The organism is Vibrio penaeicida, assembly GCF_002933855.1.
GTDB classification, from domain to species: Bacteria; Pseudomonadota; Gammaproteobacteria; order Enterobacterales; family Vibrionaceae; genus Vibrio; species Vibrio penaeicida_A.
On sequence record NZ_BFAQ01000012.1, the window covers coordinates 113916 to 171586 of the forward strand.

Here is a 57671-nt window from a genome sequence, read left to right on the forward strand (position 1 = left end):
AAGGTAAAGGGAGCTGTAGGGTTTCTCTGTGCGCTTTCGGCTGTGTGTAAATCTCGCACAATGCGTCTACGTCTTTTAATTCTGTCGGTCGGATATTAATGTCCATACTGCTCTCCTTTTTACGCTTGTCAGTTCATTTTTTAGTGTTTTGTTTTATGGGTGAACCTTCAAAATAACGAAAAAAGTTAAGTAAAATCAATGATTAATTTTGTTAGAAATTGAAGCAACAACAATGCCATGATCGCTGCTCATCGAATCTTCATCATAATTTGGTTGGACAAGATGCTTATCGAGAGTTTTATGCTGGATTAAACAAGAGGTGAACTCCTGAGATAGCAGAATATAATCAAGAGTATTTCCTTGGTCACCATAATAATGTGACGGTGTTCTGATAGATGTTGGTGAAGATAGCTGCCAACTATCAGAAAGGTAGAGCTTATTTTTTTCTACCTGAGTATGTTCTTTTAGTAGCGGCTCAACCAAGCATTGTATTGAAGGGCTGGTCAGGTTCTGATTCATATCACCCATTAAAATCATAGGGCGGTCATACTCTGATTTTATTTGTCTCAACTGGTGGCGCAAAGCCATGGCTTCTTCGTTTCGCTGTTGGCTGGATTTTAATGATCCAATAAATTCATCTGAGTAACGAGAGTAATGGTTTTCTGGGTTTTCTACGTCCATCGGGCGCTGAGATTTCAAATGAACCACAACTACATCTATCGTTCCAAGCGTTGGTGTTTTTATCACAGCGTGAAGTGGCATTCGAGAATAGTTGAATGTTGCGGGTAAACCCAAGGCATGTCGTGTTTGCTTATCTATCGTCAAGCCTTTGCTTTGTACGATAGGGTGCCTTGACGCCAGCCCAGTCACTGGCTTGAAATGTACATAATCACTTTCAACATGAGGTTGATCCACTGTCGTGAAGTTCATTAGACCGGACGAGTGACAGATTTTTTCCAGTGGTTGTGAACTGAAAATTTCTTGAAAGCCAACGAGGTCAGCTTGAATAGCCAGAAGTTGGTTTGCGGTCCAAATACACTTTTTCTTCCACTCTGAGTCGGTGTAAATGTTATCGAATTCGTAAAACGCGTTAGGCGGCTCGATGAAGTTGAATAAATTAAATGTAGCGATTTTGAACGCATGATTCATGAGCAGTTAAAGGACCTATTTTTAAAAGTGACATGACTTATAACCTAAGGTTAAACTAAATCTAACAATTAGGAACAACAGAACCTAACCACATCTAATCTAGGCTGTATATGGAAAATTCTAACCCGCTTAGCGGAAAACCAACCACATGGAAGACGCCACATAACTTTCTGATACTCATCTCTATAGTGGTGCCTATTGCTTTCTCGAGCTGGCAGGCACTGCTGAATAACTTTGTTATTGAGAAGGCAAACTTCGACGGCTCCGATATTGGTTTGCTACAAAGTGTGCGTGAAATTCCCGGATTTCTCGCGTTTACTGCCGTCTTTGTTCTGTTATTCCTACGTGAGCAACGTTTCATTATTTTATCTTTGGTCATGTTAGCGGTGGGCACAGCCATTACCGGCTTTTTTCCATCTGTAGCGGGTTTACTTTGTACTACGTTACTGATGTCGATTGGCTTCCATTACTTCGAAACGTTAAAACAATCCTTATCACTTCAATGGTTAACAAAAGACGAAGCGCCAGAGTTTCTTGGCAAACTCATTTCCATCGGTTCTTTGGCTGCTCTGTGTACCTATGGCGGCTTGTGGGTTGTGCTAGAGCTGATTGAATTGGATTTTAAGTGGGTATATTTGCTTGCTGGTGGCTCCGCCCTCGCTATTGTTATTTTTATTGCAATGTCATTTCCTGAGTTTGAATCGCGTACCCCACAGAATAAATCTTTAGTGCTTCGAAAGCGTTACTGGCTCTATTACGCCTTAACGTTTATGAGCGGAGCTCGTCGCCAGATCTTTGTGGTTTTTGCCGGTTTTCTTATGGTCGAAAAATTTGGCTATAGTGCGGCAGACATTACGCTGCTCTTTTTGATTAACTATCTATTCAATTGGTTGTTTGCAAAGAAAATAGGTCGGCTAATCGGTCAGTTTGGCGAGCGTAATGCACTTTTGTTTGAATATGCGGGGCTAATTTGTGTTTTCGTCGGTTATGCTTTTGTCGATTCTGCGGAGTGGGCTGCAGCTCTTTATGTTGTTGATCATTTGTTCTTTGCATTTGCTTTAGCCATTAAGACTTATTTTCAAAAAATTGCTGATCCTGCAGATATGGCTTCGACGGCAGGTGTAGCATTCACAATCAATCATATTGCCGCCGTTGTGATTCCAGTAACATTCGGCTTTTTGTGGTTAATTTCCCCAGGTAGTGTTTTCTTAGTGGGGGCCGGTATGGCACTGATTTCTGCTGTTCTTTCTTTCAATGTGCCAGAATCACCGGAAGAAGGTAACGAAGTGCGTTGGGGGCAGAGCTTTTCTTGATTGGTTTGTTAGTAATAAGATTTTGAAACAAAAAAGCAGCCTCAAATGAGGCTGTTTTTTTGATCCAGAGCATAAAATTTCATGTGCGGGTATATACCTGAAATCATTGGCTATACTTAACATTATATTTCGAGTTCTAATGAATATTTTCTTGGCAAAAGCGAATTTGATTCGGAAGATACGTATTTATTAAGGTTTTTTTTGCTGAGTTTCATAATGAATAGTGGTTTAATCTGTTTTTTTGCTTAGTACTCTAAATATTGTTATTTTACGCATCTAGTTAAGAGAGGAAGGAAACTCAATGAAATTTAAAATGACCGCGCTAGCGTTATTGTCTTTAAGTGCTGCATCTACAGCTTACGCTGAAGAATGTGGGGATGTCGCTATTGCCGATATGAATTGGAACTCTGCGAGTCTTATCGCCAATATCGACCGCTTCATTCTGGAGCATGGTTACGGATGTGATGCTGAGCTCGTGCCTGGTGACACAATGCCAACAGGTACATCCATGATCGAGAAAGGTCAGCCAGATGTCGCTCCAGAGCTTTGGAGTAACAGCCTAAAGACAGCTCTGGATAAAGGGGTAGAAGAAGGGCGTTTGCGTTATGCCGGTAAAGCACTCGTAGACGGTGGTGAAGAAGGGTTTTGGGTTCCATCTTACTTAGTAAAGAAATACCCAGAATTGGCAACAATCGAAGGTGTGAAAAAGCACGCGAAATTATTTGAACACCCAGAAGACCCAGACAGCTCGGCCTTCTATACCTGTCCAGCAGGTTGGAACTGCCAAATTTCATCAGGTCACTTGTTTAACGCTCTGGGGCTAGATAAAGCGAAATTCAGCATCGTTGACCCAGGGTCAGGTGCGGGTCTTTCTGGTTCGATTGCAAAAGCGTATGAGCGTGAAGAAGGTTGGTTTGGTTACTACTGGGCACCAACCGCTATTTTGGGCAAATACGATATGGTGAAAGTGGACTTTGGTAGCGGTGTCGATAAGGATGAGTTCGTAAATTGCACAACGTCTGAAGAGTGTGCCGACCCTAAAGTCACCATGTATCCACCTTCTCCTGTTCACACAGTAACAACGGAAGAGTTTGCGTCACGTGCACCAGCAGCTTATGAATATTTCACTAAGCGTGGTTTCACAAATGCAGACATGAACAGTTTGCTGGCTTGGATGGAAGATAACCAAGCTGATAGTGAAGAAGCTATGACGCACTTCTTAGAAGAGTACCCACAAATTTGGCATAGCTGGGTATCTAAAGAAGTTGTCGCGAAAGTGGAAAAAGCACTTTAAGCAAATCTTAGCAGAAATGTTATTTAGATTAGCTTTTAACTTCGATTGTCTTTCATAAGGCAATGTTGGTTTCGGTAGATTGTTTGCTGAAACCTAAGCAATATAGGTCTGTTCGACAATGCAGACCGTAAAAAGATGTACATCGGGGCAGTCTAGAATCGTCTAGCTGCCCCGGTTGGTAAAGGAAATATTATGTCTGACAGTAGCTGGTTAACCAGTTTCCCAGAAATGGATCGCGCTGACCTTAGAACGATTCGCAAAACATTAGATGGGGCTTACAAAGAGTTTTCCCGTGAATACGGTGACTTGATTGAAGCTATTTTTGACCCTCTTCTCTCTTTTCTAATCTGGTTTGAAAAACTCCTCATCTCGACCCCATGGTTTGTTGTACTCGCAGTGTGCACAGGGCTGGTCTATCTCGCGAGTCGTTCCTGGAAGTTAACGATAGGGTGCGCCGTTTCGCTCTTGCTTATTGGGTATTTCGGCATGTGGGAAAACACCATGCGAACACTCAGTATTATCACCGTCTGTACGGCGCTCGCGATTATAATAGGTATACCGATAGGTATTGCTATGGCACGCTCTAACAAGGTGCAATCGGTCGTTACACCACTTCTTGATGTTATGCAGACGATGCCTGCATTCGTTTATCTCATTCCTGTCGTTATGCTTTTGGGTATTGGTAAAATCCCGGGTCTTATTGCCGTAATTATTTACGCGATACCACCCGTTATTAGGCTAACCAATCTCGGTATCCGTCTTGTGGATAGCGAAGTGTTGGAAGCGGCTACAGCCTTTGGTGCGAACCGCTCTCAACGTTTATGGGGAGTTCAGCTTCCGCTAGCGATGCCAACAATTATGGCCGGTATTAACCAAACCATCATGATGGCACTTTCAATGGTGGTTATCGCTTCGATGATAGGGGTTAAAGGATTGGGTCAACCTGTTCTTAAGTCGATTACCAACCAGTACTTCACTTTAGGGCTTCTGAACGGCTTTGCCATCGTTGCCTTGGCCATTCTGTTTGACCGATCTTCACAAGCTTATGCAAAACGTACCCAAGCACACCTAGGAGGGCTTAAGCATGACTAAGCCACTCATCGAAATCAGCGATTTGTCGAAAGTTTTTGGCTCTAACCCAATGTCTGTGGTTAAGCGAGTTGAAAATGGTGATTCAAAAGACGACATCTTAGCGGAAACCGGTCACACCGTTGGTTTAAGAGACATCAACCTTAAGATCAACAAAGGCGAGATATTCGTCATTATGGGGTTATCTGGGTCGGGTAAATCCACACTTATTCGTCACTTCAACCGACTGATTGACCCTACACAAGGGAAGATCATGGTAGAAGGCATCGATGTGATGAGCTTAGATACCAAAGAATTAGAAGACTTCCGTAGGCATAAAATGTCGATGGTTTTCCAGCGTTTTGGTTTATTGCCCCACAGAACCGTTGTTGATAACGTCGCTTACGGTTTGGAAGTACAGAAAGTTGATAAAGCACAACGTATCGATAAAGCCACTGAATGGCTAGAAACCGTTGGCTTAAAAGGGTACGAAAAGCAGTATCCTGCCCAGCTTTCTGGTGGTCAGCAGCAGCGTGTTGGTTTGGCTCGCGCGTTATGTACCGATGCTGAAATCTTGCTGATGGATGAGGCTTTCTCTGCACTCGATCCGTTGATTCGTAGTGAAATGCAAGATCAGCTTATTGAATTACAAGAAAAATTGCACAAAACCATCATCTTCATTACTCATGATTTGGATGAGGCACTTCGCCTTGGCGATCGTATCGCTATTCTAAAGGATGGCGTGCTCGTGCAAGAAGGTGCGCCAGAGGAAATTCTTCTGCACCCAGCAGATGAATACGTTGAAGCCTTCGTAAAAGACGTTAACCGTGCTCGTGCGCTAACCGTGGAAACCGTGATGCAGCCGCCGGCTTATCGTGTTTCTGCCAAAACGATCGAAGAAGCACTCATTCAAATGAAACAGCTTAAGAATGAATATGCTTACCACGTAACGGATGAAGGCTATCAAGGTTTACTAACCCAAGAAGGTTTGAAAGACGCTGCTGCTATGAAGGACAGAACCGACATTTGTGAAGAAATCTACGAATCGGTGCCTTCTATATCTCCAGATGCCATTATCGAAGAAGTACTTCCAGAAACGATGTGTTGTGATTATTCACTGCCAGTTGTTGATGATGAAGGCAATCTGAAGGGAGAATTAGAGCGAAGCGCAGTTGCCGATATTTTTTCAGAAGCGTCTGAAGAAAATGGGTTACAAGAACGCAAGTTAGCTGTGAACCTCTAACTGTTCGTTCAGGTACATTTTTAATGTTCTAACGTTTTAAGATTAAGCCGACGCATTTGTGTCGGCTTTTTTTCGTATCTCAAAAATGCAAAAAAATTCTTTGGCGAACGTAATTGTTCCAAATTCCGGTCTATATTTGTATTGATAAGTTTATTATGGAAAGCTTATATAGACGAGGGCGAGGATGTATTCAAATATTTACAAAACAGCCTTAAACACCCTTCCGGATGGTGTCTTGATCACAGACAGTACACGAGCTGTCATTTATTCGAATGCCCGATTTGCACAAATGTGGGGTATTCCGGATCAGATTATCCAAACCAAAGATGACGATCAAATGTTGGACTTTGTTATTGGCCAACTCGAAGATCCCAGCGCGTTTATTTCTGAAGTTAACCGGCTTTATGATTCACTTGAAGATTCACAGGACTTCCTAAAATTCAAAAATGGCAGAACGTTTATGCGTCGCAGCCAACCCTATGAAGACGACAATATGGGGCAAGGAAGAATTTGGGTATTTTCCGATGTCAGCAAACTTTTAGAGTTAGATCAAATCGCGTATGTAGATTCCTTAACGGGGCTACATAACCGAAGGATGCTGGATGAAATGAGCCAAAGCTTGTTTGATCGCTTTCTACAGTCTAAAAAGTCGTCTTGTATTGTTTTGTTCGATTTAGATGGATTTAAAGAGATTAACGATAATTTTGGGCATCAAACGGGTGACAAGCTACTGTGGCTTTTAGCCAAAGCAATAGATGAAACATTGCGATCGAAAGACATTGCTTTTCGTCATGGAGGCGATGAATTTTGTCTTGTGCTGAAAGCAACCGGTGTTGCAAGCGTAGAGGGTGTGATGCAAAGGTTATACACCGCATTTGAACAATTGCAGAAAGAAACGCTAAACCTCCCAAGTCCGATCAGTTTTTCAGGGGGATGCGTTTGTTTTGATGCAAAAGATAACTCCCCAAGAGATGCCTTGGCACGTGCTGATGTGCTGCTTTATCAAGCGAAAAAGCAAGGTAAAGGCAAGATCATTTATGGAGATTGTGTTCGCTGCGCGTCATGATTTTCTTAGAATAATGGTGAAATCTTCTTCCATGTAATCGTCAATCACTTGTACCTCATCGGTTAGTTGACGACATATTGAAATAACATCGCTCAGATTATGGGCTTTGAGTAGCCGATCTTCTCGAAAGTATTCACTGTTTAGCAGATTGAATCCAAACGCCTCGTTGCTGGCTTTATATCCGGCATATATGGCTTTTTGAAGATAATGTTTGTCGCTGCTTTGGTAGTTGAGTGAGCCTGAAGCAATGGCGATATCGTGCTTTGGCAGCTTCATTTGGGAAAAATTACCATGCTGGAAGTGCATGGTGTTACTTGCTTCTAATTTAGCCTGCTTAATAAAGCTTTTATGAAAGTCGACGCCAGTATAGTGCTTTAAGCGTTGCTTTACGTTCAGAAAATGGGCAAGGTCGCCATAACCACATCCCAAGTCTAGAACAGACTTGTTTTGAAAGTCCAATTCGCGTTCAAATACTGTAAACCGCGTAAATTGCGATTGTTCGCTACTCCAACCCAAAATCCTTGCAGGATCGTGATGCCATTGCTTTTCTCGATCTGAGTGATAAAAATAAACATTTAAGCGTTCAAGAAAATTCACGTTTGTCCGGTCTAGTATTGTATGTGAAATGTGTAAACAGGGTTGCAGTACTCAGCCAATCTACGCGAGCCAATGGAGCTAGTGTAGGTTAGGGGTATGCTAACACTCCGATATTCTTAGGGTATAGCTGTTTTTAACCTGTACGGCAACAAGGAAATTTAAGGAAACGAATCGTCAAATGATTGAAATAGAGCCTCTAACACCACACATTGGCGCCAGAATTCATGGCTTAACACTGTCTCAATGCAGTGATGACGAATTTGAAATGCTATATCAAGCATTCTTGCAGCATCAAGTTGTCTTTCTAGAAAACCAAACGTTATCACCAGAGCAGCATTTGAATTTGGCATCACGTTTTGGAGAGTTAGAGCCTGTCCATCCATTCTTCCCAAACGTTGCAAGCCACCACCAAGTGAGCGTGATAGAAACAACGAAAGGCAATGCACCTTTCGAGAGCCTTTGGCATACCGATCTTACATGGAGAAAGCGCCCGTCTAAGTGTTCTTTGCTGCATGCCCAGCATCTTCCACAATGTGGTGGTGATACCATTTGGTGTTCCATGAGCTCGGTATATGAATCATTGAGCTTGGATCTAAGGCAAAAGTTGAAATCGTTTACAGCGACGCATTCCTTGGTAGCTTTTGAAGATATTGATCCTGATCTTGTTGAATTGGATTGGCATAAAGATGTGGTGAAAACCTCAGAAGAGAATCCACCTGTCATTCACCCAGTTGTCGTAACCCACCCTGAAACAGGTAAAGAGACTCTCTACATTAATGAGCAGTTTACACGCTCTATAAATGAACTCGACCGCAGTGAAAGCCAAGCGCTCCTAAATGAATTGTTTTCAGTCGCAAGACAACCTGAGTTTCAGGTGCGATTTAAATGGAGCAATAACGCAATGGCGATTTGGGACAACCGAATTACTCAGCATTATGCTGTGATTGATTATGGTGATACGCCGAGAAAGTTACACCGAGTGACGGTGACTTAACCTTATTGAGTGCTTTGCAATCAAATAAACCAATATAAACACAATTGACAACCTAAAGTATGGATAATTGATCTTGTTTTAATATAACATTCGGCTCCCTTGTCAATTGCTAGCTGATTCATGATTGATTTATCCATACTTCCGGTGTATTTAACAGCGGTTCTCGCCTTACTTTTGATCCCTGGTCCTGACATGTTGCTTATAGCGACCTCAAGTATGAGCTATGGTCGGAAAGTTGGGCTTTTTGCCAGTTTAGGAAATGCAACTTCTGGCTTGATTCTAACGCTTTTAGCGGCAATGGGGGTATCGGCTCTTATTGCGATGAACCCGTTGTCACTATCGGCGCTTAACCTAATTGGCGGGATTTATCTGCTTAAGATGGGTTGGGACTGCGTAAAGTCGAATGTGTCCGAGACACCAGACTTGGATGATCGTAGTAAAATGGCGACTACCTTTTACCAACGCGCTCTCCTCAGTAACTTGTTAAACCCGAAAGCTTTGATGTTTTTTGTACTGTTTTTGCCTCAGTTTGTATCGGGAAAAATAGAAGCCAGTTCTGGTGAGCAAATGATGGCACTCGGATTTCTTCTTAATGTACTTGGGCTCTCTTTTAACCTTGTTCTGGTTGGGCTGGCTGGTACGCTTGGAAAATCTTTAATTGCTAGTAAGAAATTCAGACTCTATCAACATAAAGTCATGGGCGGTGTTTTTGTCTTGCTTGGCATATGGATGCTTGGTCAGCTTCTTTGATATGACTTAGGCATAGGGTTAGCCTGAGAAAATAGGGTGAATTAAAAACAAAAAATGCCGATGAATTCATCGGCAAAGGCAAGATATAACACGTTACAACTTACAGCTAAGGCTACCCATTTTTTGAGGGGACGAAAATGGGCAGCAACAGGAAAAATGCTTATCTAATATCTTCTACAGCGATGTGGTCCATATCGGTGAACGTTTGATTTTCTCCAACCATGCCCCAGATGAACGTATAAGCCTGTGTGCCGACGCCAGAATGGATTGACCAACTCGGTGAAATTACCGCTTGCTCATTATGAACCAGCATGTGACGTGTTTCTTGTGGCTCACCCATAAAGTGGAAAACAGCCGCGTCTTTATCCATGTTGAAATAGAAATACACTTCCATACGACGGTCGTGAGTATGGCACGGCATCGTATTCCACAAACTGTTCTCTTCAAGTTTTGTTAAACCCATGAGTAGCTGACACGTTGGCAGAACATCCGGCACAATGTACTTGTAAATGGTACGTTTGTTACTGGTTGCAGCGTCACCTAGCGTTACTGGAGCCGCTTCTTCTAGCGTGACTTTTTTGTTTGGGTAATGCGTGTGTGCTGGTGCGCAGTTGTAGTAAAACTTGGCTGGGTTCGCAGCATCTGTACTAGAAAAGGTGACTTCTTTTGCGCCTTGCCCAATGTACAACGCTTCTTGGTGGTTAATAGTGTAGCTTTCACCATCAACAACAATCACGCCATCACCACCTACGTTGATTAAGCCCAACTCTCTACGCTGAAGAAAGTAGTCCACACCGATTTGCTCACCTAAAGCCGGATCGAGTGCTACCTCTTGACCGACAGGTTGAACACCGCCAAAAATAATTCTGTCGATGTGGCTGTAGGTCATCGTCAATTGATCCGCTACGAAGATGTTTTCAACCAAAAACTCGTCACGCAACTGCTGTGTTCCTAGTGTTTTCGCGTGTTCACTGTGAATAGCTTGACGTACTTCCATTCTCTACTTCTCTCTTGTTTCAATTGAAAGGAAGGCAATACCTCCCTAGAAGAATGCCACCTTATCACTGACCTATCTGTGAATAAATTTTTGAAACGCTATTTTATAATCACCGTCACATAATTTAACTTGTCTAGTAAAAATAAATGAAACAGCTTTTTAAAAATGTTGTTGGTATGGTTTTTCTTCGTATAATGAGCGAAAAGCAGCCTAAGCTCTGAATGGAAAACCCCCATAACGAAAAAAGGCATTGTATGAATTTTTTTGGGCAAGTTCTGCCAGAATGAAAATGAAGTAGCGAGAGCGAAAATGAACAGTTTGGCTTGGTTAATTCAGAAGTGTTGCCCGTTTATAAAATGGGCGAAGGGAGTCACACTCTCTACACTTAGAGCGGACTTTTGGGCTGGTTTAACGGGTGCCATCATCGTGCTGCCACAGGGCGTCGCTTACGCCATGATCGCTGGGCTTCCACCTGAATATGGGCTTTATACTGCGATTATTCCAGCCATTATTGCCGCGTTATTTGGATCATCTCAACATCTAATCTCAGGTCCTACTGCTGCGCTTTCTGTCATTGTATTCACCACCATTAGTCAGTTTGCTGCACCTGGTAGTGCGCTATATATCCAGTTGGCTATCACGCTCACACTGTGTGCTGGCATCCTTCAGCTGGCGTTTGGGTTACTTCGTTTTGGGGCAGTGGTGAACTTTGTCTCACATTCGGTTGTACTAGGCTTTACCGCCGGTGCGGCTGTGGTCATCAGCGCCAGCCAAATCAAACATCTACTTGGGCTGAACTATGCGTCTGGCACAACTGCGATTGAAAATCTCTCGCTTGGCTTTCAGCACGCCTCTGATTTTCATTTAGCATCTTTGCTTATTGGTTTTGTTACCATTTTAACGTGCGTGGTTTTGAAGGAGCTGTGGTCAAAGCTCCCGCATATGCTTATCGCTATACTCGTCTCCATGGGGTTGGCGTATAGCATGAACAACGCGGGGTTCGAAATTCAGCTGGTGGGTGAGGTGTCATCTGGGCTACCAGTATTTTCTGTCCCAAATTTAAGTAATGTACCCTTCGAATCTATGCTGAGCGGCATTGTGGCAGTTGCGCTGCTGGGGTTGGTAGAAGCCATATCCATTGCTCGCTCGGTTGCACTGAAATCCAAACAGCACATAGACAGCAATCAAGAATTCATTGGGCAGGGGCTATCCAATATTGCAGGATCATTTTTCTCCTGTTACGTGTCGTCGGGTTCGTTTACCAGAAGTGGGGTTAACTTCAGTAGCGGAGCGAAAACGCCACTGGCCGCCGTTTTTGCGGGCCTCTTCCTAGCGGTCATTATGGTCTTTTTTGCTCAATACGCTGCTTATATTCCTATTGCAGGTATGGCAGGCATTCTATTGGTTGTAGCGTTCAACCTCATTGATGTTCCCCATATAGCCGACATCATCCGCCACGACAAAAAAGAAGCGGTTGTTCTGCTGCTTACTTGTATTGCTGCGATGACAATGCACTTGGAACTGTCCATTTATGTTGGCGTTGGAGCATCGTTATTTTTCTACTTACGCCGAACATCACGACCTGTTGTGGACTATCTGGATAATGAAGATCTAGCCATAGATAGAGAAATCTCGGGTTTGGTGCAGGTTGTTCGCATCAACGGTTCCATATTTTTTGGCAGCGTTCAGCATCTCCATAGCGAACTGCAAAGTATTACCGTACCTAACGTGATCATCTTAGGGCGAGGGATTAATTTTATTGACCACCTAGGCGTTAGGATGCTCGCGGAATTTTCTCAATCCTCAGGGAAACAAGTCTTCTTTTGTCGCTTTAAAAATGCACCGCGGGAGCACCTACTTAAAGGGGATAAGGTGTTCAACGAACGGCAGTTTTACCCAAGTCTGACCCGATTAACGTCTGAATTCTCTTCGATTATTGACCAGTCTCATCGAAATACGCAGGTTCACATTTAAATGGAAGCAGTAATGAACGAAATGTTCTCCGAATTTGATGCTACCGAGCATCCGCACCGACGATTTAACCCGCTAACGCAAGAGTGGGTGTTGGTTTCACCCCATCGCGCTAAACGCCCATGGCAAGGTCAGCAGGAAGAACAAGGGCAGGAAAGGCTACCCAGTTATGAGGCTGAGTGTTTTCTTTGTCCGACTAACGTGCGGATAAGTGGTGACAAGAATCCAGATTACGCAGGAACGTTTGTATTTAAAAACGATTTCGCTGCGTTAACACAAGATGTTCCTTTTGCCGACACGTCAAGCGATCCACTGTTTAAATTACAAAGCGCGACGGGCGAGAGCCGAGTGATTTGTTTCTCGCCAGACCACAGCAAAACGCTGCCTGAACTTTCAGTAACAGCGATTGAAAAGATCATTGATACGTGGAACGAGCAGCTTAGAGAGCTAGGTAAAACCTACGCTTGGGTACAAGTTTTTGAGAACAAAGGTGCCACTATGGGGTGCTCTCAGCCACACCCGCATGGTCAAGTTTGGGCGAACAGTTTCATTCCTACTCATGTAGCGAAAAAAGATCGATCACAGCGCGAGTATTTCATTCAGTATGGATCCGTGATGCTTCACGATTATGTTCAGCGCGAACTGATTTCAAAGGAACGCATTGTCGTTGAAACCGAGCATTGGGTAGGTCTGGTGCCTTACTGGGCAGGTTGGCCATTCGAAACCATGTTGTTGCCGAAAGCGATAACCCATTGTCTGACGGCTATTTCTGGAGAACAAAAAGAAGATTTAGCAGTCGCGATAAAAGAGTTAACCAGCCGATACGACAATTTGTTCCAGTGTTCGTTCCCATATTCTATGGGGTGGCACGGCGCGCCAGAACAATCCGAAAACCCTGAACACTGGCAAGTTCACGCGCTCTTTTACCCTCCGCTGTTGCGAAGTGCATCGGTAAGAAAATTCATGGTGGGGTACGAAATGATGGCAGAAAGCCAGCGAGACTTAACGCCGGAACAAGCGGCAGAGAAATTGAGAGCGGTAAGCGCGACGCATTACTTATCCTGAACGGAGACTGCTTAGCGTCGAACCTACGATCTCTAATGTATTTGATAGAGAAACGTTAATAATTTAATCACATATCCGTTATTTATATTTTTTTGCCTAAAAACTCGAATGAAACGTCGTTTCAATATGAAATCTTCCAAATTCATTTGTTTTTATGAATGCATGAGAATCGGATAACTATAAAAATAGGAAGAAGAACATGGTGTTAGATACCTTTAACCTGAAAGGAAAAGTTGCCCTAGTCACTGGCTGTAATACAGGTTTAGGACAAGGTATGGCAGTTGCACTGGCTCAAGCAGGCTGCGATATTGTTGGCGTTAATTATTCCGATCCCGAGAATACTCCAGCATTGGTCGAAGCGACAGGGCAAAAATTCTATTCAATTATTGCCGATCTAAGTAACAGCGGCGTAATTACGCAAGTTGTGGATAAAGCCATTAGTATGGCAGGTCGGATTGATGTACTGGTGAACAACGCCGGTATTATTCGTCGAAATGACGCGATAGATTTCACTGAAGCTGATTGGGATGACGTGATGAACCTGAACATCAAGAGCGTTTTCTTTATGTCGCAAGCCGTTGCCAAACAATTTATAACGCAGGGAGAGGGAGGTAAGATTATCAACATTGCGTCTATGCTTTCTTTCCAAGGGGGGATTCGTGTTCCTTCTTACACGGCTTCAAAAAGTGCGGTAATGGGGGTGACCAAGCTTCTGGCGAATGAATGGGCATCTCAAGGTATTAACGTTAACGCGATTGCACCGGGTTACATGGCAACCAACAACACGGCGGCATTGCGCGCAGACCAAGATAGAAACCAAGAAATCTTGGAACGCATTCCAGCCCAACGCTGGGGGCTTCCAAAAGACTTAGCAGGACCCGCTGTGTTTCTTGCGTCACAGGCTTCTGACTACGTAAACGGTTATACGCTTGCAGTCGATGGTGGCTGGCTAGCGCGATAAAGAAGATATTAGCCAGAGCACTTACGTTCAAAAGAACCTAGGCGCTCTGGCTTTCGTCCGCAATGCATTGAATGCTCATCACGGCGCTCATTTTTTCCCCTTTGGCGAGGCTGACCAGACCCGGCTTTTGAGGAAGATTGAACGCATCAACAGGGTGACTCACGGGTTCTAAACAGAAAAACTCAGCTTCACTGTCTGGAGAATAGATAATCAAGTAGGACAGCAATTCTGTTCCTTTTACGTGAATGGTGAGGTTGTCTTCAGGCTGAGTAATTGATGCCGTCCCTGCCCATTTGAAGTAGGCGTTATTGATCCAATCATTGGGTAAGCTCCTTGGGGAAGCGAAGTTCCAACTCGGATTATCAAACACACAAAGAAGTGTTGTGGGGAGGTGTTGGTGGTCTTCTAGCCACACGCCTTGAGAATCAAATTGAACTTGCGTGTTTTTATGGCGGTAGAACCAAGGGTGAAAACCCAACCCGAAGGGTAACGTAGTATCACTGGTGTTGGTCACGGTCAGTTTGCAATGAAGCGTATTGCCTCCCAACGTGTATTCAAGTTCTGCGTTATACCGAAAAGGTGAACATAACGCCTCAAGCAATTGATAAGTAATATGTGAATCAGACTGATCTTTTATGTTCCACTGAGATTGCCACGCGTTACCATGAATAGGGAATGCCTCGGCATCAACATTTCGTTTCATGCTGTGGCGAACACCATCGTAGCTAAAACCACCCGTCGAAATTCGATTTGAGAAAGGCGCAAGTACATACATTCCCGTGGGGTTAATTTTTCCACTTTGTGGTTGATTGGAATAAAGAAAGGGAACCCACTTGTCGTTCACTTTAACAAACGCCTGAGTAATCGCTGCGCCTTGGTTTGCTAAAAAGCCTAATTTCAGAAATTCGTTTTCCAAGTGCTCCATTAAGACCATCCACCATCTATGCCAATATTTTGCCCCGTCACCATACTAGCGCAGTCGGAACACAAAAAAGCGACCAAATGTGCGACAGATTCAGGATGGATGCGAACTTTTAAACATTGTCTGTCTAATACCCAGTCGCTGTATTCTTGAGCTTTGTGCCCAAATACCCGAGCTTCCGCTTCTGAAACGATTGCCCCAGGGGCGATGGCGTTAACGGTAATGCCGAATTCCCCTAACTCACGAGCAAGGGATTTGGTTAAACCTAACAACGCGCCTTTTGATGCAACATAAGGCACATAGCCTTCAACCTGTCCGTTCAAGGTAATGGACGTGAAATTGATGATTCTTCCCCAACGGTTGGACTTCATATGAGGGACTACGCAGGAGAGCAAAGCAAAAACTGCGGATGAATTAACTCGAATTTGGCTTTCATATTCTTCCAGAGAAAATTCTTCAAACGGACGGTTGATGATCAAAGCCGCATTGTTGATTAGGATATCGACGCCACATTGCTTGGCTATGTAACTAGATACGATTTGCTGGGATTCCTGCAGTTGGCTTAAGTCGCAGGGGATGAGTGTTACATCTGGATTTTCTAAAGGGTGGGCATCGACAAGTTCTGGTAAATCGAGAGCCAATACATGAGCCCCTAATTCTGTGAGCTGCTTGACCTGAGCTTGCCCAAGTGTTCCTAAAGCGCCTGTCAGTAAAACGCGTTTTCCTTGTAATGAAATCATGTTTCCTCCTTACTATCAGTCTTAGCTAGGCAACAGACCCAAGAAAGCTGGGTTATAGCACCGACTGAACTTCGTCTATATTGGTGTCTTCCACTCGTTTATCCAGCACGATTTCCCCACGTGCCATGGCGACAATTCGGTCGCAACAGGCAAACACGTGATGCATGTTATGGCTGATGAAAATACTGGTGATGGATTGGTGTTTGAGCCCAGAGACAAAGTCGATAACCTTATTGGTTTCTTTTACCGAAAGGTGATTGGTGGGTTCGTCCAGAATCATCACTTTGGACTTAAAATGCATGGCTCTGGCAATTGCGACGCCTTGCCTTTGCCCACCGGATAACTCTCCAACCAAGGCATCGGGTGACCTCAAATGCAAATCGACATCGGCAATGGCTTTCACGCTTTCGGTGCGCATTTTCTCCTGATCGAGAATACCAAAGCGCCCAACGGCGAACTTAAGCGGTTCCCGCCCTATGAATATGTTTCTAGCGATGCTCATGGTGGGCACCATGGAGTTGTATTGGTAGATGGTTTCTATACCTTTATCCATCGCATCTTTGGGTTTTCGAAGCGCAAGAGGGCGCTGATCCATATACAATTCGCCTTCATCAGGCACTTGAGTGCCCGATAAGATGTTGATCAACGTCGATTTTCCTGCCCCGTTGTCGCCGACCAAGCCGACGGCTTCATTGGAAAAGATATCCAAGCTCACACCACGTAAAGCGTGGACACCGGAATACCATTTATGGAGGTTTTTGCACTCTAAAATGACGGGCTGCATGTTATAACTCCACCTTCATTGATTTAGCGCGCTTTCGTAACCAAGCGTTGAGTACAACAGCAATAATGGTGAGCAAGCCAATCGCCATTTTGAACCAGTTGGCATCGACTCGGCTGAGCACTAAGCCGTTATCAATCACCCGAATCAACACGGCTCCGACTATTCCGCCCAAAATTGTCCCAATGCCACCCGTAAGTGCGGTTCCGCCAATCACTGCAGCGGCCACGGCTTGCAATTCCATGCCTTCACCGATGGAGGGCAAAGGGGCTCCAAGCCGCATGACTTGTATGCAGCCAGCAAATCCGGCAAGCAGTGAACATAATACAAAACAGGCGATTTTCACTTTAGCTGTAGGAATCCCCATGGATTGCGCCGCAGGAAGAAAACCGCCAGTAGCGCGAATCCAATTCCCTAGATTGGTTCGAGACAGCAGTACGGATACCAATATCGCGATAGCAACGAACCAAAATACCGACATCCTAAAGAAATCGAAGGGACCAACATAATCGGTAAATAGCCATTTAGGCAGAACGCCCAAAGGTAATAAGGGAGGAAAACCACCGGAAATCACAATAGTCAGGGAGCGAACCACAAACAGCATACCCAATGTGGCAATAAAGCTAGGGATATCGAAGCGAATGGTTAGCAAGCCGTTGATCAGCCCAATCACCATTGCCATCACCAATCCGAGTGGAAAAGCCAAGCTGAACGACCAACCTTGCTCTAACAATACCGCCATAAACATCGGCGCAAACGCAAATGTAGAGCCCACGGAGAGGTCAAACTCTCCGCTGATCATTAGCAAGGTAACCCCTATGGCGACCAACCCCATTTCTGGCAGTAATCCCAATATGCCTCTGAGGTTTTCGGTATTGAGAAAGGCACCATTTGATCGAACTTCGAACACGATACCAAGCAGTATGAGAAATACGATCCCAACGAGCTCAGGTTTTTCCATACAGAGCTTTATCAATCTTTTCATTGTGATATCCGGTTAGGTTTATGAGCAGTACTCTGGCGTACTGTTAACGCAACCCTTTACGGGCCAAGTCCCATAGCTTTTCAACATCTTCTTTCACAACCAAGCCTTGTCCGGTATCGATGTCGGTCGGTGACAAGCCGAAGTTTTTCGCAAGGTAAGCTTGCATCACTGGCATGAATCCTTGCATGTAAGGTTGTTGGTCGACCTGTACTTGGATATATCCTGCTTTCATCTGTTGAAGCACTTCTGCCACAATATCAAAGCCACCCATTAGAACTTTGCCTGGGGGAACACCTTTATCGGCAAGTGCTTGAGCAACGTACGCATGCCATAGCCCAGTGTCGAAGTAGACGGTCGTATCTGGATTAGCATTGATGTATGCACCTACGCGTTCCGCCACCACCGCGCCGTCTGTGCCTGTGTCTAACCGAACAATGTTGACCTTACGAGACGGGTTAGCCTCTTTGAATTCGTTTAGGAAGTTAAGTACGCCAGCCCCACGTTGCTCCGACCAATTCTGACCCGGAGCAGATATACCAACAACGGCGTGAATAGGCCCTTTTTCAGGGAAAAACTCCGCCATTTTCTTCGCTAGTGAGTAACCTGCTGGGGCAAAACCTTGACCAATAAAGGCTTGCCTTGCGTTACCACTCGCACCTTCCAAATCGTCCACGTTCGCTGCCATGACGATGGTGCCATTAGCGCGAGCTCGAGCGATGATTTCATCAAACGCGTTGTTATCCACGATAGAGGTGATGAGAACATCCGGCTTCGCGGCTAATGCTGCAATCATGTTGCCCGCTTGCTGATCAATTGCCCCTTCGGTTTGGGTGAAAATCATTTGGCATTTCGCATCAATCTTGCCGCAGGCATCATCAAATCCTTTTTTGACGGCTTGCCAGAATGGGTTAGACGCCGAGGAATGGTGAGTAAACACAATGTCCAATGGCTTTGACCATGCAGCACTTGCGAGTAGTACCGCGCTTAACGCAATCAGTGTTGTTAGTTTCCTCATTGTGTCCTCCTAGTTGACGTTCATTGGGAAACGTTGGGTTACCTTTAGATCAACCGACCTTAAGTAACCTGCTACCGTTTGCTGAATCGGCGTGAAACGGTAAACGCCTTATCGAGATCGGGATTGAGTTCTATCCCCAAACCGGCTCCCTGCGGCACAGCAATGGTGCCGTTATTGACGGCGGGTAACGCCGTGACTAAATCTTGATACCAAGTGTTGTAATACGCCCGCACACTCTCTTGAATAAGGGCATTGGGCGCATTGAGTGAAAGGTGAGTCGAGGCCGTTAGCACAACTGGTCCGGTGCAGTCGTGTGGAGCAATAGGCAAGTGCCAGGTCTCTGCCATGGTGGCAATCTTTTTGGCTTCGGATAAGCCACCACACCAACTGATGTCGAGCATGACGATTCCAGCTACACCCGTTTGCAAATAGTCACGAAATGCGGCGCGTCCCCCGAGCGTTTCAGACGCGCATATTGGTGCCTTTGATGCGCTGGCGTAACGTTTTAAATCGTCGAGATTTTCCATTTTGATAGGGTCTTCATGCCAGTAGGTATCGAACTCTGCCAGTTCTCGGGCGATTTCCATCGCAGGCAATAACTGCCACATGGAATGAAACTCCACCATGATGTCGATTTTGTCGCCCACCGCTTTGCGAATTTTCTCGAACGGGATTAACGCCTGCTTAAGATCGGTTTTGGAGATCGACAGCCCACGATTTTTCTCTGCCGCTATATCAAATGGCCAGATCTTCATGGCGGTGATACCATCATCAAGCAGCGATTCTGCCAGCTCGTCTGCCCTGTGCAGAAATCCATTTAGGTCGTCATATGCATGGCTTTTTCCAGCAAGACCATAGTTTTCAGTTCGTTGCCCTTTGGCTTCTTTCATGTATTCGATACCAGCACAGGTGTTGTAGGTTCGAATTTCATTTCGGGAAAAACCACCAAGAAGCTGGGCGATGGGCTGGCGTGTTAACTTGCCAAACAAGTCCCAAAGGGCAATGTCAAAAGCGGAATTACCGCGCGTTTCGACGCCCGTAGAACGAAAGCCTAAGTAAGTGGAAATAGACTGGTTGAGTCGGTCAATCTGACGAGGATCTTGTCCCAATACCAAGGGCGCTAACGTCTCATGAACATACGCTTCAACTGCTTTTGCGCCGAAAAACGTTTCCCCCAATCCAATAAGCCCAACATCGGTGTGAACCTGAACCCAAAGCAGGTTTGGGTGTTCGGCAACAGTGATGGTTTCCAATTGCGTGATTCTCATGTCGCTCTATATTCCTATTGAATGCCCGCTTCCAGCAGCGCTTTAATACTTTCATCAAAATGAAGCGCCATGTTTTCATTCGCTATTTGTGGGTTACCGCGTTGAATGGCTTCTGCAATGTTTAGATGGACATAGAGCATAAATTCTTGCTTTTGCGTGGACTCTCGGCTTTTCCACCCTACCGGCCACGTGAGTTTGGTTACACCTTCAAACGCGCCAATGATTAATGCGAAAATGGGATTGCACGATGCCAACGCGATGTTTTGGTGAAAGGCAATGTCGTGACTCATGATCAATTCAGGTTCATTTTTATGCAGCGTCATCGAGCGTGCATGAAAAAGAATGGTTTCTGCCTGCTCATCCGTGCGCCTTAACGCGGCTAAGGTGGCCGTTCGCATTTCAATGGTGCGTCTAACGTCGTACACCTGCTGAACGGAAATCTGTTCGGTATGAATGCCGTGCTCAATTACAGGGGAAATGGTGGAGTAATCCAACGCCGCTACTTCGGCCCGCTTGCCTGCATTCAGCTTAATCAGGTTTAACGCCGCCAAAGAGCGAAACGCTTCACGCACTACGGTTCTGGATTTGTTTAGCTCGCGTGCAAAGTAAGATTCGCTGGGTAACTTGTCGCCGGGCGACAAATCCGCCCCCCTCATAAACGCGGTGATTTCTCCAATCGCTTCGCTCACTAAGCTGCTGTTTGTGCTTTCGATGTAATTCATGGCAATAACGGAAAGTCGCACTCTAAATTCTGCAATTCATACGACTACCTTCTGCCAATAAGTAAAAACCTGTCATACAGGTTTGTAGCCAGTTGTGAACTGTTGCTCAGAAATTGTGCAGCGGGAATGGATGGAGTTGCTTAATGGTGTAGGTGTTTTGTTGCTTATTTATAAGTAAGATATTCGGTAAATTAGTTTTAACATGGAGTTTTATATAGTGAGTGCTTTTTCTTTAAATATTAGTGAGTTGTGTAGTGAATTTTTTTCTCTTACTTGCTCCCTACGTACGATACTTCTTCACCAATTACTTCTTTCGTCCACATTTTTAGGCGCTTTTAGCTTGAAAAATGCTTGAGATCATTGAAAGGTGAATGGGCTGATTAACAATTGCTGTGTAGTGATTTTTAAATTATATCCTTTTTATATATATTTGAACTCATATAGAAATTATTATAATATTGAATAAAGTCAAAGATTTACCACTGGTTGTTATGTGTTTTTGGTTTGGTTTTTTATTTAGAACTGTTTAGTTCGTCTGCAGTAATATAAAAGGTAAATAGATGAAACAGTCTTTAAGTGTGATAGCACTAGCTATTTCGTATTTTTCAAGTTTTTCAGCATTTTCGGCACTCGAAGGAGAGATTGTTTATAATGGAAGGGAATACAAAAATGTTTCTGGTATGTGTAGAGTATTTGGAATAACTGGGCACATATATAATATAGGGAAAATTGGCATTGGTTATGGTAGTAGCAAGAAAGAAGTACAGCCAGGTGAATATTTTTCATCAGCAGATTCCGTTCGCACATCTTCGTTTTGCCGAAGCAGCTACCCAAGTCGTGAAAAAATATATTTTTCAGGAACATTCGGATTTAATTATTACTTAATGAATAATCCCGATATACAAGTATTAAACTGGTATGATGAGGTTTATACGCACTGGCAATCGCATGGGATTGATGAAGGTCGCGTAGCAGCTCCAACCTTTGATAGTAAATTTTACTTGAAATATAACCAAGACGTGGCGGCTTGGGCTGGGTCTAACAATTATCGAAAGGCAATAGAACATTGGGCTAAGTATGGTCTAGATGAAGGCAGAGTTGCTTCAAGTGCTTTTGATGTTAATTTCTATTTGCAAAGATATGGTGATCTTATTGGTGCGTTTGGTTCAACTGGTTACCGAAATGCATTTGAGCACTGGAATAGTCATGGCATCTACGAAGGTCGAGTAAGCTCTCGTACGTTTGACGTAAGTTTTTATCTTAAAAGCTATAGCGATTTGATTAGTGCGTTCGGAGCGGGTAGCTATAAATCTGCATACGAGCACTGGTTAAGCTATGGAATCAACGAAGGGCGACGAGCTTCTAGAGAATTTGATGCTAAGTATTACTTAAACCAATACTCAGACTTGCGTGCAGCGTTTGGAACTGACTATAAAGCGGCGTTGGAACATTGGATTTTGCATGGTATTAAAGAAGGGCGCCGCGGATCTCGAGAATTTAATGTTGCTTATTACTTGAATCGTTACCCTGATTTACGTTCGGCTTTTGGGACTGACTACAAAGCCGCATTAGATCATTGGATCTTCCATGGTATTAAAGAAGGACGTCGTGGTTCCGAAGACTTTGATGCTGTTTATTACTTAAACCGTTACCCAGACTTGCGTGCTGCTTTTGGAACTGACTATAAATCTGCATTGGATCATTGGATTCAACACGGTATTCATGAACGTCGTGATGGCGCGGCTGATTAATTGTAGTTAATATCTTCTTTAAATAAGTGAGATAGATTCTTTAAGGAGAGGTTAGAGAAACCGTGCTTTAGCCTTTTCTTTTTTATTATTGCACCCATTTAATCAAAGTGTTTGCTCTCTCAAATTTGAATCATGCGAACTTAGTCAATCGATTTGTGATTAAATAAGTCTTCTTGTATAAGTTATGGAGATTAAAATGCATAGTTAGAGGTTTACAAAGTGTGTATTTCGTATACATTAATTGATATTATTTTAGAGTGATTTGCCAGTTGGGTATCATGCATTCAGTACAGCACATTGTCACCAATAAGCTAAGCCCTATATGCGATGAATTTATAGGGCAATATAATAAATCAGCCTCGCTAACGGGTTTAGACTCTGTTGGTCAAGTTCCATCTTTTAATAGTTGGATTGATGTCTCTTTGATGATTGTTAATTTTGCCAAGCATCGTGGTTTCCAAGTCGTTGATATTTATTTAGTAGGTGGTGTACTACGGAGGAGAACGGTAAAGCCAGATAAAGATATGGATAGTGTAATAGTTGTTGGCTCAGGTCAATCTATTCGCGATCTAGTTAAATTGCGATTTTATATATCAAGTTGGCTTAACGAACTTAATATAGATTCATGGTATCACTATAAGTTAATAGATGTCTGTGAGCTTAAGCGAATGTCTCAGTATGATGGATTCAGAGTGCGTGAGTTTCAGTTAGCTAATTTCTCTCTTCTAAACAGCAAGTTGCTCAAGGCTTTAAAACCAACATTAAACGGTCAGTCATACTCTAACTCTTTAATAATTCAGTCTGTCTATGAAACGAATGATCCTGATTGTACTCTAGGAGAGCAGCCTAATATCCATAAAAAGATCCAAGAGCGATTAATTCGCAATTTTAATATATGTGGTCATATCCCAGACACTGTCGCTGAGTTATGGTGGGGGTTGAGTAGTTCTTTGTTTAAAAGTGAAGGATGTGTTATTCCAAGTGCCATATTAGAAAATTACTACACTCGATTTCCTCATGAATTTATAAATAAAAAATGTAAGTACTCGGTTAATACAGTTTATAAACAATTGCGGGGTTAGTTGTAAAATGGAAAATGGCACATTAGCTAAATATCCGAGAGTTCTGTTCTATGGCTCGTTTAATGCTAAACAAGAGAATCTAACTGAGTCCAATATAAACTTAATCAAGCTTCTTACTCGTGAGGTATTAGGTAGGGGAGGCTCAATAATAACTAGAGAAGGAATTAATTCCGCGCTGATTGTTGACGTGTTACCAGTTGATAATATTGTATTAGAAGAAGCCGAATTGTGGTGTAAAGAAAACAAGCAAGAGATGTGGAAAAGAGTTAGCTCGATATGCTTACGCGAGAGCATCAAAAAAAATCAGCACTGTAAAATTGATAGAAGTATGACTATGATTTGTGAGCCAAGCCGACTGAAATATTACCGAACATTACTTGAAGAGGCTGACCTTGTAGTTTTCGCTGGTGGTAGAGAAGGTGTGGCTCGTTTAGGTTGGTTGCTTATGATTGGTTCCATTAAACGACCGATACTTCCTTTGCCAACAACTGGTGGAGCGGCAGAAGAAATGGTTCCGTTAGCGATTGAAGAGCTTTCCTTAAATAGTGATGAAGCGCTAGCTATGCAAACATATACAGATCCCCCAAGTCTAATAATGGTAAGTGATCTACTGGACATGGCTCTAAAGCAAAAAGTAGGAAGTGGAATCAAAGAAGTCTTTGAACCTGAAGTTGATTTATCGAAGATAGGCTTGGGGAAGTTGTTGTCCATGATTTCAATCCCACAAATTTGGAAATTGGTTTGTACATTGACCGTGATTATTGCGGCAATTGCCGGAGGTGCGTATAGCTTAGGAAAGGGGCAAATACCTTGGCAAGCCGAACCCAATGTGAAGATTGAATCGAACCGAAATAGCAACAGCTAGGTGTTTTTCGATGCTATTTGGCATTTCTAATTTACGAATTCTCAGCTTGGGTTCATTTAACTACTTAATCTCATTGAATTTTAAAAAGTAAGTCTAGTTATTAGTTGAAGGAATATTTTGCTAAACAGCGCTTGACCTATTCCTTTGTGATACCTACCATGTCTCCATTATTTGAATCCCGTTGCTCACTTCTCTCCATACTTCGCCTTTTCAGGGCATTTAAATTTTCTCTTGAATCCATCAAAAAGAGAAAATGCTTATGAGCCATTCAACACAAAACACAAATCCACTTTTTACTTCAAGAATTCACTATCCAGTCAATTTCGATGGTCACCGTGAATCAAACATATCTTACGACGAAGATCCTTCGCTAGTTATGGATGTTTATTACCCTAACTCTCTGAAAAGCGGTGGTCCAGTCGTCATTTTCGTTACTGGATATCCTGATTTTGGCTTTGAACAGATGACGGGAATGAAGCTTAAAGATGTGCAGCAATACATATCTTGGGCACAGCTCTTTGCTTCGTCTGGGATTGCGGCAGTCACTTACACAAATGTTAATCCTGAAAAGGATATTTTCACCTTGATCCAGTATCTGGACGACAATGCTGCCGCCCTTGGTATTGACACAAACAAAATCTCTATTTGGTCTTGTTCTGGGAATGTACCAAATGCGTTATCTGTTCTCGCTGAAAAGACTCAAGTCAAATGTGCGTCTTTCTTATATGGCTATATGATAGACGGGGGCGGTTCACAGGTAGTTGAGCACGCCTCGAAATCATTTGGATTTGTTCGTCCAGTCAATGGGGGGATATTAACGGAGCTGCCTCCAGTATTAGTTGTAAGAGCAGGGAAGGACGAAATGCCAGGGCTAAATGATTCAATTGACTCATTTATGTCGCAATGCTTGAGGCACAATGAATCTTTAACCTTGCTTAACTTGCCAAACTCTAGTCACGCATTCGATGTCGTTGATCACCAATTGTGCACACGGCAAGCAATACATATGATATTGGGATTTTTTAAAGTACACCTTACTTGCTGATCTAGCCATTTCTGGTCCAATAGCTGTAGCGAATTCCTTCTATAAGCTGTTGGATCATATTAGCTACCTTGTATTGTCCAATGAAATAAACAAGTGTCTTAGCATAAGTGGCGCAAAGTGCGTTAAGCTAAACTCACTCACTTTGATTGCTACTTATGCTGTATCAACAGTACAGATCGAAATAGAGCAGGACTAGATGGAATTACTGTACCAATCACGGATAGACAGGGTTATTGACTACATTCAGGCAAACCTTGATGAGGACCTTTCTGTAGAGCAACTCGCGAAATTGGCGTGTTTTTCTGAGTTCCATTTCAACCGAATCTTCAAGCAACGTGTTGGTCAGAATGCTTATCAATTTGTGCGACGTCTTCGTGTCGAAAAAGCGGCAAGGTTACTGATATTTGAATCGCGAACCATTACGGACATTGCATTGAGCTGCGGTTTCTCCAACTCGGCTTCATTTGCCAAGTGCTTCAAGCAGGTATTTGGCAAAAGCGCGACTCAATGGCGCGATGATTACATAATCCAGCTTGAAACTGGGAGAAGCCAAGTACATCTTCCAGATACTAACGAACCTTCTTCCCCCGTTCAGATAGAACAATTACCCGGACTCAGAGTGGCTTATGTAAGAAACATTGGCAATTTCGTCTCTAACGGTCAGTTGTTTGAAGAGCTATATCGCCGGCTTATGCAATGGGCACAGCCAAGGCAGATTGCATTATCACCCTCTTATCATCTTTACCACGACAGCCCTTTTATAACGGACAAATCCCAGCTTAGGGTGATGGTTGCAGTTCCGATAGAACAAGAGATAAAAACCAGCGGAGACGTCAGTTCTACAACATTGAGTGGTGGCTTGTACGCTGTTCGAACGTTTTACCTGACTGGCACGGAGTTTTCCTACGCTTGGGAATGGATGGTCTCTGTTTGGCTACCGAAATCCGGATATCAAATGGACAATGAACGCGAAGCGATAGAGCGGTGCAATGATCCGGTCGAGCACGAAGGGCAGCGCTTTTTCCTCGTAGATCTTTGTGTGCCCATTATTCCAGCAAAATAGCTGTTTTGGACAAACGGTTCGCAGGAATGGAAAAGCCTCTTTTAGTAGCTTGTAGATAATGAAACTTATCTCCCTACAAAAAGGCGATAGCCATGAAAATACAATCTATTGGTCTGGTCCACGCTGAAAATGGCACATTCCAGATTCAAACCCAGCCTCAATATCGAAAGGGTTTAAAGGGGCTCCAGTCTTTTAGCCACCTCCAAGTTTTATGGTGGGGTCATCATTCTGGTGCTGAAGAGTTAAGGCAAACCTTAACCTGCACCAACCCGTATCACGGTGGACCCGATACACTGGGTGTATTCGCCACGCGCTCTCAATTTCGTCCCAATCCGTTGTTGCTTTCCATTGTTGAAATTCAGAGTATTGATGTAGATGAAGGCGTGATTTCACTCAATTGGGTCGATGCAGAACACGGCACGCCAGTCCTAGACATTAAACCATATCTTCCCTGTTCTGATCGCGTTAAAAATAGCAAGGTGGCGGAGTGGTGTGAAAACTGGCCAAGGTGGTACGAAGACTCTGCCCATTTCGATTGGAATAAGGTATTGGTTAACTAGCGTGACTATTGATAATAGCGGGGAAGTTACATGGAATACATCTCATTGACTCAATCGAATATATCTACAGAGCATATATGTTGTGCTATTTCAGACAGAAAATGTAAAGAGAGCTATGAAGCTAAGAAATCGTGGCTAGCGAATGAGCTCAGTAAGGGGTATGAATTTATTCGGTTAAATGAACGTGCAAAGGTGTTAATTGAGTTTGGCCCTGCCGAAAGTTCATGGTTACCAATAAAAGCGAACAACTATCTTGCGCTCGGATGTTTTTGGGTGTCGGGAAAATACAAAGGTGTTGGACACGGTAAGCAGTTGCTCAACAAAGTTAAACTGGCGGCTGAAAAGCTTGGGAAGAGTGGATTGGTAACGGTTGTTGGTAGGAAGAAAAAGGGCTTCATGAGTGATACAAATTGGCTTAAAAAACAGGGGTTTTCAATATGTGATGAAGCGCCAAATGACTTTGTATTACTCTGTTTACCGTTAAATACTGAAAGAGAACAACCTCGATTCTTGCCCCATGTTCAATCCCCACGTATAGAATTCAACGGATGTGTTGCCTTTTACTCGAACCGCTGCCCATTCTCTGAACATCATGTTTTGAACTCATTAGTTGAAAGCTGTAAGAAGCGTGATATTCCATTGAAAATCATCAAGCTTGATACTTTAGAGAAAGCACAGAATTGCCCATCACCCGCGACAATATTCAGCCTATATTACCGTGGTTGTTTTGTGACCACCGATATTAGCGCTTGTATGGATACCCGATTCGATAAGTACATAAAAGAGTAAGCTGCATTGTTGGTGCCGTGAGGAAAATTATCCCCAATTATGGCGGGCGGATACCTAAATTTGGTCTTACCTGCAAATAATAATGATAATCCTTATCATTAACTCTTTTAATAGAAATATATAACTTGTATATTCAACGGGATGTATTTCGATATTTTGATTTGGAAATCCCTATTATGAGCCCCCTCAAGCAATTATTTATATTAAACGCGGTTTGCATGACTGCAATGATGTCCATCATTCCAGTGATTGGTCCTATCATTCGAGAAGTAGGTTTGCTGGAATGGCATGGTGGCTTAGTAGTTGCGATGTCAGGCATTACTTGGCTACTCAGCGCAAAAAAATGGGGCTCCATCAGTGACAAGAAAGGGCGAAAGCCTGTGTTGCTGATTGCCACTTTTGGCTACGCCATCTCCTTTATATTGATGACGATATGGCTGGATTTATCACTACAAGCGACGTTTAACACGTTTGTGATCCTTGTGGGCATGATAGTCGCTCGCGCATTGGTTGGCTTATTTTTAGCGGCTATTACGCCTGTTAGTTCTGCGTTCGTTGCGGATATCACCACCGCTGAAGAGCGACAAAGCGCGATGGCAAGCATTGGGGCAGCAAGTGCTATAGGTTTGGTTGCGGGGCCTGCGCTGGGAGGGTGGTTGTCACAGTACTCCCTTACACTACCTTTGTATGTATTGGCGGCATTGCCTGTTATTGCGTGGGTGTTTATTAAGCTTCTACTACCAGAAACGAAAGCACGTGTCGCACCTTCAGAGAGTACCATCAGCTTTTTTGACGCCCGATTACGCTTCCCTGCATTAGCCATGTTCTTTTGCATGTTCGCCGTTATCACCGCCCAAATCATTATTGGCTTTTTTATCTTAGATCGTATCCGCGACACAGCGGAAGAAACGGCGCAACTTTCAGGCATTGTTTTAACTATTACTGGAGTCACACTGGTTATTACCCAAGGCTTTTTAGCCAAAAGTAAGAGTGACTTGCTGCTTAAAAGCTGCATGATCGGTCCCTTGGCTGCGCTCGCTGGTCTGTGTATTTCATCGTTCGCGCAATCGGCTGTTGTTCTTATTATAGGTTATGTTTTTATGGCGGTGGGATTAGGGCTTCTGTTTCCTGCGATACAAGCTATCACAGCTAACTCAGTGGGTGAGGATGAACAAGGCGCAGCAGCGGGTACCATCTCCGCTGTTCAAGGGCTATCTTCCATAGTGGTACCGATTGTCGCCACTGTCTTATACCAAACTAATCAAAGCTTCCCTTATTGGTTTGCAGCGTCGCTTATGGTGGTGTTGTTTTTACTTGTGCTTTCCAATCAAACTAAATTCAACTCTCAGCAATATCAGCCCGACTAGCTGTTTAAAGATCGGCTGCAGTAAGAAAAAGCTAAAGAGCAGAAAGGCTAAGGATAGGATTCTTTAGCCTTTTTTGTATTTCTTTGCTCTTGTTCATTTTATCATTCTTACAATATTTAATTTTGAAACGATGTTTTAAAAATGTGAGCGAGCTGCATTTTTCTTTCCCTGATCTCAAGTACTATTCGATTTATCAAAAACACCGCCACTTGATGCTGTGTAAAGTGAAAGATAAGAGAGTAGTAACTTCATGACTGACAACGTTATTTTGCCGGAGCTGCCTGCAACGCTTGATGAGCAGCGCGTGTTGAATCATCTACCTGTTGTGGTAGAAGCCATCAAACGAAACATCCCAAAGATTGGTGAGCGAAACCCTAAAATCGGTACTGAAGAAAACCAATGGCAGTATTGTGATCAATTTGATTGGGTGTCCTCTTTCTGGACGGGTGAACTTTGGCTTTGCTACCAGATGACTGCGCAAGAGCAGTTTAAAAACAGCGCCAAGCTGCGTAGATCTTACTTTGCCGACATGTTGCTTGACCCGTTTTGGCTGGATCATGATTTAGGTTTCCAGTACAGCTTAAGCTGCGTAGCGGATTACAATCTAACAGGTGATGAAGAATCCCAAATGATGGCAATTCGCGCCGCAGACCATTTAATTCATCGTTTTAGAAAGATTGGCGGTTACATCGTTGCGTGGAACGATACGCACCCATTAGGGCCAGAAATCACCCAAGGCAAGTCGATCATCGATTCACTACAGAATACCGCATTACTATTCTGGGCTTCCAAGGTGACAGGGTCGCCAGTCTATGCACAAGCGGCGAAACGCCACAGCGAAACCTTAGCTAAATACATTATCCGTGACGATTACTCTACCTATCACTCCTTCAATTTCCACCCTGTGACTCAGGAGCCGATTAAAGGTGAAACCTTCCAAGGTTACGCAGACGACTCATGCTGGGCTCGCGGTCAGTCGTGGGCGATTCACGGTTTTGCTCAAACCTATCTTTATACTGGTGAAAAACGTTTCTTAGAATTGGCGAAAAAGCTTGCCAAATACGCGGTAGAGCATATTACGCCGGACGGCGTCCCTGTTTGGGATTACTCATTACCAGCAAATGAAATTCAATACAAAGACAGCTCCGCGGGGGCAATTACTGCAGCAGGGTTGCTGTTGATAGCGCAATGCATCGATGATGAGGAAGAAGCTAAACCTTTCCGAGATTGGGGTATGTATATGCTTCAAGGTTTAATGGATAGCTGTGATTTAACGTCAGATGATAATGCACTTGGTTTACTTGCACATGGCGCTTCTTTTGTAAAAGTTGGGTTGTGCGACAACATGCTTCCTTATGGCGATTACTATTACCTTGAAGCATTGATGCGCGCGAACGGATATCAAAAATTCTTTTGGTAATAAAATTCTTTTCGTAATTGAGTTCGAACGGGTAAATGCAGCCCGATTATAAGCGGTTTCTATAGGGCTCTGATTGAGCCCACAACCAGATTCGATCCGATAGTTTTGGAGCCTATGATGACAACACATGCCTCTCGTAAAGGCCATATGACCCTGCCTGTTGAAACAGGTCAGGAAGACGTGGTTTTGGATTTATTTCAGCGCTGGCAGGCCGATGCACTTCGCGATAGTGATGGCACGACGATGCCGGATTCTTTGGCACAGCAAGACAGCGATATTTATTCTGTGATGTGTTTGGTACGAGCGGATCAAGAATTTGCCAACCGACACCCGGAATATCTTCATCGAAAATATTTGATGTCGTTCCCTGTAACGGCGATGTCTGAAGACGTCGTTATTCAGCCACTCAATGGGTACAGCAAAGACAAGTATGAACTTGATGATGACAGCGATCCAAAAACATGGTGGGAAGTACGAAATCGCACTACGAACGAAGTCGTCAGTCCTGATCTCTGGGCGTTTGATGCGGTGACGCAGCAAGTCGTTATCAGCGAAGCGACCCTATACCATGAATACGCCGTAACCTTTATGGCTCGCCAAGTCTGGGACAGTGTTTCAATGTATAACGCACTGACTAACGATTGGAAAGGACCGAGAATTAAGAGCCTCGACCCTTATCACCCAGAATGCAGAGCACATTTGATCAAGCATTTTGCCCATTGGCTTGAAACGCATCCTAATACCTCAGTCGTGCGCTTCACCACGTTCGCATTTCTGTTTGTTATCGATACAGGCGAAAAAAATCAGGACATATATCGAGACTGGACGGGGTACGGCGAAACCGTCAGCCCGAGAGCTTTACAGGATTTTGAAAAGCGTTTTGGTTATGCATTAACACCGGAAGATTTTGTCGATGCTGGCTACTATAACGGGACGTACAAGGTCCCTTCAAAACGCTACCAAGACTGGATGACATTCGTGCAGGGCTTTGTGGTGGATTTTGCTGGCGAACTAGTGGAAATGGCGCATCAAGCAGGCAAAAAAACGGCGATGTTTCAAGGTGACCATTGGATTGGCACGGAACCTTTCTTAGAGAGTTACCAGAAAATTGGCTTGGATATCAATATCGGTGCGGTTGAAGACGGTGTCGCCTTGCGCAGGTTAACCGATTCGTCAGGAGAACAAGTTCGCGAAGCCCGTTTTTACCCATATTTCTTCCCAGATGTGTTCCGTGAAGGAAACGATCCGGTTATTGAATCAATGTCGAACTGGACCAAAATCCGACGAGCGATGCTGCAAAAACCGCTGGATAGAATTGGCTATGGTGGTTATCTCTCGCTCGCAAACAAATTTCCGCATTTTATTGACCACGTTACCGAAGTATCTGCGCAATTTGGCGATTACCTAGAGCATACTCAGCGAACTGAATCGCAAAAACTTCCCGGTAAAGTTGCCATATTAAGTGCATGGGGCAAAACGCGCAGTTGGTTGCAAAATCAGGCCAGAGACCAGCGTTTCTATGTCCCGCCTCGCCCAGATGTGATGGAGTTTGTAGGTAATAATTTACTTGAGTGTCTATCTGGTTTGCCATTCGAAGTGGAATTCATCAGTTTTGACGATATTGCAGAAAAAGGCATCTCTAGTGACATCAAAGTCATCATTAACACAGGTGATGCGAATTCAGCATGGAGTGGGGGAGAACACTGGGACAAGCCCGAAGTGCTGGTGACATTGCGTAAATTTGTAGCGCAAGGTGGCGGGCTATTGGGCGTATGCGATCCTTCTGCGTATCAAAAAAACGGGCGATACTTCCAGTTAGGCGATGTGTTTGGGTTGGAAAAGGAGACAGCACTGACAATGGGGCGTGTCGCCATGCCAGTACAAATAAATCGAGATCATTTCTTGTTCAAGCAGCTAAATGGCAGAATGGATTTCGGTAACCCAAGCTATGTTTACCCTCAAGCGGAAGATATTGATGTGATAGCGGCCCAAGGGCAACATTTGGCGTTAACGGCGCGCGAGTATGGGCAAGGTCGTGCTGTATATCTTGGTAACCTTCCATTTACGATGGACAACGCTCGCCTACTTCAACACATTCTAGTTTGGCTAGGTCAAAATGAGCATGACGACCATCCTTGGTTGTCTTCGCATCCTGATGTCGATTGCGCCTATTTCCCATCAACAGGTAAAGCAACGGCGGTGAATCTCAGTAGTGAACCTCAGTCCCTAGAAGTGCGTGATCATTTGGGCAATCACAGGTCAGTTCAGCTTGAACCTTATGAGTGGCGTTGGTTCTCGTAACTCACATACCATCTAAGATCGTCTTTTCAAGCAAGCTCAGCCCTGAGCTTGCTTACATTTTATTCCTAAAAATCGCGGAATGTTTTGTCTCATAGTCGAGATGAGTTACATCACAAAATACCACTCAATCAAGATCAAAATTCCATTTTTTATATTTTGAAATGGTGTTTCTTTATTGTGTTTGGTAATGTCTCGATTGAACTCAAGCCAGCAGTATTGGCATGAGATAACAATACAATAACTTCATAAAATTAAATCGAAACAAGTTGGCTTCTTAGGCTGTTTTCTAATGGGAATTCAGCACCAATGTACCCTACAAATCAGGAAGCACTAATGATAAATACACTCGCCTCCAAGTACATAAAACACATTTGTATCGTGCCCGCTTTACTGGCTAGTCAGCTGGCATTTGCTAACGATATTTCCATATTGAAACAACGTGTTGCTCCCGATTATGCCGATCTGGAATTTGCTTCCGCCAGCAGCAAAGGTGAAACGCTGTCGGGATTGGCTCAACAATACATCTCAACTCAAAACAGCGATGGCAGTTGGTCCGATATTGATTACAGCATAATGGCAACGAATGAAAAACCGATTCGTCAGCATTTAGATCGCTTGAAAGTGCTGGCAGCGGCAGATTATTTGAACGTTAACCCGCAAGCGTACCAAGCCGTAGTTAACGGGTTAAACCACTGGTATGCCGTCAACCCTGTGAATTCCAATTGGTGGTGGAACGATATTGGAAAGCAACTTCGCCTTGGTCCAATTGCCATGATGCTGGGTGACCAGCTTCCATCAGATCTTGCTACTAAGATTGCTCAGGACATGCCAACCAGCCCGAGTAAAACGGGAGCCAATCGTACCGACCTTTCCAAAGGTGTTATTTGGGGAGGATTGCTAAACCAAGACTCAGCCCAAATAGGAAGAGGTTTAGATGGCATTGAAGAAACTATAGTGGTGACCAGCGCTGAAGGGGTTCAGTCGGATTACTCATTCCAACAGCATGGACCGCAGCTTTATACGCGTGGTTACGGGGAAGTGTTCTTTGACGCTGTGTCCTTCTGGGCATATCAGGTTCGCGACCTTTCTTGGAAATTCACACCTCAGAGCCACGATCTATTAGCGAATTACTTTCTTGAAGGGGTGCGTTGGTCTAACAGCAAAGGCACGCTCGACTACAATGCAATGGGGCGTGGTATTGCGAGGAAAGTAACGCCGAATATGTACAAGCTGCTTAAACAGACAGATTACATTGCGGCATTAAAACCAGAACGCGCATCTGAAGCTCAGGCGTTTAAACAGCATATTCAAGGCGGCGATTCAGGGCTAAACGGATTCAAATCGTTTTGGCGGTCCGACTACTCCACCAAGATAGGAGCGAACCATTTCATTGGAATTAAGATGAATTCCGCCCGCATTGAGCCTACAGAGGCAGGTAATGGTGAAAATCTTCTGGGTTATTGGCTTGGGTTTGGTAGCACGTTCATCATGCAGCGCGGCGATGAATACCACAACCTGTTTCCGTTGTGGAATTGGAAACTTGTACCTGGTGTGACGGCGCCTGAATATGAAACCAAACCGGCTGATTGGGGCAAGATTGTACAACAAACAACGTTTGTCGGCGGGGTTTCAAATGGCAAGTACGGCGTATCTGTGATGGATATGGATGTGCTGAATACGCAAGCTAAGAAATCGTGGTTCAGCTTTGATGATGAATTGGTGGCGTTAGGGGCTGGGATTTCATCGACTCGTTCAGAATACGTCAATACAACCGTTAACCAAACTCGATTAAATGGACCGGTAACGGTAGATGGGCAAGCCTTCGAGAAAGGGAGCCGTAAGCTGGTGAATTCCAGTTGGGTGCATCACGACAACGTGGGTTACGTGTTCCCAGCTAACTGGTACGGTCACATGAACAATGAGACTAAATCAGGTAACTGGCATACCATTAATACTGGGCAAGAAGACAAAGTGGTAACCGATGATGTTTTCATGCTGCGTATAGGGCACAGTTGGCAACCGACCAACGCAACGTATCAGTACATTATTGCTCCGAATAAGACCGTTTCTCAGACTGAACAATACGCATCAGCAGTCCCGGTTTCAGTATTGAGTAATACTTCCTCAATCCAAGCGGTTCGTCACAATGGGTTAAACGTAACAGGGATTGTGTTCCACAATGCAGGCTCATTGGAACTGACGAATGGCTCGACGGTCACGGTGACAAAACCAAGTGTTGTGCTGGTTGATCAGTCAGGTCCGGTTGAAAAAATCACGTTATCTACACCGGGAACCAGTACTGGTGTTGGTATCACTTTCAATAATGGGACTTCATCTAAATCGACCACTGTGTACACGTTTGGAAATGCCAATCAACTTGGACAGAGTGTAGACGTAGACTTTAATGCACCTGTCATTGTACAACCAGTTACGGTCAATGTAAGCGCAGACGCGTTTGTTCGAGACGGAATGTATGCTGGTAACAGCTATGGTGCAAACAGTTATCTAACCGTTAAAAAAGATGGGGTGAACTACAGCCGTAAAGCTGTGTTTAAGTTTGATTTGTCGGCACAAGACATTTCACCTTCGTCTAAAGCGACATTGCGACTTCACGTGAAAAATGTGAACACTGACGCTAACCGCACTCTTACGGTATCGCGCTTAGCAAACAGTCAATGGCAAGAAAGCAACGTAACGTGGTCTAATTTACCTTCAGAAGCGAAAGTTGGTTCGCAAATTCGAGTACAGCCCACAGACAAAAACTTGTGGATTGAGGTGGATGTGTCTGATTTGCTCCAAAGTACGTCGCTGAGCTTGGCAGTTGAAAACAAAGGTAGCGCCAGTGGTAAATCAGATGTGGCTTTTTCTAGCCGAGAAAGTGGGTTAGGCGCTCAACTTATTGTTACTCCCTAGAAGCGATGCAACTCAAGTCTTAGTAAAAGATTAATTCTTCTTACTCAAAAAAGCCCCTTTGCCAAAATAGCGAAGGGGCTTTCATCTTTTCGTCAATCCATTAGTGTTGCAGCGTAATACTGACCAGCCAACGGACTGCTTTCGTTTTTATGTATTTTACTTCTTGTTACTTACTTCACTTCTACAGAGCGACCAACACGACCATTTGTTGCAACTGTACGAACTTTAACGCCCGCAGTTACAGAAGGTTGGTTAGATGCATCGTAGTCAGCCCAAGTTGTGCCATCCACAGAGTACTGGATAGTTACGCCAGGGAAGCTAGAGTTAGCAACCAATTTACCTGCTTCGATTTTCGCACCTGGTACAGGTAGACGGTAGTAGACGCCAGCCTGATCAAGTTTCGCAAGTTCTTTGTAGCCTAATGCGTTTGCAAACGTTTCCCACTCAGCATCACGTGTTGCTGTATCAACGTGAGAAGTACCTACAAATCCATCAACGTTAGATTTGAACGTTGTAGAAGCATTGTAATCCAATTCCCAATCTGCTTTCGACCATGCACGCTCAGCCATTGCAAGAACACGTGGGAATGCCATGTAATCTTGTTGACGAGCTGTACGGATTGTTTCAGACCATAGGTGACCTTGAATACCTTTGAAGCTTCTGTTCAGTGCAACACCGCCAGCAGCGTACTCCATTGGAGCGCCCATACGGTCAAGCAATGTTTCAGAGTTTGCAGGTAGGTTTTCAGGCATGAAACCAAATACTTCACGAGTATCAGTTTCACGAGAACCCCAATAGTATCCTGGCTCCGCAGGGTCAACTTCGTATGGGAAGTCGAAGTAAGTGGAATCTGGAGATGAAACAACCACTTCGTAACCCGTGTTAGCGATTGTGTGTGTTTCGTCTGCGCCACCCCAGAACAATGTGCTCCAAGCGTAAGCCGACGTTCCTTCACCCGCTAATGTGTGTGGGTTGATGTATTCGCCGTGCTTCAATCCATCGTTCCATGCAGCCAGAGTCAGGCTGTATTTCTCAAGGATCCAGCTGATGCGTTGGATGAAGTATGGACCAAGATCTTCAACGTTGTTGATACCGTTCCACTCAACTGCAAACATCTCTTTACATAGAGGAGACTCAACCCAAGCGCCAGCTGTTTCATCTGCACCGATATGGTAATCAGTAAGAGGCTGGCCAGCATCACGGTGTTGATTAACGATTTCGCCAATCACTTTATCCATGAACTTGAAGCTAGATTCCATACATGGGTTGATGGTGTTGTTTGTGTAGTTCTGAACAGAGAAGTACTTAGTGGTGTCGTTCGGGTCGGTAAGCAAGTACTCTTCGGCTTTCACCAAATCGCCTTGTGCTGCATAAGTTTTGTAACGCGCTTCCATTGCAACAACCGCTGCTTTGGAGTGACCTGGCATATCCATAGATGGAATTACCTGGATATTACGTGCGTTCGCGTAAGCCAAGATTTCTGCATAATCAGCGATAGAGTAGTATTGCTTCTCTGCTGCTTGATCAGGACCTGAGCCCAGCTGAGGAAGTAGACAGCTTGTTTCGTCCAAATCGTGACAACGTTTTGCACCAATATCTGTTAGCTCAGGAAGCCCAGGGATTTCCAAACGCCAGCCTTCATCATCTGCAAGATGGAAGTGGAATTTGTTCATCTTGTATGCAGCCATTTGATCTAAGAACTTAAGAACCTGTTCTTTAGTTTGGAAGTTACGAGAAACGTCCATGTGCATACCACGGTAGTCGAAGCGAGGTGCATCGTAATCTACCGTTACTTTTGGAAGCTCAGTACTACCAACAGTAACCAGTGAAGCAAGTGATTGAAGACCGTTGAATACGCCGTAGTTATCACGCCCAACAATAGTTACGCCATTCGCATCTACTTGTAACGTGTAAGCACCTTTCGTTTCGCGTCCAACAAATGCTTGGTGACCTGCGTTGCTGATTAACTTAACTTCAACACCAGCGTTCGTCGCTACACCGAGTTGAGAAAGGCGAGCATTCACTGCATCAACTTGGTCAGCGCGAAGTGCGTTGTTCACCACTTTTAGGTTAAGACCAGCAGCAATATCGATAGAACCAGTTTGAATGGTTAACTCAACAGGCGTAGGAATAATGGAAGCAGAAACTGCAGACTGACCTAGGTCGGCAACGTCTGAGTTTTTATCAAAACGAGATTGAGTAGTTGCAACGTTAGTTTGGTCGCCAGCGAAACGACGCCACTGATCCGTATCTGCTGGGTTGTTGCTAATTGGCGTTAAGAAACCAGATAGGTCTTCAAAGCCAGTGTCAGCTTCTTTAACCGCAGTGTTTTTAATTAAAACGCCTTCCAAACCTTCAGATGAAATATAATAGTTCGGCATGAAGTCGCTATTTACGATCTGCCAGTATTCAGCATCGTATTCAATAGTTACAGATTCACCTGGTTGTAAACCTTTAAATTTTGCAGTTGGAGAAATCCGGTGCAAATCACCATCGATATGAGTAATAGTAAATAAATCTCCGCGAGTATCTAATACTCGGTGAATACTAGGGAAGTACATATCCCAATCTGTATTTACAGCATTGGTGCTTGTATTTGTAATTGTAACTTCTGCACGGTAGCAAAGTCCCCAAGGACACTCTGCTTTCGAGTCTGTAGGTTGGTTAACGACAAGTGAAGTGGATACATTCAGAGAATCGGCAGTGGCTTGAAGACCTTGCTGTGTTTGAGCGTAAACGCCAGAACTAGCAAGGGCTAGAGCCATGGTCAAAGCAGTTACTTTAAAGTTCAAAACTCAATCCTTTATGTTTTCATACGTGTTGAAACAACGTCAGGCTACTACTCAATCCTGTTACCAAGATAAACCTGATAATATTGATGAGGTTGTCATTGCAAACTCATTCCTACTTCCTATTTAGTTAAATTATCAAGAGACTTTCAATCGTTTAATTCGCGAAGCGAAATAAAAATATTAAAAATATGGTGTACAGCAAATAAAGGAATGAAATTTGTAATTGATATTAATGACATTAAAGTATTGGGTTGATTTATAACAATTTCCGCAGAATATTGATATTAATGTTTGTAATATTTAATGTTTATAAAATAAACATAACTGTTAAAGTTTCCACATCAAAATATTAGAGCGTAGCTCATAATATTTTCATTTTTATTATTTTATTACCTTGTTTGAATAATATTACCGAATGCGTGATTCTATAAGGAGAAAGCTGACTGAATCTCACAATTTTATATGGCAATTATTATGAGAGTTGTTTCATTTAATGAAATAGCTCGCAAACTATAAAAACAGTTCTTTCTTATGACATCGAATACAAATGTTGGTTCTACGCTTACTTTCGAATTATTTTGAAAGAAGGAAATTCAATGAAACGTTTAATAGGGTCTCTAACGTTAGCACTTTCATTCTCGTCGGTCGCTTTGGCGGCTGCACCACCGATTGTTACGTGGGAACCGGGTAAGACAACAGTAACGAATGGTGATGTCGTCATTCATAACAACGTTTGTTATGAAGCGAAAAACAGCCCTGGCGCATGGGATTCCCCGGGAACCAGCGCTTGGTTTTGGACAGAAGTGCCTTGCGATGGCAAACCACCTGTCGATCCAATTGATCCGCCGAACCCCGATCCAAATGGGAAAACTGTGATTCCAGACGGAAAAGGTGGTTACCTGATGCCACGCTCTGAATTACTGGCACGTGAAACCAGTTTAACAAGCACACCACTGTTTGAATTGGTTCGTGCTGATATCCAAACGTTGGACAACGCATCTGTTGAAGCGGTATCGCCACTTCTTTCAACAAACCCAGAAAACGTACAAAGAGTTGAATCGGTAGTGAATGAAGCGATGTGGGACTTTTTATTCCCAATTCGTAATGAAAAATACACTTACGTCAATTTCTTAAAAGGCATAGCCAAATTCCCAGCGTTCTGTCGAACTTACACTGATGGTAGAAATTCAGACGAAATTTGTAAGCGTTCGCTTGCCACTATGTTTGCGCACTTCGTTCAGGAAACGGGGGCACACGCTCCTGGTTGGGATGGTGCGAAAGGGAACCCTGAATGGCGTCAAGGTTTGTACTTCCTGCGTGAGCGTTACAAATCCGAAGACGTTTACGATGGTACCTACAATGCTTGTACAGGATGGCCGGGTGAACGTTGGCCATGTGCACCACAAAAAAGTTACTTTGGACGTGGTGCGAAACAGCTAAGTTGGAACTACAACTACGGTCCGTTCTCTGAAGCCATGTTTGGCGATAAAGATGTACTGCTTAAAAATCCTGCTTTAGTGGCTGACACATGGCTGAACTTGGCTTCTGCGGTGTTCTTCTATGTGTATCCACAGCCGCCAAAACCTAGCATGTTGCATGTTATAGATGGTACTTGGCAGCCAAATGCAGCAGACAAAGCACAGGGTATTGAACACGGTTTTGGTTCTACCATTCAAATCATTAACGGTGCATACGAATGTGGCAAAGGCACAACAACGCCTCAAGCTGCGAACCGTATCAAGTACTACAAGCAAATCACGGCAACACTCGGTTTAGACATCACAGGTGAAAAACTGGATTGTGCAGACATGAAAGCGTTTAACACCGATGGTGCAGGTGCGATGTTGATTTACTGGGACAAAGATTGGGGTTGGGATGCCAATACTCCGGGGAATCATAGCTTCAGCTGTAAGCTAGCCGGCTACCAAACTGCATACAGTGCGTGGTTTAGTGGTGATTACGAAAATTGTGTTGAAAAACACTTTAACGTAAGAGCGACAGATGCGAATGGCCAAGTGATTCCAGACGGTCAATAATCAAGCCCATATGTTATAAACACAAAGTTGGGGTAGGGATATTTTTCCTACTCCAACATTTCTTTTATTAAGAACAAGATATTTACTTCATTCTACGATTTGAAGACCAGTCTTTTATTAACCTCCTTTAAATTACCCATCATTTAAACAAAACCTCCAATATGTTCAATTCATATATTTAATATCTACCTTTTATTTTCAACCTAAGATTACGCTAAGTACTTTTGTTGAGTTAAATCTATAAGAGTAAAAAGTTAACATTCCAAATATAAACGGTATTATCAAACTGTTAAAAATATTAATTACTGAGATGTCTTGATGGTTTTTTGTTCTATGTCATTTTTATTTCCATAGTTTCGTCAATATTTTGTCAGAGTTAGGTCATTATTTATGTAAGGTGTTTTTGCGTTTTAACTTGTTGAATTGTGGTGGTTTTGTTGACATTTGATCAGGTTTTGTAAGTGTATATTGCTGGTTCTTACATATAAAAATGTGAAGTGCGTTGAATAAATCTGCTGTGTCAATAAAATGAACACCAATTACCCAAATCATCAATAACTTCTTATTGATGTTCATTAATAAGGATAAACAACATGCTTACTAAACTATTTGTTAACGCACAACTTACACTAGAAAAAATCAAAAAAGACGAGCGCGGTGTAACAGCAATTGAATACGCAATTATTGCAGTTGCGATCAGTGGAATTGTCTTTACTGTATTTGGTGGAACTAACACTGGGCTAGGAAAAGCGCTAACGGACGCGATGGCGAAAGTTACAGCTAAATTGCAATAAAAGGTTTTAGTGTGCTCTTCAATAGGGCACACATTTTAATATCTAAAATAAAGGTTTCTTTTGAAAAACAAAATTATCATTGCTACAGCGTTTCTTTTGATCCTGTTCGGTCTCTATGGGTTGGCAGGAAGCTTGAGTCAAAGCGACGAAACGACCGAAGTCGCCAAGGTCGAAGAAGCAAAAGTGAAAACGTGGGTGCTCAAGTCTTCGGTAAGCAAAGGTGATTTTGTTAAACAGGACCTCCTTAAAATCCGCTACATCCCTGAATCCGAAGCACTTGAATATGGAGTGTCTGAAGATGTGGAGCTAGACCATGTGATTGGGTCGGTTTTCCGCTCTTCCATGCCAGCCAATCAAATGTTGTATAACGCCGACATCATTAATCCAGAAGATGATGGTTATATCCACTATGTCATTGCGGCGAATCGTGTGCCTTATGCGATTGAAGTGTCGCCTTCCGATGTGATTGGCGGAGTGATCTCACATGGAAGCATGATTGACGTGGTTGCTTTGTCACTCCCAGACAGTGAATTGGCATCGAACAACTCGCTTCGCAGAACCATGTCCATAACTCCGGTGTTAATTGGGGTTAAGGCATTACAAATCAAAAAGCCGATTTCTACTCAATCTGACGACGTGGACAACTCCGATATACAAAAAGTCAGCGTTATCTTAGAGCTAACACGCAAGCAGGTTGCCAAACTGACGGTTGCCAAAAGAATTTCAGAACTTGAAGTGCATAAATCTATCGGGCAATACGCTCCAGAAGATCTTCAAGCCGATGCGGGTGACGTACTCGCAGACTTTCGCTCTATCACCGAATTCCGCGCTGGCGAATCTGCCATTAAATAAGGGAATACCTCAATGCTTTTAATGCTTAAGCGCTTCGCGCTTATCTTTGTGGCTTTGCTTGCCTCATTTCCCGGACAAGCTGCCCGTATCTGGAACCTCGCTGAAGGTGAAGCCAGAAGCTTATCTACTGAACAAGAAATCACATCAGTCTTCATTTCAAACCCTAAAGTGGCGGATTATCAAGTTATTGATAAACACAAGGTAGTGGTATTTGGTAAATCCCTTGGGTCGAGCTCTTTGCTTGTATTTGATGAAACGGGCAAAACCATTGCTAGCCGTAACTTAGTCGTAAACAAAAGCTTGGTGCACATTCAGCAACAAGTTCAGCTTAAGTACCCTCACGCGGAAGTCACCATTTATAATCTAGGCGAACAAGTCGTGCTTAGTGGTGTGGTAGCGACTGAGCAAGAAAAAGACGAGATCAACATATTGGTTGGCGAGTTGATGGGCAAAAAGTCCGAAGACTACCAGCTAGAGTGGGACTTAGGTGACAACCAATACGAAATGGAGTTTATGAAGCGCCGTCATTTTGAGGGCATCGTAAACAATATTGAAGTCGCCTCAACCAAGCAGGTCAACGTTAAGCTTTCCATTGCAGAAGTATCGCACTCGTTTTTAGAAAAGTTTGGTGTTGAATACGGCAGCTTAGGGCATACCGCGGGCAACTTTGCCGACATGATCAAGAATTTCAGTGCGGATGATATCGTTTCTATCATCAGCGCCAGTGGTGATGACACCGTCGGGCAGATTCTAGCGGAACCCAACCTTTCGGTTATTTCTGGTGAAAGTGCCAGCTTCCTTGTGGGTGGCGAGTTGCCTATCGTTTTGGTGCGTGATGGCACAACCGAAGTTCGTTTTAAAGAATTTGGTATTCGTTTGGAGCTGATGGCAAAAGTACTGCGTGACGAGAAAATCAAATTGTCCCTTATGCCGGAAGTGAGTTCACTCGATACCCAATATTCAAACGACAAATACAACCTGCCAGCACTAAAAACACGTCGCGCAAGAACCACGGTAGAGCTTGGCGACGGTCAAAGTTTTGTTCTTGGTGGCTTATTGAGCACAGAAGATATTGAATCGCTGAGAAAAATTCCTTACATCGGCGACATTCCTGTATTGGGCTCGCTGTTCAGAAAATCCGACACCAAACGCAACAAAACCGAGCTGATCATTGTGGCGACTGTGAATTTAGTGAAGCCGATTCACCCATCTCAAGTTCAGCTTCCAACCATGAAGAAATCCAGCACCTTGTCTCGCTTCTTTGCGTTAGACAAAGAGTACCAAAAGGCGAGCGAAACATGGGCAAATGAAATTCTGGCTACCGGAGGCTTTAAGCAATGAGAAATCTAGGATTAGTCGCAACAATCTTTCTTTTTTTAAGCGGTTGTGCAGACAAAGCAATTGAACGCTCAGGCTCCGATATTCATGTTGTTCCAGTAACGTACTCCATTGCGCTGAACATTGAAAAAAACAAGAGAAAGAGTGCGCAAAAGAAGCTGGATGAATTTGTAAAAGAGCATTGGGACGTCATTGTTAACCAAACCGTTGAGCTTAGCTGGCGAACGCGTGAAGGCAAAAAGTGGGCACAAAAGACGCAAGCCCAGCTTCAAAAGCAAGGCGTATCGCCAGAGCAAATCCGCATCATTCAAACCGATGCGGGGTTTGGCGAGCGTTTTGATTTTGAATTCAAAACGGTGGTCTATAGAGCGCAAGTGGAAAGTTGCGATTACGAGCAAGTCGGTTCTTATGGTGGAGTGAAGTATGGTTGCTTTGCCGAAAATGCGCGCTGGCAGTCGATGGAAAACCCAGAAAAAATGTTGACCAATTCACCACAAAAAAACGGTGAGGGTCAGTAATGTTTGACTTAGTTGATCTGCTTAAAACAGATAAGGCACCCGTCGAGCAGGAAGAAAAAATCACCTCTGTGCTCTTCCATCAAACCCAAGAATGCAAAAACTTGGTGGAAGAAGCGTACCGCTTTGAAGGGATCAGTGCGCCAGCAGTGTTGGAAAATACCGACGCTGAAATACGCAAGCACATTCGTGAATCGACCATCGAAATCGTCATTGTAGAGCTTAATATCAGCGACAATGTGACGGAAGATATGCGCCAGATCAGTCACTTATTACCTAACCATGCGTCGGTTATCGTAATAGGCAGTGAAGATGCGATATCAACCATTCGACACCTCAAAGACATGGGGTTCTATTACCTGTTTTGGCCGGTGACTAAACCGGAATTGATCGACTTTGTTCGAAACGTTAATGACAACCGTCATCGAAATAGTGGCTTAGGCAAAAACAGAAGCGCCAAGAAAGTCGCTGTTGTTGGGGGAAAAGGAGGGGTAGGTGCATCCTTACTTTCTGTCGAAATGGCCTATGAACTGACCACCAAAAAAGACAGTAACTGTGTCTTGGTTGATCACAGTTTCTTTGGCGGTAATCTCGATATTTTATTGGGGATGAAACGTTTTAAAAAGCGTTCCATTTCATTGGGTGCATTGAGTGCCAACCTTGATGCATCGTACGCTCATAGCATGACCACAACAGTCAACCCAATGTTGTCGTTGTTGTCTGTGGATTCGGATGAGCTGAACGAAACTCAACTAAAAGAGTACACGCGGACGTTGTCGGATCAACTTTCAGATCAAAACAATTTCATCATTGAAGATTTATCGCGCTCGTCGTTCAGTAAAGCCGATATGGATTACATGGCAAGTGAGTGCGATATCGTTGTTTTGGTAATAGAACCGACCGTTTCGTGCCTAAGAGCTATGGCTTCGTTGGTGGCGAAAATGGAAACGTTGAACTCCACTGCGCGTTTTATCACCGTTCTTAATTACACCATGCCTGAAAAAGCGTCCACCGTTAGCCGCCAAGATGTAGTGAAGTTCCTTAAACAGCCCATTGATGTGGAATTCCCTTATGAACCGAAAGCGGGCGAATTGATCCTAGATGGCAAGCGACTGTGTGACAGTAAGCTGGGAATCAGTGGGAGCATTCATAAGCTAACGTCGCTGATGTTGGGTGAATCCGTAGTGTCGCAAAAGAGCAGCATATTTAAACGCCTAGTGAAGAGAGCGTGATGATAGACCAATCCAGATCCATATATATCGCTATTCGTGAGCAAATCTTCGAAGCGCTAGAAGCCGAAGCGGTGACCACATTAACGAAAAGCCAACTCAGCAAACAATTAGCGAACGCCATAGATGTACTGATCGAACGTCAGAACCTGTCTGTTGCCACTATTGTTCGCGAAGAGTTTGTGAAAAGCCTAGTTGATGAATTGCACGGGTTAGGACCATTGCAAACGCTTATGGATGACGAATCCATCAGTGACATCATGATCAATGGCCACAAAGACGTGTTTATTGAACGAGGCGGGCTTGTAGAAAAATCGCCAGTCACGTTTATCGATGAAACCCAGTTGCTTAATATCGCCAAGCGTATTGCGTCACGCGTGGGTCGCCGAGTGGACGATTCTTCCCCGACGTGTGATGCGCGATTAGAAGACGGAAGCCGAGTCAATATTGTTATTCCACCTATCGCGATTGATGGCACGTCGATTTCCATTCGTAAATTCAAGAAACAGAGCATTGGCTTAGAACAACTTGCTGGCTTTGGGGCAATGAGCGCGGAAATGGCAAAGCTTCTGATGATTGCCTCGCGTTGCCGACTCAACATTTTGATTTCTGGTGGTACGGGTTCGGGTAAAACTACCATGCTGAATGCGCTGTCTCAGTTTATTTCTGAGAAAGAGCGCATCGTTACCATTGAGGATGCGGCTGAACTTAAAATGATGCAGCCGCACGTAGTCAGGCTCGAAACGCGAAAAGCCGGTATTGAAGGAACAGGGGAGATTGATCAGCGAGGGCTGGTGATTAACTCTTTACGTATGCGCCCCGATAGAATCATCGTGGGTGAGTGTCGTGGTGGTGAAGCGTTTGAAATGCTTCAAGCGATGAATACAGGGCACGACGGTTCCATGTCTACATTGCACGCCAATACTCCACGCGATGCCCTTGCTCGTGTTGAAGCCATGGTGATGATGGCAACCAATAACCTGCCACTGGAAGCTATCCGGCGCACCATTGTCAGTGCCGTAGATTTGGTTATCCAAATCAGCCGATTGCACGACGGAAGTCGTAAAGTGATGAGCATTTCCGAAGTTGTTGGTTTGGAAGGCAGCAGTGTTGTTCTCGAAGAAATTTTCCGCTTTCAAGCAGCAGGCGAACATGCCGACGATGGGAAAATCAAAGGCAATTTCATCACAGCTGGTTTGATGCAACGTTCTGTTTTGGTGGAAAAGGCGCGATTTTTTGGCCTAGAAAGCCAACTGAACGAAGCCTTTCAGCTAGGGCAACTGTCATGATCTATTGGATAGCGCTTTTGGTTGGTGGGGTATGTATTATCCTGCTCAATCGTAACCAAACGTCTAAATCCAATCCATATTTGGAAGAATTAAACCAAACCATTTTGGTCTCTTCCATGGATGGCGATAAGCAGGCGGTCAACCTAAATTCATTAACCAATGAATCCATCTCAGAAAAGCTCCGCCGCTATGTAAAAACAACGCGTAGGCAGCTTGGCGCCTTACCTGAAATTAAAGCGATATGCTTTTGTATCGTATTGGTTCTGGCCGGTTTGTATTTCAATCAAAACTTTGTTCGAGGCAATCAATTGATTGTGATTGCCGTTGTTGAAGTGGTAGGGATTGCGTTTGGTCTCCATTGGTTACAAAAGAGAGAGCGGAACCAGTTTGAAGATTCCTTCCCTGACGCACTCAACATGTTAGCAAGTGCGGTTAGTGCGGGTGAAAGTATCATGCACGCTATTTCTTTTGTGGGGAAGAACTTAGAAGGGGAAGTGGGCAGAGAGTTTAAAGTGATGGGGGAGAGGCTACAGCTTGGAGAATCGCCAGACACGGTTTTTGCCAAGTCGTGTAACCGTTTTCCGTATCCGTCGTTCTACTTCTTCGTTATTACCTTGCGTGCCAACATGCAACGTGGTGGTCAATTAAAAGACATCATTATGCGCCTCAACAGACTGATGTTTGATGCGCGAGCAATTGAAAAGAAGAAGTTTGCTTTGACGTCCGAGGCACGAACGTCCGCCAAAATTGTTGCAGCAATTCCATTTATCTTCATTTTGATGCTCAAGTACATGAACCCTGAAAACTACGAGTTTGTCATGTTCAACCCAGAGGGACGCCCCATTCTCTATTACGTATTGGGTAGCGAATTTATTGGGATCACCATTGTTTGGATACTCATGAAGGCGGTGAAATGATGTTGAATTCTCAGCTTGAGCTTTTTCTGTTTCTCTCTTTGATTGTGTTTGGTTTGGCGTTTTCTGCTTACGCTCTATATAGCCATTTCGATAAATCCAAGCGAATGAAACACTTTACGACCATTGACGAACCTTTAGCAAAGAAGCCGTTATTTGTAGAGCTATTGGACAAGGTCGAATCTCTTTTTTCTAAAAGCGATAACGATGTCGCCGACAAATTTTATGCGGCAGGTTTTTATCATTTCAAATACGCAAACCTCTATATTCCAGCCAAATTTACCCTATTAATTGGTGGCGCTGCTGGTTTTTATTTCCTTTCGAGGCATCTAGGTTGGGAACAAAATTCAGGCTTTATCGCCATAGGGGTATGGGTTGTATTTTGTTTGATCGCACCAGATGCGTATCTCAATTCCAGAATGAAAGCGCTAAGAGAGAAATTGTCGAGTCAACTCCCTTACTTGCTTGATTTGCTAGCCGTTTGCGTTCAAACCGGTATGACGATTGAAGCCGCCATGACGTACTTATCGAAAGAAATGTCCGGTTTCGATAAAGACTTAGCCCAGTTGCTGAAAAATACCAATGACCGTTCACGCATTGTTGGCTTAGATAAAGCGCTCGACGAGCTGTACGACCAAGTACCGACCAACGAAATGCGCAGCTTTACCATGACATTAAAGCAAAGCCTGCATTACGGTACATCTATCTACGGTGTTCTCACGACATTAGCGGCCGATATCCGCGATGTCACCATGCTTTCTATGGAAGAAAAAATCGGCAAGCTCGCCGCCAAAATGTCGGTTCCCCTAATCCTATTTATTATGATGCCAGTGGTGATTCTGATTGCCGCACCTGGTGTGATGAGGATGATGTCCAATGTTTAAAAAATCCTTTGCTCGTGTTTGCCACCATAGCCGTGTAACGGTGTGTCTATTGGCTATTTCCGTGTTGTCTGGATGTGCTACCCAGCCCGAGCCAACGTCACTGATTGAAGAAGAAACGCTGCTAATACAGTCGGGAAACCATGAAAAATTGGTGGAGTACTATAAAGCGCAACTTTCCAAGAGTGAAAACCGTCAAACGCGCATGAAATTAGCGCTGGCTTACTTAAATTCTGGTGATCCGGAATCGGCACTTTTCTTTGTTTCGCCATTAAACATGGGTCAAGAAGCCCATGCAGAACCTCTTCTTATCGAAGCGAAAAGCCTCTATTCCCTTGGTCAATTTCGTAAAGCAAAAACTCAGGCATTAAAAGCTTATGAGTTGAAACCTAACAACGCTGAAATAGAGAACTTGTTGGGCATGATTTGCGCGGCAAATTCCGACTTGAAAGAAGCAAGGCAATACTTCACGTCTGCTAGAACCAACTTGTACGACGACATCAAAATTAAGAACAATCTGGCTGTTTTAAACATCGTTGAAGGTCATTACCAAAAAGCGGTGCAACTGCTATTGCCTATCTATTTAAAAGGCAAAGCGGACAAACAGATAGAAGCCAACTTAACGTTAGCCATGGCAAAGATTGGCAATGTTTCTTACATCAAGGATATGTCGAAAGGCGAGCTATCGGATCAAGAAATATTCGAGCGCTACCGTGCGCTGAAAGACAGCAAGGCTATCGGAGAATTTAAGGCGGATGACGTCAAGGTGAACGATGCCAAGGTGATTGATTCCAAGGTTAGCCATACCAAGACGAGTGAAATAAGCCATGAAGGGTAGCAAGAAGCGAATACGAGGCGTTGCGTCTATCGAGTTTGCGCTTGGTTTCATGGCGTTTTGGATGATGTGCATGTTCTGGGTGGAGGTGAGTTACATGTCCTTTGTTTCTGCTGTCACCGATATCACGATTTCGGAAGCCGCGAGAGAATCCAAAAAGAGCGAGCAGAGCTACGATAAAGTTTTCCAGAATGTCATCAATAATAGTGGCAGTGTGTGGGGAAAAGTGATCGACCAATCCAAGCTGCGAATGTCTGTTCAATATCTGTCATCCGTTAGTGATTTAGAGCGTCACAAAGCCCCTTGTAAGATCCCCAAAAATACCCCACTGGCAACTTGCGGAAAAGAGAGCAACAGTGCCATTGCCGTGTATCGATTGGATTATGAATTTTCGCCAATCTTCACTTTGTTTATGGACAACAGCTCGTTGTTTCGCCGGGAAGTTATTGTTATTCAGGAATACGAACGTGACAAATTTAAAATCTAAGCAGAAAGGCAATTTTTCTGTGGAGTTTGCCATTGTTGGTGCTTTTGTTTCTTTGTTATTGGTGTTTAGCGCTGATGTGATTTTAAAGATATCGGCAAAAGGAAAGCTAGATAGGCTTTCTTACTCCTTGGTCAACGTCTTGAAAGAGCGTACGCAGCTATACGGAAACAACTACAAAATCACCCGTTCTGAAGCGAATGCCATTGTCACTATTGGTCGAAATTCCTTGAGTCGTACCATGGGAAGTTTCAATGAAAACCAATTTGGGGCGTTAGTAGAAGAGCTGACTTTTAAAGGCATTAAGAAACCGAACCCATTAAAAAGATATGCCATCGGCGGTCAGGTTTGTAACGTCACTCAACCACTTAGTGAACTCTCTCATTTGTCTGTCGTCACCTCGTGGGAACGTCAGGCGACGTTGTACCGCATTACCCTATGTTACGAAACGGACAATTGGTTTGGTTCGATTATTGGCGACAGTTTTACTACGGTGAGTTCGTCTTCCGTCATGCTGGGTCGTTAAATCTAAATATTGGAAACAGTGAATGAAAACTCATTTTCTCTGTGCTGGCTTGCTCACTCTGTTGGCCACAACAAACGCATACTCTTCCGAAACCTACATCTTTATAGACGGAAGCAATGATACTCAAAAAAACTGGGTGGAAAATCTTAACTCTTTATTTCTTCAGGAAGATTTGGAGACAAAAGAGATTGTTATTGTTGATATTTCGGACAGTCAGCAAACATTTACGGGTGAATTTGATTACATCCATGATCGCGATGGTGTCTATATGGCGACGTATCTTCCACGTCGGATTCCAGAAGTGATCGAAACTCAGCACACTTTTAATTCTCATTCTAAGCTCGAAGATTTTGCGGCCAAGTTGCTGAAAAAGATCGATAGCAATACCAAGGAAAAATAATCATGACACAACTTCTTACGCCTATCTTCGCTGCGACTATTTTGTCCATTTCGTCCCTGGCTGCGAATGCAACTGAACGTGAAACTCACGCGTTAAATTTCTACTGTGGTGGAGAGAACATTGAGTACGAGAAAAAGATTGAAGTTGGGCAGGGAACACGGCTAGCGATCAATCAGGGTCCCTTCTATCAAATTGAACAGCTAGACCAAGAGCCTGCGACTCAAGCATTTATTACCCAACAAATTGTGTCTAGCGGCATTGATAAAGAGTGCAGTGAATATTTGCTGACCAATAGTACATTGCAATTCGTGAATGAATCTCAGGTAATTGCTCGGGTTTTCTTTGGTTTTGATCAGTTTAAATTGACGCAGAAATCACGCTACATTCTCAATACCATCGCCAAACAGATTTCAACAAACCAAAGTAGCTTGGTCGTAGAAGGGCACACCGACAATATAGGCGGTGAAAGCTACAACATGACATTAGGTTTGAAACGTTCTGAGACCGTCGCAGAGTATCTCGAAAATCAAGGTGTTGATAAGTCTTTGTTAACCTTAACGTCTAAAGGCGAAACCAAACCTGTTCAAAGTAACCAATCTGACAATGGCAGAGCGTTGAATCGACGTGTCGAAATCAAGCAGTAGTCGCTTTCATCTGTTAATCGCCCCATACATCACTCCAATCAATACGAGTCAGTTATGCGTTCATCATTACAACAACAGCGCGGTCACGCTGCTATTTTATTTGCGATTGCCCTTCCTGCCCTTTTTGGGCTCTTTGTGCTTGCGACAGACGGCGCTTATGCATTACAGGCCAAAGCACGAATTGATAACGCGACGGAAGTGGCTGCATTAGCGTTAAGCGCCAAAGACGCAAGTAATAAAGACAGTGCAGGAGCCGGAAGTGGGAGTGCTGTTAATCGCAAGATAGCTACCGATTATATTGGGGCATATATGGGGGATACCACCAAAGTTAAAAACCTCAAGATCACGCGTTTGGAGTGCGAGCAAATTCCAGAGTGCAAAGCAGGCATTAAAAAGGGCGAACAGAGGTATATCCAATTTCATGTGAGAGCGGATTATGATCATACTACTTTCTTCACAAGTGGCGATCCCGCAAGTGGGTTCGATGGCAAAGTCATAGTGAGCAGCGCTGCCACTTCACAGAAGTTTGAAGGGGACGCCGTAGACATTATTTATGCAGCGGATTTTTCTGGTTCAATGAATAAGGGGTGGAGTGGCGGTAACAAATCGAAAGTGGAAGATTTGAAAGATATCATTGTAGAAGTGAATGAAAAGCTGAAAGACTACAACGATAAAAACAACCGAAAGTACGTGAATACAGTAGGTATCGTGCCCTTTCGGTCTGCGATCAAAGCTAAAATTCGCGGGACAAATCGCTACTGCGAAATGAGTCAGCTGGTTAGGAAAAGCAAGCGCTATTCGTGGGAAAAGTTAAGACCACATGAAATCAACTATTCAAAAACCGCCAAGCAAATTTTTGTAGAAAAAGGCAGTTCGAATTGTGTTCACCAACCTAATTGGGCACGAGACAAAGAAATCGAATTGACACCAAAATTCAGTGATTTCAATTCTAAGTTAAACGGCTTTGTCGCCTATTGGGGAACGGCTTCTTACCAAGCCATTATTCGTGGGGCGCAGCTGTTGAAGGAAGGAAAAAATGCCAGGCGCTTGATTATCGTCCTTTCTGACGGTGATGATTCCAATATTGCCAATATCAACAATGCTACGGTTCACCAGAAGTTGGTTGATTTAGGTTACTGCGACACCATCCGAAAAGAGCTCTCTAAAGGGAAAACAAAGGACGGTAGAAAGATTAAATCAAAGATAGCCGCAATAGGTTTTGCGTACGATGCTGAGAAAAACCGCGCCCTTAAGGAGTGTGTTGGTGCCGACAATCTTTATAAAGCTGAGAATAAAGCAGAAATAAAGAGTAAAATCCTCGACTTGATTACAGAGGAAATCGGACACCTTAAATAAGGAACTTTATGAAAACCGTTTTGATCACAGGCTTTGAACCCTTTGGTGGAGCCTCAATAAATCCAGCTTTGGAAGCCGTTAAACAGCTGGAGGGTAGGGAACTCAACAAGGGGCGAATTGTTACCTGTGCGGTTCCTGTTGTGAGATACGAATCGGTCGACATGGTGAAGCAGGCTATTCAAGCACATAATCCAGACATTGTTATCACGGTAGGACAAGCGGCGGGGCGGGATGCCATCACACCGGAAAGGGTAGCAATTAACGTTGATGATTTCCGTATTCCAGATAATGGTGGTTTACAGCCGATAGATGAGCCCGTGGTGGCAGACGGCCCTGATGCGTATTTTTCCACTCTGCCCATTAAAGCAATATGCCAAGTTTTGAATGAAAATGGTGTGCCCGCGAAAGTATCGAATACAGCAGGAACGTACGTTTGTAATCATCTCTTCTATGGGGTTCAGCACTTCCTTTCTGACTCGAATATCCGCCATGGCTTTGTTCATATCCCACTCTTGCCTGAGCAAGCGGAAGAATTAAATATGCCCGGCATGCCTTTAAATACGATTGTTGAAGGTTTGGCGCTTATGGCGCAAGCGTGCATAGACCATACCCGGGACATTAAAGTGTCGGAAGGAACGATTTGCTAGTTGGTCTGTTAACCTTTCAAGCAATATCTAACGCGTCCGCCATTTGATAGAAAATAAAAAAATAGAAAATAGAAAATAGAAAAGCCAGCTGTTTGAGCTGGCTTTTGTGTATCTAAGCATGTTGCTTAGATTAAGGTCAACAGACCCTAGTAGTTAGAATGCTTTTGCTATTGAGCATAAGGCTCCAACATCAAGCGAATCGTTGTCGCAAAGTGTTAACAAGGATGAGAGAAACTCATTTGCAATAAGATTCGCCACTTCTTCACTGATTTCAGTGGAGTCAAAGAAGAGGTTAAACGACATCGCATGCCCCGAAGTAACGGACATGATGACTTGGTGGTTTGTGCCACTCACGGTGCCTAATTGTTCCGAGATTAAGTTTTTCGTTTGGGAGGAGGTTGGCTGTATCTCGCGACCTGTTTGGCTATTAAAAACAAACAGTGTTCCACCATGTATGGTTGGCACCCATTCTTCATCGTATTCATTTAAATCTAGAAAGCCATACTCCAATCGATCTGCGCTGGTTTCGGCGATATGCGACAGCGCTTTCGATACATCACCATTGACATTAATGCGTAATGGAGGCGTTGCAGAAAAGACACCAATCATACGGTCAATATCAGGGATGCTGGACGGTCTCTTTGCGAGAGTCGTATTAAATACGATGTCTTTTTTCCCTGTAATTTTACTTAAGGTATGCGCCCAGCCAAGTTGGCACATTTGATTGGTGGTCACGCTATGTTCCCGAGCTCTTGCGACTATCTGTCCGCTCTCCATATCGGTGAGCTGCATGTTGATATTTTGCATACGAATCGGGTTATCACACAGCGAATCAGCTGATCTGGGTAGACGCAGATTTTTTGGTGCGCCTTTCAGGTAGTTTCGCCAAAATGCTCGTGCTTTGCTGTCATTCTGATAGTCATGAATGTAATGAACAAAAGGTTCAAAGCTCAATGGTGTAATATCGGGTTCACGCCCTAGCAGTAAGGATTCATAGTCTCTCATTATTTCGGCGAGGAATGACTGCATAGACCATTGGTCGAAAAGCACTTGGTGATAGGTAAAGATCATGGCATGTTCGTCATTACCAAAGTTGCCTAACCATAAACGCATCAACGGTGAGGACACCTCACTGATTTCTCGTCTTCTTTCTATCACGAGATGTTGTGTCATTTCTGCATCTTTGTCATCTTCAGAAATGCTGGTGCAATCTTCATATTTTATCGGCATCTTGCTGTTTTCTGGCACGATGACCAAGGGCTTGCCCTTTTCGAAGGCGTCACAAAATACGGCCCTTAATATGTCGTGACGTTTTAACGCAATATCCCAAGCTTGTTGAAAAGCGCTTGTGTTTAAGGTGCCAAATAATTTGAAATATTCCTGACCAATTTGGAAATCGCGATTGACTCTATTGGAGTAAAGAAGCTCACGTTGAGCGTGCGTTGCTGGGTAAATAGCGCTGAGAGAACCCAGTTTACTTTCTATGGTTTCAATATGTTGCTGATTCAACGTAACGTTCTTTAAATCAGAAGGCGTTAATGTGTTCTTGGTCTCTGTGTCGGTACAGTGGGCGACAATTGCTCTAACTTCATCAGCAAAATTCAACATCAACGAAGTTAGGTTTATCTGCAAGCTGGTGACTTCAAACTGAATGTGGAGTTTGCCTTCCAAGATCCAGCACACCACTTCTATTTCTCTTAGTGGTTTGTTCCTCTCCCCAACCATATAGCCTAGGTTACAGAGTTCCATATTCCACTTATTTGGGTTGTCGCATATAGAGTTGTATTGCCCTAGGTATTTGAAACTTATGGAAGCATTTAACCTGCTTTGTAGACGGCGACGAATACCATTGTCAGGGTGATGATAAGCAAGATGAAGATAGTTTGAGCCTTCTTCAGGAACGCTTCGGAAGCATTCCTTCACGTTTTTAATTTGCTGGCTGAAGTTGGTTTTCGTTGATGGCAGTTTTAATGGAAAAATACTGGTAAACCAACCAATGGTATCGTCCACTTTTACATTGCTCGCGAGCTCTTGTCGGCCACACCCTCTCATCAGAACTTCGGTATTTTCACCTCTTTCAATCAATATATTTGAAAGTGCCGTCAGCAGTAATTCACGAGGGCTAGTTCGATAGGGTGTATTTGCATCCGATAACAACTGCGCCGTGACACGTTCATCGACCGTAATGTTCTCAACGCGAGATTGAACGTTAGGTCGGCACTTAGGGCTGAAACTGTCACTTTTAAGCCAGTATGGCGTTTCATTTTTGCAAATTCGCTCTAACTGGGCATTTAAACTTTGCGCAAAAATTTGCACACCGGAGTAGTTAGGCAGTTTGGTATCACAGCCTCCATCGTACAGTGCTTGAAGATCTCTAGCGATGACGTGCCAAGAGGCTGAGTCAACAATTAGATGATGGGCACACAAGTACAGATAGATAGTGCTTTCGTTTCTAATACGATAAAGCACGGCTTTGAACATAACGCCTGCACCGGATTCTAGGTCGAACGTTTCATTAAGCCCCGCCAAGTAGATATCGAGTTCTTCGTAATTGGCGAACGATTCCTCTGCGAATGAAAACAAGTCTTCATGAGTATCGATGAGTTCTTGTTTACCCGTTTCGAATGTTTTGTTGAATCGAGTTCGGAAGATGTCATGGTGCTCTGTTAACCGTAAGAGTGCTTGCTCCATACGAGCGCAGGAGACATCAGTTGGCAGTGAAAGTGTAACCGCGTGATTATAGTGGTTTGGTTGCATGAAGTTTTGTTCAAAAAACCATTGCTGCGCGGGTAATAGATCAATGACGCCGGTTGTTTCTCCGCGAACGATTTGTGTGAGCGCTTCATGTTTAATGTGTTCTGACATTTCTGAAAAAACGGTATGTTTCATTATATCTATGGTGTCGAGTTTCATGCCGATAGACTCCATTTCAACGGATAGTGTTATAGCAGAGACAGAATCTCCACCTCTGCTTACAAAGTCATCCTTAATGGATAAAGAGGTAAGTTGTAAGACAGAGCATGCCTTCGACAAAAGTTGTCTCTGGATGCTGGTAAGGTGACGTAAATCATCGTCAAATTCTGTGGTAGGGATAGGCAAAGCCTTGCGATCGACTTGGCCATTTTGTGTTAGTGGTAAAGCGTCGAGTTGCACCAAAAACGCTGGCTGCATATACGTAGGGAGTATGTTTTCAAGAAGCGTTTTGATTGAAGTGGGGGGAATTGGAGAGTGAGCAACGTAATAGCCCGCCAATACCTTTCTGTTTTCTTGTGGGAGTAAAGTGGCAACCGCTGAAGCGATGCCTTCTATTCTTTCCATCGCGGCTTGAATGTCATTCAGATTAAAGCGGTGTTCTTTGTATTTTATTTCATCATCTTTTCTGCCACAGAAGTAAAGATAGCCGTCTTGCCCCCAATAGGCGTGATCACCCGTTTTATAGACTCGAACTCCACCCACATTCAGCTCAGGAATATCCGTGACTATGAAACGGGAAGTGGTGAGTTGAGGTTGCCCTAAGTACCCGTCTGCAAGCCCACTGCCGCCAATGAGGATTTCTCCCGTGACGCCTTTTGGCACCAATCGGCCCTTTTTATCAACCAAATAAACGCAGGTATTGTCACAGACTTTCCCAATTGGAATTCGTTGTTGCTCTGCATGGTGAGGTTGGCATGTCAAAGCGGTAGCGTAGACGGATGTTTCTGCTGGTCCGTATAGATTGATGATATTGGGTATATTGTTGTCCAAAGCTTTGGAAACGGCATTAGCTGAAACCGCGTCTCCACTAAACACAAGTGTACTGATGCTTTGAAAGAGGTCGTCCGGGTAAGACTGGATATACCGTTCCATCAACCCTGTTGTTAGGTATAGGTGATCAATTTTATAGGCGTTGATGACCGATTTTAGTTTATCGGGGTAGTGGATTGTTCGTCTTGCCGATACCACCAATGTTTTCCCGTGAGTTAGAGCTGTCCAGAGCTGTAATGTGGCGGAATCAAAGGCTTCATTAGAAGAGAGAAGAATTCGCTCACCAATGGGTACAGTGGTTGAAGGGATGATGCGGCTGAGCAGAGCTTCATGTGAAA

Annotated in this window: 49 protein-coding genes and 1 pseudogene (2 of these 50 cut by a window edge); 37 read left to right on the forward strand and 13 right to left on the reverse strand. The window is 43.9% G+C overall.

All coding sequences use genetic code 11. The features are described 5' to 3' along the window. On the reverse strand, positions 1 to 106 hold the 5' portion of the coding sequence (locus VPNCDNU1_RS06085) for a GNAT family N-acetyltransferase (protein WP_104399541.1). The gene continues 398 nt to the left of window position 1, outside the view; only the first 106 of its 504 coding nucleotides appear in the window; its start codon is at positions 104 to 106; its stop codon lies beyond the left edge, outside the window. A gap of 89 nt (positions 107 to 195) precedes the next feature. Continuing rightward, positions 196 to 1149, reverse strand: a complete 954-nt coding sequence (locus tag VPNCDNU1_RS06090) for an endonuclease/exonuclease/phosphatase family protein (RefSeq protein ID WP_104399542.1) — start codon at positions 1147 to 1149, stop codon at positions 196 to 198. 110 nt (positions 1150 to 1259) lie between these two features. On the opposite strand from VPNCDNU1_RS06090, the gene VPNCDNU1_RS06095 reads away from it, so the two are divergent. The 5 genes from VPNCDNU1_RS06095 to VPNCDNU1_RS06115 all read left to right on the forward strand — a co-directional run bounded on the left by VPNCDNU1_RS06095 (position 1260) and on the right by VPNCDNU1_RS06115 (position 7133). Beyond that, a complete protein-coding gene (locus tag VPNCDNU1_RS06095; protein ID WP_104399543.1) occupies positions 1260 to 2462 on the forward strand; it encodes an MFS transporter in 1203 nt (400 codons plus the stop codon). A gap of 301 nt (positions 2463 to 2763) precedes the next feature. Then, entirely contained in the window at positions 2764 to 3756 is a 993-nt protein-coding gene (locus VPNCDNU1_RS06100; RefSeq protein WP_101109913.1) for an ABC transporter substrate-binding protein, read from the forward strand. Between the two features lie 192 nt (positions 3757 to 3948). Continuing rightward, positions 3949 to 4848 carry an ABC transporter permease gene (locus tag VPNCDNU1_RS06105; protein WP_101109912.1) on the forward strand — a complete coding sequence of 300 codons (900 nt, stop codon included), beginning with the start codon at positions 3949 to 3951 and terminating at the stop codon, positions 4846 to 4848. Further along, a complete protein-coding gene (locus VPNCDNU1_RS06110) occupies positions 4841 to 6067 on the forward strand; it encodes a quaternary amine ABC transporter ATP-binding protein (RefSeq protein WP_104399544.1) in 1227 nt (408 codons plus the stop codon). Before VPNCDNU1_RS06105 ends, VPNCDNU1_RS06110 begins: the two co-directional genes overlap by 8 nt. 184 nt (positions 6068 to 6251) lie before the next feature. After that, on the forward strand, positions 6252 to 7133 hold the full coding sequence (locus VPNCDNU1_RS06115; protein WP_104399545.1) for a sensor domain-containing diguanylate cyclase: 882 nt from the start codon (positions 6252 to 6254) through the stop codon (positions 7131 to 7133). Here VPNCDNU1_RS06115 and VPNCDNU1_RS06120 read toward each other — a convergent pair. Further along, positions 7128 to 7730 carry a class I SAM-dependent methyltransferase gene (locus VPNCDNU1_RS06120; protein WP_104399546.1) on the reverse strand — a complete coding sequence of 201 codons (603 nt, stop codon included), beginning with the start codon at positions 7728 to 7730 and terminating at the stop codon, positions 7128 to 7130. The genes VPNCDNU1_RS06115 and VPNCDNU1_RS06120 overlap by 6 nt on opposite strands. Positions 7731 to 7908: 178 nt before the next feature. Between VPNCDNU1_RS06120 and VPNCDNU1_RS06125 the strand changes: the two genes are divergently transcribed. Then, the gene (locus VPNCDNU1_RS06125; RefSeq protein ID WP_104399547.1) at positions 7909 to 8724 is read left to right on the forward strand and encodes a TauD/TfdA dioxygenase family protein; all 816 of its coding nucleotides are present in this window, start codon (positions 7909 to 7911) and stop codon (positions 8722 to 8724) included. A 120-nt stretch (positions 8725 to 8844) separates the two neighbouring features. Then, entirely contained in the window at positions 8845 to 9474 is a 630-nt protein-coding gene (locus VPNCDNU1_RS06130; RefSeq protein ID WP_104399548.1) for a LysE family translocator, read from the forward strand. A gap of 160 nt (positions 9475 to 9634) precedes the next feature. Here the strand turns inward: VPNCDNU1_RS06130 and kduI are convergent, their stop codons facing one another. Further along, positions 9635 to 10471: a 5-dehydro-4-deoxy-D-glucuronate isomerase gene (kduI, locus tag VPNCDNU1_RS06135; protein ID WP_104399549.1), complete on the reverse strand. Its 837-nt coding sequence runs from the start codon at positions 10469 to 10471 to the stop codon at positions 9635 to 9637. A gap of 309 nt (positions 10472 to 10780) precedes the next feature. Between kduI and VPNCDNU1_RS06140 the strand changes: the two genes are divergently transcribed. The 3 genes from VPNCDNU1_RS06140 (at position 10781) to kduD (ending at position 14468) form a co-directional block, all read left to right on the forward strand. Continuing rightward, positions 10781 to 12445, forward strand: coding sequence for a SulP family inorganic anion transporter (locus VPNCDNU1_RS06140; RefSeq protein ID WP_104399550.1), 1665 nt, complete (start codon positions 10781 to 10783; stop codon positions 12443 to 12445). A gap of 21 nt (positions 12446 to 12466) precedes the next feature. After that, positions 12467 to 13507: a galactose-1-phosphate uridylyltransferase gene (gene galT, locus VPNCDNU1_RS06145; protein WP_104399646.1), complete on the forward strand. Its 1041-nt coding sequence runs from the start codon at positions 12467 to 12469 to the stop codon at positions 13505 to 13507. 199 nt (positions 13508 to 13706) lie between these two features. Next, the gene (gene kduD / locus VPNCDNU1_RS06150; protein ID WP_104399551.1) at positions 13707 to 14468 is read left to right on the forward strand and encodes a 2-dehydro-3-deoxy-D-gluconate 5-dehydrogenase KduD; all 762 of its coding nucleotides are present in this window, start codon (positions 13707 to 13709) and stop codon (positions 14466 to 14468) included. A gap of 37 nt (positions 14469 to 14505) precedes the next feature. Here the strand turns inward: kduD and VPNCDNU1_RS06155 are convergent, their stop codons facing one another. The 7 genes from VPNCDNU1_RS06155 to VPNCDNU1_RS06185 form a co-directional block, all read right to left on the reverse strand. Then, entirely contained in the window at positions 14506 to 15384 is an 879-nt protein-coding gene (locus tag VPNCDNU1_RS06155) for an aldose 1-epimerase (protein WP_167404734.1), read from the reverse strand. An 8-nt stretch (positions 15385 to 15392) separates the two neighbouring features. Then, positions 15393 to 16130 (reverse strand): SDR family oxidoreductase, encoded by a 738-nt coding sequence (locus VPNCDNU1_RS06160; protein ID WP_104399553.1) that lies wholly within the window; start codon positions 16128 to 16130, stop codon positions 15393 to 15395. A gap of 52 nt (positions 16131 to 16182) precedes the next feature. Next, positions 16183 to 16914 carry an ATP-binding cassette domain-containing protein gene (locus VPNCDNU1_RS06165; RefSeq protein WP_104399554.1) on the reverse strand — a complete coding sequence of 244 codons (732 nt, stop codon included), beginning with the start codon at positions 16912 to 16914 and terminating at the stop codon, positions 16183 to 16185. Position 16915: 1 nt separating this feature from the next. Beyond that, the gene (locus VPNCDNU1_RS06170; protein ID WP_104399555.1) at positions 16916 to 17896 is read right to left on the reverse strand and encodes an ABC transporter permease; all 981 of its coding nucleotides are present in this window, start codon (positions 17894 to 17896) and stop codon (positions 16916 to 16918) included. A gap of 43 nt (positions 17897 to 17939) precedes the next feature. Further along, positions 17940 to 18911 carry a sugar ABC transporter substrate-binding protein gene (locus VPNCDNU1_RS06175; RefSeq protein WP_104399556.1) on the reverse strand — a complete coding sequence of 324 codons (972 nt, stop codon included), beginning with the start codon at positions 18909 to 18911 and terminating at the stop codon, positions 17940 to 17942. A 71-nt stretch (positions 18912 to 18982) separates the two neighbouring features. Then, positions 18983 to 20179, reverse strand: a complete 1197-nt coding sequence (locus tag VPNCDNU1_RS06180; RefSeq protein ID WP_104399557.1) for a mandelate racemase/muconate lactonizing enzyme family protein — start codon at positions 20177 to 20179, stop codon at positions 18983 to 18985. Between the two features lie 14 nt (positions 20180 to 20193). Next, entirely contained in the window at positions 20194 to 20922 is a 729-nt protein-coding gene (locus VPNCDNU1_RS06185; protein ID WP_237324093.1) for a FadR/GntR family transcriptional regulator, read from the reverse strand. Positions 20923 to 21461: 539 nt separating this feature from the next. Between VPNCDNU1_RS06185 and VPNCDNU1_RS06190 the strand changes: the two genes are divergently transcribed. The 11 genes and pseudogenes from VPNCDNU1_RS06190 to VPNCDNU1_RS06240 all read left to right on the forward strand — a co-directional run bounded on the left by VPNCDNU1_RS06190 (position 21462) and on the right by VPNCDNU1_RS06240 (position 36057). Next, entirely contained in the window at positions 21462 to 22652 is a 1191-nt protein-coding gene (locus VPNCDNU1_RS06190) for a hypothetical protein (protein ID WP_104399558.1), read from the forward strand. Between the two features lie 278 nt (positions 22653 to 22930). Next, entirely contained in the window at positions 22931 to 23734 is an 804-nt protein-coding gene (locus VPNCDNU1_RS06195; protein WP_104399559.1) for a hypothetical protein, read from the forward strand. Between the two features lie 7 nt (positions 23735 to 23741). Then, on the forward strand, positions 23742 to 24599 hold the full coding sequence (locus tag VPNCDNU1_RS06200; RefSeq protein ID WP_145959439.1) for a hypothetical protein: 858 nt from the start codon (positions 23742 to 23744) through the stop codon (positions 24597 to 24599). A gap of 259 nt (positions 24600 to 24858) precedes the next feature. Beyond that, entirely contained in the window at positions 24859 to 25644 is a 786-nt protein-coding gene (locus tag VPNCDNU1_RS06205) for an alpha/beta hydrolase (protein WP_104399561.1), read from the forward strand. Positions 25645 to 25840: 196 nt separating this feature from the next. Beyond that, on the forward strand, positions 25841 to 26707 hold the full coding sequence (locus VPNCDNU1_RS06210; RefSeq protein ID WP_104399562.1) for an AraC family transcriptional regulator: 867 nt from the start codon (positions 25841 to 25843) through the stop codon (positions 26705 to 26707). Between the two features lie 80 nt (positions 26708 to 26787). Then, a pseudogene (locus tag VPNCDNU1_RS06215) lies at positions 26788 to 27267 on the forward strand (SAM-dependent methyltransferase); the annotation flags it as partial. A 30-nt stretch (positions 27268 to 27297) separates the two neighbouring features. Continuing rightward, entirely contained in the window at positions 27298 to 28056 is a 759-nt protein-coding gene (locus VPNCDNU1_RS06220; protein WP_104399564.1) for a YoaP domain-containing protein, read from the forward strand. Between the two features lie 176 nt (positions 28057 to 28232). Further along, positions 28233 to 29423: an MFS transporter gene (locus VPNCDNU1_RS06225; protein ID WP_104399565.1), complete on the forward strand. Its 1191-nt coding sequence runs from the start codon at positions 28233 to 28235 to the stop codon at positions 29421 to 29423. A 250-nt stretch (positions 29424 to 29673) separates the two neighbouring features. After that, on the forward strand, positions 29674 to 30843 hold the full coding sequence (locus tag VPNCDNU1_RS06230; protein WP_104399566.1) for a glycoside hydrolase family 88 protein: 1170 nt from the start codon (positions 29674 to 29676) through the stop codon (positions 30841 to 30843). 117 nt (positions 30844 to 30960) lie between these two features. Beyond that, the gene (gene gnpA, locus VPNCDNU1_RS06235; RefSeq protein WP_104399567.1) at positions 30961 to 33144 is read left to right on the forward strand and encodes a 1,3-beta-galactosyl-N-acetylhexosamine phosphorylase; all 2184 of its coding nucleotides are present in this window, start codon (positions 30961 to 30963) and stop codon (positions 33142 to 33144) included. 333 nt (positions 33145 to 33477) lie between these two features. Beyond that, positions 33478 to 36057, forward strand: a complete 2580-nt coding sequence (locus VPNCDNU1_RS06240) for a polysaccharide lyase family 8 super-sandwich domain-containing protein (protein ID WP_104399568.1) — start codon at positions 33478 to 33480, stop codon at positions 36055 to 36057. A 170-nt stretch (positions 36058 to 36227) separates the two neighbouring features. On the opposite strand, the gene VPNCDNU1_RS06245 is transcribed toward VPNCDNU1_RS06240, so the two are convergent. After that, on the reverse strand, positions 36228 to 38849 hold the full coding sequence (locus VPNCDNU1_RS06245) for a beta-N-acetylhexosaminidase (RefSeq protein WP_104399569.1): 2622 nt from the start codon (positions 38847 to 38849) through the stop codon (positions 36228 to 36230). Between the two features lie 596 nt (positions 38850 to 39445). Here VPNCDNU1_RS06245 and VPNCDNU1_RS06250 point away from each other — a divergent pair. The 16 genes from VPNCDNU1_RS06250 (at position 39446) to pcp (ending at position 53589) form a co-directional block, all read left to right on the forward strand. After that, positions 39446 to 40885 carry a glycoside hydrolase family 19 protein gene (locus VPNCDNU1_RS06250; protein WP_104399570.1) on the forward strand — a complete coding sequence of 480 codons (1440 nt, stop codon included), beginning with the start codon at positions 39446 to 39448 and terminating at the stop codon, positions 40883 to 40885. Positions 40886 to 41478: 593 nt separating this feature from the next. Next, positions 41479 to 41679, forward strand: coding sequence for a Flp family type IVb pilin (locus VPNCDNU1_RS06255; RefSeq protein WP_104399571.1), 201 nt, complete (start codon positions 41479 to 41481; stop codon positions 41677 to 41679). A gap of 60 nt (positions 41680 to 41739) precedes the next feature. Further along, positions 41740 to 42531, forward strand: a complete 792-nt coding sequence (cpaB, locus tag VPNCDNU1_RS06260) for a Flp pilus assembly protein CpaB (RefSeq protein ID WP_104399572.1) — start codon at positions 41740 to 41742, stop codon at positions 42529 to 42531. Positions 42532 to 42543: 12 nt separating this feature from the next. Next, the gene (locus tag VPNCDNU1_RS06265; RefSeq protein ID WP_104399573.1) at positions 42544 to 43872 is read left to right on the forward strand and encodes a type II and III secretion system protein family protein; all 1329 of its coding nucleotides are present in this window, start codon (positions 42544 to 42546) and stop codon (positions 43870 to 43872) included. Then, complete coding sequence (locus VPNCDNU1_RS06270) at positions 43869 to 44387, forward strand: hypothetical protein (RefSeq protein ID WP_101109889.1); 519 nt, start codon at positions 43869 to 43871, stop codon at positions 44385 to 44387. Before VPNCDNU1_RS06265 ends, VPNCDNU1_RS06270 begins: the two co-directional genes overlap by 4 nt. Then, the gene (locus VPNCDNU1_RS06275) at positions 44387 to 45616 is read left to right on the forward strand and encodes an AAA family ATPase (RefSeq protein WP_004409257.1); all 1230 of its coding nucleotides are present in this window, start codon (positions 44387 to 44389) and stop codon (positions 45614 to 45616) included. The genes VPNCDNU1_RS06270 and VPNCDNU1_RS06275 overlap by 1 nt, the downstream gene beginning before the upstream one ends. Beyond that, positions 45616 to 46902 carry a CpaF family protein gene (locus tag VPNCDNU1_RS06280; protein ID WP_371410775.1) on the forward strand — a complete coding sequence of 429 codons (1287 nt, stop codon included), beginning with the start codon at positions 45616 to 45618 and terminating at the stop codon, positions 46900 to 46902. The genes VPNCDNU1_RS06275 and VPNCDNU1_RS06280 overlap by 1 nt, the downstream gene beginning before the upstream one ends. Continuing rightward, positions 46899 to 47819: a type II secretion system F family protein gene (locus tag VPNCDNU1_RS06285; RefSeq protein ID WP_104399574.1), complete on the forward strand. Its 921-nt coding sequence runs from the start codon at positions 46899 to 46901 to the stop codon at positions 47817 to 47819. The genes VPNCDNU1_RS06280 and VPNCDNU1_RS06285 overlap by 4 nt, the downstream gene beginning before the upstream one ends. Beyond that, positions 47816 to 48700, forward strand: a complete 885-nt coding sequence (locus VPNCDNU1_RS06290; RefSeq protein ID WP_104399575.1) for a type II secretion system F family protein — start codon at positions 47816 to 47818, stop codon at positions 48698 to 48700. Before VPNCDNU1_RS06285 ends, VPNCDNU1_RS06290 begins: the two co-directional genes overlap by 4 nt. After that, positions 48693 to 49535, forward strand: a complete 843-nt coding sequence (locus VPNCDNU1_RS06295) for a tetratricopeptide repeat protein (RefSeq protein WP_104399576.1) — start codon at positions 48693 to 48695, stop codon at positions 49533 to 49535. Before VPNCDNU1_RS06290 ends, VPNCDNU1_RS06295 begins: the two co-directional genes overlap by 8 nt. Continuing rightward, entirely contained in the window at positions 49525 to 50019 is a 495-nt protein-coding gene (locus VPNCDNU1_RS06300; RefSeq protein ID WP_104399577.1) for a TadE/TadG family type IV pilus assembly protein, read from the forward strand. The genes VPNCDNU1_RS06295 and VPNCDNU1_RS06300 overlap by 11 nt, the downstream gene beginning before the upstream one ends. Further along, on the forward strand, positions 50000 to 50542 hold the full coding sequence (gene tadF / locus VPNCDNU1_RS06305) for a tight adherence pilus pseudopilin TadF (protein WP_104399578.1): 543 nt from the start codon (positions 50000 to 50002) through the stop codon (positions 50540 to 50542). Before VPNCDNU1_RS06300 ends, tadF begins: the two co-directional genes overlap by 20 nt. Positions 50543 to 50564: 22 nt before the next feature. Continuing rightward, positions 50565 to 50942: a hypothetical protein gene (locus tag VPNCDNU1_RS06310; RefSeq protein WP_101109883.1), complete on the forward strand. Its 378-nt coding sequence runs from the start codon at positions 50565 to 50567 to the stop codon at positions 50940 to 50942. A gap of 2 nt (positions 50943 to 50944) precedes the next feature. Further along, positions 50945 to 51586 (forward strand): OmpA family protein, encoded by a 642-nt coding sequence (locus VPNCDNU1_RS06315; RefSeq protein ID WP_104399579.1) that lies wholly within the window; start codon positions 50945 to 50947, stop codon positions 51584 to 51586. A 54-nt stretch (positions 51587 to 51640) separates the two neighbouring features. Continuing rightward, positions 51641 to 52942, forward strand: coding sequence for a TadE/TadG family type IV pilus assembly protein (locus VPNCDNU1_RS06320; RefSeq protein ID WP_104399580.1), 1302 nt, complete (start codon positions 51641 to 51643; stop codon positions 52940 to 52942). 8 nt (positions 52943 to 52950) lie between these two features. Further along, the gene (pcp, locus tag VPNCDNU1_RS06325) at positions 52951 to 53589 is read left to right on the forward strand and encodes a pyroglutamyl-peptidase I (RefSeq protein WP_104399581.1); all 639 of its coding nucleotides are present in this window, start codon (positions 52951 to 52953) and stop codon (positions 53587 to 53589) included. A 153-nt stretch (positions 53590 to 53742) separates the two neighbouring features. On the opposite strand, the gene VPNCDNU1_RS06330 is transcribed toward pcp, so the two are convergent. Beyond that, a protein-coding gene (locus VPNCDNU1_RS06330; RefSeq protein WP_104399582.1) for a condensation domain-containing protein crosses the window boundary here: on the reverse strand, positions 53743 to 57671 show its 3' portion. 1837 nt of this gene lie beyond the right edge of the window; 3929 of the gene's 5766 nt are visible here — the last part of the coding sequence; its start codon lies off the right edge, out of view; its stop codon occupies positions 53743 to 53745.

What these genes read in the sequence shown, in the direction of transcription:
- VPNCDNU1_RS06240 (WP_104399568.1), top strand. Translation starts at nt 33,478, where the DNA reads ATGATAAATACACTCGCCTCCAAGTACATAAAACACATTTGTATCGTG.
- VPNCDNU1_RS06265 (WP_104399573.1), top strand. Translation starts at nt 42,544, where the DNA reads ATGCTTTTAATGCTTAAGCGCTTCGCGCTTATCTTTGTGGCTTTGCTT.
- VPNCDNU1_RS06115 (WP_104399545.1), top strand. Translation starts at nt 6,252, where the DNA reads ATGTATTCAAATATTTACAAAACAGCCTTAAACACCCTTCCGGATGGT.
- kduI (WP_104399549.1), bottom strand. Translation starts at nt 10,471, where the DNA reads ATGGAAGTACGTCAAGCTATTCACAGTGAACACGCGAAAACACTAGGA.
- VPNCDNU1_RS06295 (WP_104399576.1), top strand. Translation starts at nt 48,693, where the DNA reads ATGTTTAAAAAATCCTTTGCTCGTGTTTGCCACCATAGCCGTGTAACG.
- pcp (WP_104399581.1), top strand. Translation starts at nt 52,951, where the DNA reads ATGAAAACCGTTTTGATCACAGGCTTTGAACCCTTTGGTGGAGCCTCA.
- VPNCDNU1_RS06140 (WP_104399550.1), top strand. Translation starts at nt 10,781, where the DNA reads ATGAACAGTTTGGCTTGGTTAATTCAGAAGTGTTGCCCGTTTATAAAA.
- VPNCDNU1_RS06170 (WP_104399555.1), bottom strand. Translation starts at nt 17,896, where the DNA reads ATGAAAAGATTGATAAAGCTCTGTATGGAAAAACCTGAGCTCGTTGGG.
- VPNCDNU1_RS06230 (WP_104399566.1), top strand. Translation starts at nt 29,674, where the DNA reads ATGACTGACAACGTTATTTTGCCGGAGCTGCCTGCAACGCTTGATGAG.
- VPNCDNU1_RS06315 (WP_104399579.1), top strand. Translation starts at nt 50,945, where the DNA reads ATGACACAACTTCTTACGCCTATCTTCGCTGCGACTATTTTGTCCATT.
- VPNCDNU1_RS06130 (WP_104399548.1), top strand. Translation starts at nt 8,845, where the DNA reads ATGATTGATTTATCCATACTTCCGGTGTATTTAACAGCGGTTCTCGCC.
- VPNCDNU1_RS06165 (WP_104399554.1), bottom strand. Translation starts at nt 16,914, where the DNA reads ATGCAGCCCGTCATTTTAGAGTGCAAAAACCTCCATAAATGGTATTCC.
- VPNCDNU1_RS06110 (WP_104399544.1), top strand. Translation starts at nt 4,841, where the DNA reads ATGACTAAGCCACTCATCGAAATCAGCGATTTGTCGAAAGTTTTTGGC.
- kduD (WP_104399551.1), top strand. Translation starts at nt 13,707, where the DNA reads ATGGTGTTAGATACCTTTAACCTGAAAGGAAAAGTTGCCCTAGTCACT.
- VPNCDNU1_RS06095 (WP_104399543.1), top strand. Translation starts at nt 1,260, where the DNA reads ATGGAAAATTCTAACCCGCTTAGCGGAAAACCAACCACATGGAAGACG.
- VPNCDNU1_RS06195 (WP_104399559.1), top strand. Translation starts at nt 22,931, where the DNA reads ATGCATTCAGTACAGCACATTGTCACCAATAAGCTAAGCCCTATATGC.
- VPNCDNU1_RS06160 (WP_104399553.1), bottom strand. Translation starts at nt 16,130, where the DNA reads ATGATTTCATTACAAGGAAAACGCGTTTTACTGACAGGCGCTTTAGGA.
- VPNCDNU1_RS06125 (WP_104399547.1), top strand. Translation starts at nt 7,909, where the DNA reads ATGATTGAAATAGAGCCTCTAACACCACACATTGGCGCCAGAATTCAT.
- VPNCDNU1_RS06225 (WP_104399565.1), top strand. Translation starts at nt 28,233, where the DNA reads ATGAGCCCCCTCAAGCAATTATTTATATTAAACGCGGTTTGCATGACT.
- VPNCDNU1_RS06105 (WP_101109912.1), top strand. Translation starts at nt 3,949, where the DNA reads ATGTCTGACAGTAGCTGGTTAACCAGTTTCCCAGAAATGGATCGCGCT.
- VPNCDNU1_RS06275 (WP_004409257.1), top strand. Translation starts at nt 44,387, where the DNA reads ATGTTTGACTTAGTTGATCTGCTTAAAACAGATAAGGCACCCGTCGAG.
- VPNCDNU1_RS06090 (WP_104399542.1), bottom strand. Translation starts at nt 1,149, where the DNA reads ATGAATCATGCGTTCAAAATCGCTACATTTAATTTATTCAACTTCATC.
- VPNCDNU1_RS06270 (WP_101109889.1), top strand. Translation starts at nt 43,869, where the DNA reads ATGAGAAATCTAGGATTAGTCGCAACAATCTTTCTTTTTTTAAGCGGT.
- VPNCDNU1_RS06175 (WP_104399556.1), bottom strand. Translation starts at nt 18,911, where the DNA reads ATGAGGAAACTAACAACACTGATTGCGTTAAGCGCGGTACTACTCGCA.
- VPNCDNU1_RS06100 (WP_101109913.1), top strand. Translation starts at nt 2,764, where the DNA reads ATGAAATTTAAAATGACCGCGCTAGCGTTATTGTCTTTAAGTGCTGCA.
- VPNCDNU1_RS06180 (WP_104399557.1), bottom strand. Translation starts at nt 20,179, where the DNA reads ATGAGAATCACGCAATTGGAAACCATCACTGTTGCCGAACACCCAAAC.
- VPNCDNU1_RS06250 (WP_104399570.1), top strand. Translation starts at nt 39,446, where the DNA reads ATGAAACGTTTAATAGGGTCTCTAACGTTAGCACTTTCATTCTCGTCG.
- VPNCDNU1_RS06285 (WP_104399574.1), top strand. Translation starts at nt 46,899, where the DNA reads ATGATCTATTGGATAGCGCTTTTGGTTGGTGGGGTATGTATTATCCTG.
- galT (WP_104399646.1), top strand. Translation starts at nt 12,467, where the DNA reads ATGTTCTCCGAATTTGATGCTACCGAGCATCCGCACCGACGATTTAAC.
- VPNCDNU1_RS06220 (WP_104399564.1), top strand. Translation starts at nt 27,298, where the DNA reads ATGGAATACATCTCATTGACTCAATCGAATATATCTACAGAGCATATA.
- VPNCDNU1_RS06280 (WP_371410775.1), top strand. Translation starts at nt 45,616, where the DNA reads ATGATAGACCAATCCAGATCCATATATATCGCTATTCGTGAGCAAATC.
- VPNCDNU1_RS06290 (WP_104399575.1), top strand. Translation starts at nt 47,816, where the DNA reads ATGATGTTGAATTCTCAGCTTGAGCTTTTTCTGTTTCTCTCTTTGATT.
- VPNCDNU1_RS06310 (WP_101109883.1), top strand. Translation starts at nt 50,565, where the DNA reads ATGAAAACTCATTTTCTCTGTGCTGGCTTGCTCACTCTGTTGGCCACA.
- gnpA (WP_104399567.1), top strand. Translation starts at nt 30,961, where the DNA reads ATGACAACACATGCCTCTCGTAAAGGCCATATGACCCTGCCTGTTGAA.
- VPNCDNU1_RS06300 (WP_104399577.1), top strand. Translation starts at nt 49,525, where the DNA reads ATGAAGGGTAGCAAGAAGCGAATACGAGGCGTTGCGTCTATCGAGTTT.
- VPNCDNU1_RS06200 (WP_145959439.1), top strand. Translation starts at nt 23,742, where the DNA reads ATGGAAAATGGCACATTAGCTAAATATCCGAGAGTTCTGTTCTATGGC.
- VPNCDNU1_RS06210 (WP_104399562.1), top strand. Translation starts at nt 25,841, where the DNA reads ATGGAATTACTGTACCAATCACGGATAGACAGGGTTATTGACTACATT.
- VPNCDNU1_RS06320 (WP_104399580.1), top strand. Translation starts at nt 51,641, where the DNA reads ATGCGTTCATCATTACAACAACAGCGCGGTCACGCTGCTATTTTATTT.
- VPNCDNU1_RS06255 (WP_104399571.1), top strand. Translation starts at nt 41,479, where the DNA reads ATGCTTACTAAACTATTTGTTAACGCACAACTTACACTAGAAAAAATC.
- VPNCDNU1_RS06205 (WP_104399561.1), top strand. Translation starts at nt 24,859, where the DNA reads ATGAGCCATTCAACACAAAACACAAATCCACTTTTTACTTCAAGAATT.
- VPNCDNU1_RS06190 (WP_104399558.1), top strand. Translation starts at nt 21,462, where the DNA reads ATGAAACAGTCTTTAAGTGTGATAGCACTAGCTATTTCGTATTTTTCA.